The sequence below is a fragment of the Streptomyces sp. NRRL S-87 genome, from assembly GCF_000719335.1.
GTDB lineage: Bacteria > Actinomycetota > Actinomycetes > Streptomycetales > Streptomycetaceae > Streptomyces.
This window is the reverse complement of record NZ_JOGB01000052.1, coordinates 1-46275: the sequence shown is the minus strand read 5'-3', so window position 1 is coordinate 46275 and position 46275 is coordinate 1. Positions and strand designations below refer to the sequence as shown.

Genomic DNA, 46275 nt, shown 5'->3' with positions numbered 1-46275 from the left:
GGTGGGGAACGGGTGGGCGGGCCGGTCCGGGGGCGTGCGGGGAGGGAAGGGGGCGGGGTGGCCGGACCGGCCCGGAGACGGCTGGAGTCAGCCCATGGTGTTGGCGACGCCCTTCCTGGCGTCGTCCCACGCCTTGTCGGGGGCCGTGCCCTTGCGCTCGACCCCGCTCAGCGCGTTCGTGATCTGCTGGGCGACGTTCTGGTCGTGGATGCCCAGGACCTGCACCGGGGCGGCCTGGGCGGCCGCACCGAAGATCTTGCCGATCGGGGCGCCGGAGAAGTAGGGGTCCGTCGCGTCGGCGATCTTCGCGATGGCACCGGTGGACGACGGGAAGTTGCCCTGCTTCGTGAAGACCTTGGCCTGCTGCTCGGGCGCGGTGAGCCACTTGACCAGCTCGTAGGCCTCCTTCTTGTGCTTCGCCGCCTTCGGGACGGCGAGGTAGGAGCCGCCCCAGTTGCCGGCACCGCCGGGCAGCGCGGCCACGTCCCACTTGCCCTTGCCGGCCTCGCCCGCCTGACCCTTGATGTAGCCGAGCATCCACGCGGGGCAGGGCAGGGTGGCGAAGGATCCCGCCGCGAAGGCCTGGTTCCACTGCGGCGACCACTGGTCGAGCTTGGCGCTCAGCCCGGCGTCGCTGGCCGCGACAGAGGTGTCCCAGGCGGTCTTCAGTGCCGGGTTGGTCTCCCAGACCAGCTCGCCCTCGGCGTTGTAGTAGCGCTCCTTCTCCTGCCCGATCATGACGGAGTAGAGGCTGCCGACGCTGTCCAGCCAGGCGCTCTTCGTGCCGGCCTTCGCCTTGTACTGCTTGCCCAGCTCCAGGTAGCCGGCCCAGGTGGACCAGCGCTTGGCGAGTTCCGTGCGGTCGGTGGGCAGTCCGGCCTGCTTGAGCAGGTCGGTGCGGTAGCACATGGCCTCCGGGCCGACATCGGTGCCGAGGCCGATGACCTCGCCGCCCCTACCGGTGGCGGCTGCCCACTTGGCCGGGGCGAAGGAGGCCTCGAGCGACTGCGCTCCGTACTTCCGCAGGTCCTCGAACCGGTCGGTCTGCTGCTGGGCGACGGACGCGATCCGGCCGGCCTCGATGCCCTGGACGTCGGCGAGGCCGCCGCCGCCGGCGAGACGGGTCTGGAGCGACTTCCAGTAGTCGGCCTCGTCCTCGGTGTCGGTCTGCTTGATCGTGACGTTCGGGTGGAGCGTCTCGTACTCGGTGTAGAGGCCGGCCTCCTTGTAGCCGAAGGAGCCGAAGAGGTCGACGGTGATCGTGACCTTCCCGCCCGCCTTCTCGGTCGAGGAGCCGTCGGAGCCGGATCCGCAAGCGGCGAGCAGGGAACCGGCCAGCACTACTCCGCCGAGACGGACGATCGTTCTCGTGGCGGCTCTGGCAGTGGTCATGGGGGCCTCCTGGGCTTCGGTTGAGCACGAGGCACTTGAGAGCGCTCTCAGACGTGCATGGGGAGACTGCACGGGCGCATCGCACGTCGTCAAGACCTGAAGCGATAAAGGCTCGGGCCGCCCAACAGGCAAGGCGTGTCGGGGTTTTCGTCACCACGCCCCGAGAGGAGGCAGGCTCACGACGGCACACGGCCCGCCGCCCCCGCGTCAGCGCACCGCCAGGGGCGAGGGCAGCGCTCAGCCCTCAGCGGGCAGCGCTCGCCGGGCAGCACTCAGCGGCACCAGGCACCACACACCAGACACCAGCCAGCAGCCAGCAACCAGCAACCAGCAACCAGCAACCAAGGGTCCGCCGGCCAACGGCCGCCGCTTCGGACCCGACCTCAGGAGGACTGACGCTCCACCAGCAGGGTCGGTGTGATCACGGAGTCGGCCCCCGCCAGCTCCGGGTGGTCGATGCGGCGCACCAGCAGCCTGACCATGAGCCGGCCCATGCCCTCGATGTCCTGCCGTACGGTGGTGAGGGCGGGCACCGCGCCGCCGGCGACGTCCCCGATGTCGTCGAACCCGACCACGGCGACGTCCTCGGGGACGCGCAGGCCCCGGTCCAGGAGGGTGCGCAGCGCGCCTCGCGCCATCAGGTCGTTCGCGGCGAAGACCGCATCGAGTCCGGGGCACCGGTCGAGCAGTTCCGCCATGGCCCGAGCGCCGCTCTCCTCGGTGAAGTCGCCCGGGTGCACGAGCTTCGGGTCGGCGTCGACGAGGACGTCGCGGTACCCGGCGGCACGGTCGACCGCAGAGGTCTGGTCTGCCGGGCCCGCGATATGGGCGATCATGCTGCGACCTGCGGAAACGAGGTGCGAAACGGCGGCTCGCGCCCCGCCCCTGTTGTCACAGTCCACGTAGGGGGCGCCGGGAGGGGCACTCGCGGGCGGGCGGCCGCCGAGCACGTACGGCACCCTGCTGCGGGCTGTCAGGTGCGCCAACTGGTCGTCACCGTGCAAGGAGAAGGCGAGGGCCCCGTCCACATGGCCGCCCGACAGGTACCGGGCGATCCGCTCGTGGTCGGACTCGCCCTCCACCCACAGCAGTACGAGTTGCAGGTCGTGCGCCGACAGCTCCCTGCTGATCCCCCGCACCTGCCGCTCGAAGAACGGGTCGGAGAACACACGGAACTCCGGCTCCGCGATGATCACGGCCACGGCGCCGGTCCGTCGGGTCACCAGGGAACGCGCCACCTGGTTGGGAACGTAACCGAGTTCGTCGACCGCCGTGCGCACCTTGTCGATCAGCGCTTGGCGCACTCCGGAGCCGCCGTTGACCACACGGGACACCGTCGCCCGTGAGACACCCGCGCGTGCCGCCACCTCCTCGAGGGTGGGGCGGGGCGTCATCGTGGGCTCGGGCAAGGGGCTCTCCTGTCTACGCGCGGACTTCCGGCAGGTCGCCGTGGAAAAGCATAGTCCCGCACACCGTCGAGTGAGAGCGCTCCCAGCCGTGCCAGGGTCACGCTGCGACCAGCACCTCCCCACCCTTCACTCTCTGAAAACACGCAGCACCGACCACGGATCCCGACTCAAAGCATTGACCGCCTCCAAGCCCCGTCCTACGTTGTGCGGCGACGTGAGAGCGCTCTCAGAAGGGCTGTGCATGAGATCCCGCAGAAACCTGTCGTTGCTGACGGCGGCGCTGACGGCGGCGGCTCTCGCCGCCACCGCGCTGGGCGCCGTCGGCGGCGGTGTCGCTTCGGCCGCCACCGTCGTGGTGGGCCGGGGCAGCTACAGCGATGTCCGTCCCGCCGGCCGCCAGGGGCCGTCGGACAACGGCGGCCGGGCGGTCAGGCCCAAGGTCACCCCCGCCATGGCGGACACCCCCGTCCCGACGAACGACTGGTGGTCGTCGCTGGCCTTCCAGCGCTTCCCCGCCAACCCGTGGTCGGAGAACATGTACGGCCACCCCCTCACCTACAAGGCCGTCTCCGCCGGTCTGGAGGTCGGCTACCCCACCGCCCACCAGGTCGTGGGCGACGGCCGGCAGTACGAGTTCCCCCACAAGGCCGACCTGACCCTGGGACTGGCGGGTCTCAACTCCCCCGACGCGAAGGCGGACGGGTGGGGCGACTGGACCGTCAGCCCGTACTGGAACGACGGTGCGCGCAGCCTCCGCACGACGATCGGCCACGGCCTGCCGTACGTGTACGCGGAGGGCACCGGAGGCGCGGCGCAGATCACCACCGCGGCACCGCCGACCGTCTTCGCCGACCAGGGCAACGTCCTCGGCGTCACCGTCTCCGGGCACGACTACGCGCTGTTCGCCCCGAGCAGCAGCGACTGGACCGTGTCCGGCAACGAGATCCGCGCGGACCTCGGCGCGAGGCACTACTTCTCCCTGGCGGTCCTCCCGAGCAGGGCGGCGCTGGCCGCCTTCAAGAAGTACGCCTTCAGCTTCGTGACCGGGTCGAAGGTGGACTGGGAGTACCGGCAGGGGCGCGGCGAGGTCACGGCGACCTACTCGCTGACCACCCAGGCGAAGGAAGGGACCGAGACCGGCACCTTCCAGGCCCTCTACCGCCACCAGTGGCTGCACAGCAGCGACCCGCTCACCGCCTACCGCTACGTCTCCCCACGCGGCGAGATGAAGGTCCGCGAGGGCACGTCCTTCTCGACCACCCAGAAGGTGAACGGCGTGCTGCCCGGCCTGCCGAGCGCGGCGGGCGTCGACCGGGCGAAGCTGAGGGCCTACGTCAACGAGGTGTTGACCGAGGGCGACCCCTTCAGCGGTGCGACCGACACCTACTGGACCGGAAAGGCCCTGGGCAGGCTCGCCCAGCTCGTCCCCCTCGCCGACCAGGTCGGAGACGGCGCCGCCCGCGACAGGCTGCTGAGCCTGCTCAAGGGCCGGCTGGAGGAGTGGTTCACGGTCGGCGGCGCCTCCGAGTTCTCCTACGACAAGGACTGGCGCACCCTCATCGGGTACCCGGCCTCCTACGGGAGCGACCAGGAACTCAACGACCACCACTTCCACTACTCGTACTACGTGACGGCCGCGGCCGTCGTGGCGCAGTACGACCCCCGGTGGGCAGCCGACTCCGAGTGGGGCGGCATGGTCAAGGAGCTCATCAAGGACGCCGCCAACCCGGCGAGGAACGACGGCAAGTACCCCTTCCTGCGCGGATTCGACGTCTACGCCGGCCACAGCTGGGCCGCGGGCCACGCGGCGTTCGCGGCCGGCAACAACCAGGAGTCGTCCTCGGAGTCGATCAACCTCAGCGCCGGCCTGGTCATGTGGGGCTCGGCCACGGGTGACACGGCGCTGCGCGACCAGGGCGTCTACATGTTGACGACCGAGTCGGAGTCGATCGCGCAGTACTGGTTCGACGCCGACCAGCAGGTGTACCCGCAGGACTTCACCCACGACGTCGTCGGCATGGTCTGGAGCAGCGGCGGCGCCTACGCGACCTGGTGGACCGCCAACCCCGAGGAGATCCACGGCATCAACTTCCTCCCGGTGACCGGCGGCTCGCTCCACCTGGCCCGCGAGAAGGCCGCGCTGAACCGCAGCGTGGCCGAGATGGAGCGGGAGAACGGCGGACCCGCCGTGGAGTGGAAGGACGTCTTCTGGCAGGTCCAGGCCCTCTACGACCCGCCCAAGGCCATGGGTTACTGGAACCAGTGGAACGGCGGCTACGTCCCCGAGGCCGGCGAGACCAAGGCCCACACCTACCACTGGGTCGCCACGCTGAACGCCGTCGGGTCACCGGACATGACCGTCACGGCCGACTCCCCCACCGCCGTGGTCTTCGCCAGGAACGGCACCAGGACCTACGCCGCACACAACTACACGGCCACCGCCTGCTCGGTGCTCTTCTCCGACGGCGGCGTACTGAACGTGCCCGCGAGGTCCACCGCGTCCGGCACGGGCGGTGACACCGGGCTCGGGACCCGGTGCGGCGCCCCCGGCGACGACGGGCCCGGCGCACCCGGCACCCCCGTCGCCACCCGCGTCACGGACACCTCCGTCACCCTGACCTGGACGCCCGCGACCGACGACAGGGGCATCAAGAACTACGACGTCTACCGCGGCACCACCAGGATCGCCACGGTCACCGGCACCACGCACACCGACACCGGCCTGACCCCCGGCACCCGCTACACCTACAGCGTCAGGGCCCGCGACACGACCGACCACGTCGGCCCGGCCGGCGGCACCGCCACCGTCACCACGTCCGGCCCCCCGCCGGTCACGGGCGACACCTACTACCTGCGCACCGGCGGCCAACTGGCCACCACGGCCGCCGCGGTGGCCACCCCGGACACCATCCCGTCCGCGGGCGGCACCAACCACGACGGAACCCCGTACAACCCGCTCGTGTACGAGGTGAAGCACGTGAACGCCACCCTGAAGACGGGCTCCGGCACCACCTTCACCTTCAAGGTCGACGCCGGCCCGAACGTCGGCCACGCCCAGCAGGCCAGGGTCTCCTACGACCTGACCGGCGACGGCGCCTTCGACCGCGTCGAGACGTTCCGCTACTTCGCCACCGACCCCCTCCCCGGCTGGGAGGACTACTCCTCCGCCCGCCAGGGCACGCACTCCACGTCAGGCACCCCGGGCAACCTGACCGACGGCACCATCCGCGTCGAGGTCTGGAGCGCCCTGGGCAACGGCCCGTCCACCCTCCAGGTGGACACGGGCTCCACCCTGACCATCCCCTACACCTGACGACCGCCCCGGCCGCTCCGGCCCGCCCCTCCGGCGGCCGGGGCGCGGAGCCCGCACCCGCGGCCCCTCGCCCGGGAGCCCCGCCCCACCGGGGCGCACCCGTCCGTTTCGGAGACCGCCTGACCTCTCGTCACCTATGATGTGACGAGACGCTTACGCAGCGTAGGGGGACGGGGGACGGGTCCGTCGCCACGACTCCGGTCGCCACCGGTCGGCACGTAGAGGGAAGACCATGCGCATTCTCCTGAGCATCGAGGGCGGCCTGGCCGACGAACTGGGCACCCTGGAACGGGCGGTGAAGGACGACCTGAGGCGCCAGGGCGTGCGCACGGCCCGCACCGCCGGCGAGGTCGAGAAGGGCGCGCTGGGCGCCGTCGAGGTGCTGCAGTTCCTCGGGGAGAACGTCGCGCTGCCGGTGGTGCTCGCGGCCCTCCAGCAGTACGTGACCGACCGCCTGCGCGGTCCGCGGCGCGGTGGACTCCGGTTCGAGGTGGTCCGTACGGACCTCCCGGACGGCACCCGCCGCACCGAACTCACCGTGGAGGGGGCGCCGAAGGATGTCGCCACCGCCCTGAAGGAACTGCAGTGAGCGCGGAGGAGGGGAATCCGGACGACCAGAAGGTCGCTCCCGCCCTGTCCACCGCCCTGCTCCTGGGGGGCGTCAACTACCCCTGGAGCACCTTCGCACCGGTGCCCGCCGCCGCCACCAACGTCGAGCGCCTGAAGGAGCTGTTCGAGAACCCGGACGTCTGGGGTCTGGGTTTCATGCACCTGTTCGACGCGAAGGACAGGACCCGCGCCCAGATCCTGGACGCCATCGGCGCCAGTTACCGGACGAGCAAACCGGGCGGGCTCTACGTCCTGTACTTCGCCGGCCACGGCCACTACGACCGTCGCACCGAGACCCTCTACCTGGCGCCGCACGACACCGGCGACGTGCTGACCCCGGAGAACTCCATGGTGTCGGTCGCCGACATCTTCCGCACGGTCGCCGCGGAGGAGTCGCTGGCCGAGCGCAAACTCCTCGTCCTGGACTGCTGCTTCTCCGGGGGCGCGATCGAATCGGTGCCTGCCGAGGCGTCGGACGCGGACACCGAGCGGGGCTGGTTCGTGATGTCCGCCGCCGCCAAGTACCAGACGGCACTCGGCGACTCCGGCAAGGAGACCACCTTCTTCACCGGCGCGCTGCTCACCGCCCTCGAAGGGGTCGCGGAGAACCGGCCGAGCCTGTCCGCCCAGTGGGTCTTCGACGCGGTCGGCGGCATTCTGAAGAACTCCCCCGACGCCGACGGCACCACGCTCCAGCAGCCCCAGCAGTCCGCCGCCACCTGGGCGGACCGCCCCTGGCTGCGCAACCGGAAGCACGTGGCGCCGCCGCCCGTCCCGCACACCTACCTCCCCCCGGCCGGCCGGCCGGGCTCCGCGCAGGACCCGGCGGCGGTTCCGCGCCCGGACGGCTTCCGCGCGTGGCCTTCCCACGACCCGGACTTCGCGGGACGGGAGCTCGAACTCGACGACGCGCGCCGGAGGTTCGGACAGCGCGTGGTGCTCCCCATCCACGGTCCGCAGTACGCGGGCAAGTCGGCCTTCGTCCGCCAGTTACTCTCCTCACCCGGGATCAGGGAAGCCGCACCGCCCGGACAGCCCTGGCTGCTGTTCGAGATGATCATCCCCAATCCCAGCGCCGAGTCCCCGGTGCTCGCCGTCCTCGCCGACGGCCTCCAGGTCGGCCTGCAGGACGTCGACCACACCGCGACCGGCGGCGCCGGCGACCCGCGCCGCCGTCTGGTCATCGACCGGCTGCGGGAGTACGCCCGCGGCCACACCCTGGTGCTGGTCATCGACTGCGCCCGCCTCGGCTACGACTCCGGGCACATCAGCGACGAACTCGACGAGCTCCTCGCCCACCCCTATTTCCGCGACACGGCGAACATCGTCATCTCGCGGGTGCCCGTCGAGGTCGAGGGCGGGCAGCAACTGACCCAGAAGGCCCCGATTCCGCTGGCCGAGCTGACGGACGACGAGGCAGCCGAGTTCCTGACCAGGCTCCTGGCTTCGCAGCGGGTCACCGTCGACGGCGGGAGCGTTCTCCGCCACATCGAGGACGGCCGGCTCCGGCTGCCGGGAGAGCTCTACCGCGGCGCCACCGGCTACCGCACGACCAAGGAGTCCGTCACCGGCTCCGCGTCCGGCACCTCGACCCCCGACCCCGACCCCGAGACCGTGGCCACCGCGCTGGTGGAGGGCACCGCCCCGACCCTGGCCCTCACCCTCTCGGAACTGGGCTGCTCCTTCGCCCCTCCCGAAGAGCAGCCGGCCACCCCGGAACCGCTCGCCCTGCTCGCGGTGTGGAGCCTCGCCGACCGGCTGTCGCTGCCCCGCCAGGTGCTGGAGGACCCGGCGGTCGCGTTCCCGGGCACGGTCCTGAAGATGCTCCTGGACTCCCGGGTCCTGTCCGCCGACGGCGCGGGCCGCCTCACCATCGGCCAGGCGAGCGAACACGCCCTGCGGACCCTGCTCCTGACCGCGCTCACCGACCCCGCCTACGATCCGTTCACCCGGCCCGTGCTCGCCCGGAAACACGTCAAGCTCCTGATCCCGCCGGGGCTGACCGAGAGCGGTGACCTCGACCGCCGTCTCGCCGCTGCGGCGAGCGTCCTCTTCCCCACCGCGGCCACCGCGCTGGACAAGGACGACGACCAGGCCGACAAGGTCTTCCACGGCCAACTGCGCACCGCCCTGGGCTGGATCGAGGACGACGCCGAGAAGCGGCTGCCGGCGCTGCACGAAGTGGTCTGCGACCTGGTCGTCGCCCCCAGGGGCGACGCGCTGTACCTGCCCGGCTCGAAGGAGACCCCGCTCCCCGCGCAGCAGCGGGCCACCGAGGACACTCCCGCCGGTCCCGCCAGGCCCGCCGAGCCACGGCCCACGCCCGAGGCCGAGCCGGTCCCGGCCGCGGCGGAAGTCCCCGCCACCACCCTCCCGCCGCACCCGGTCTTCCGGCTCTACCACTCGGTGGCCACCCTCACCTTCGCCGCCCGCCTGGAGGGCGCGGTCGCCGAGCGGGGCGAGAAGTTCATGGCGGCCGCCCAGGACGTCGCCCCCGCCCTGGCCGCCTGCCGCCCGGGACAGGTCCCGCACGCCCTGCTGCGTTCCGTCGACGCGTCGCTCGACTACACCGGCAAGCGGCTGGGCCTGACCGGCCGGCTCCTCCCCCTGCGGATGCAGGCCACCGACCTCGTGTACGAGGGCGCCCTGGAGCGGGGCCCCGGGCAGGCCGGGCGGGTCACCCTGGCCGTCTCCTGGCTGCTCAACACCGCCGAGGCACTGATCGACGCCAACCGGCTCGACGAGGCGGGGGACCTGGCCGACCAGGCGCACCGGCTGGTGACCGAGCGGCTCCGGGAGGACGACAACCCGCGCAACATCCAGGCGCGCCTGCAGATGAACAGCCGTGTCTCCCGCGCCCGCAGCCGCCTGCTGGCCGACCCGGCGGAGTGCCGCCGGGAGCTCCTCCTGGCGGTGGGGAACGCGGTCACCGGGCTGCGGATCACCCACGAGCAGCACGAGCCGCTCTCCCTGTGGTCGATGCGCCTGCTCGACTCCGCCGTGCTCCTGCTGCACCAGAGCACCGACGACGAGGAGCTCGACGAGACCCGCCGCCTGGTGACGGACGCCCTGGACGCCTGCTGGGGCGACCGGCGGACCTGGCCGCCCACCCTCTGCGTGGCCGTGGCGGGCTTCCTGCGCAAGGTCTACGCCTGGTACCCGAAGCCGGAGAAGACACGACGCGGTGCCCAGGAGGCGGTGGTCCTCCTCGAGCGGCTCCCCCTGCTCGAAGGGTGCGACCTCGGCGACCGCAGCGACCGCGAACGGCCCGCCCCGCGCGACCCCGACGCTCCGCCGCCCTCCCTCCACGACCAGGACACCGCGGCCGTCCTGAGCGCACTGGCCCAGTGCTACGGATTCCAGGCGCGCGCGCTGCGCGACGACCAGAAGCACGGCGCCGCGCGCACCCGGCTGAGCAGGGCGGCGGACCGTGCCCTGGCCGCCGTCGAACTGGCGCCCAGCCCGTTCGCCTACTCGGTGTGGCTGCGGCAGGTCATGGACATCTGGCGGACCACGGCGCGGACCAGCGAGGCCGGCGAGGCGGTGGAGCGGCGCCGCAAGGCATGCGTCCGCGCGGTCCGTACCTGGCTGTCGCAGGAGAACAATCCCTCCCGCCCCCACGGCATCCTGGACCTGGCCTGCCTGGAGTCCGACTGGATCTCGCAGGGCAGCCTGCGCGGCGCCGCCCAGGCTCCCGGCAAGGACTTCCTGATGGCGCCGGCCGAGACCCAGCAGCGGGAGATCGAGCGCCTGTACGGCGAGCGCAGCCACAAGCTGCGCGACCACCGCCACCGCTACGGTCCGTCGATCGAGCTGTGCGCGATGGAGACCCGTCTCGAGCGCGAGTACCGCCGCTGGAAGGGCATCCTGGAGTACAACGTCGCCCTCCAGCAGCGCAAGGACGGCAGGGGCCCCGGGCCGCGCACGAAGGTGCCCGTCGTCGACAACAACCCCGTCCTCGCCCTCTTCGAGGACGCGCACCGCCTCTGGCCCGGCGACGCGCGGCTGACCTCCGCAGAGGCCGCCTTCCACCGGTACGTGTGGAGCTACGGGAAGGCGATCGAGCTCTACGGGCAACTGGCCCGCACCGCCCCCAACGGCGAGGTCCGCCGGATGGCCCGGCTGTCCGCGGCCGAGGCGGTCCTGGCGGAGGTCGCGTACGCCCCGAACCTCCGCTCCGCGCAGTCGCAGGAACGGCTCGCGGCGGCCCAGCAGCACCTCAGTTCCGTCATGGGCCGCGACGGCCGCTTCAGCCTGGCCGCGGTCCTCGCGGCCCGGGTCGCACTCCGGCTCAACCAGCCGGTGCGGTGGGAGCCCATCGACGAGGCGTTCGAGTCGGTGGTCGGCGGGGACTACGCAGGCACCGTCGGCCGCTTCCTGGACCGCCGCCACTACGGGGAGGAACGCAGCCCCTCCCGGCTGAGCGACCTGGCGCGCATCACCGTCAAGGGCGGCGACTCCGGGGGCAACCCCCTCTCCAGCCTCTTCACCGACTACCTCGGCGACCAGGAGGAGGCGCCCACCGCCCCGGAGTCCGCCGAGGCGGCCACCGACGCGGACTCCCCGGCCCCCGCTGCTCCGGCCGACCAGGACATGGGGCAGTACACGTCGGAGTTCGTGGGCGAACTGCTGCTCACCGACTTCACCAGCGTCCAGTTGCTCGACGGCCTGGGCAAGCTCTACCTCGACCGGGCGCGTGACGTGGTGGAGCAGTGGGAACTGGCCGAGGGCAGGCCGCTCGACCCCACCTCCGAAACCGCCCGCACGGCCGCCGAGCACGCCCGCCGCGCCTACGACTGCTTCGACGCCTGCCGCCTGCTGCAGGAGGCCCACGGCAACGAGTCCATCGTGATCAAGTTCGAGCGGGGCCGCGCGGTCACCCTGGCCGCCCACTACGTGCACGACGCCAATCCGTTCCCCCGCACCCTGATGCGCGGGCGGCGGGACCAGATCTTCCTGGCGGCCGCACTCCTGCTGACCGCCCGCAAGCACAGTGTGGGCGGCTTCAACCGGGTCTGCTCCCGGGCGGTCAGCGACAACTACGCCGTCCAGACCCGCCTCGGCCTGCGCAAGCCCCCCGCACCGAGGCCCAGGCCCGGGCCCTGACCACCCTGCACGGACGGCCCCGACACTCAGGCGTCGTCGCGCACCGGCTCCAGGATCGCCACGCACTCCACGTGGTGCGTCATCGGGAAGAGGTCGAAGGCGCGCAGGGTGCGGGGCTTGTAGCCGGCGTCGCGGAAGTAGGCGAGGTCGCGGGCCAGGGCGGCCGGGTCGCAGGCGACGTAGGCGATGCGGCGGGCGCCGAGGGAGGCGAGGTGGCGGACGGTGGCCTTGCCGGCGCCGGCGCGCGGCGGGTCGAGGACGATGAGGTCGCACTCGGAGATCCGGGTGCGGGGCAGGACCTGCTCGACCTTGCCCTGCTCGATGCGGACCCGCGGGAAGTCGGCGAGGTTGTGGCGGGCGTCCTCGACGGCGCGCTTGCCGGACTCGATGCCGAGGACGGCGCCGGTCTCGCCGAGGCGCTCGGCGAGGGCGCCCGCGAAGATGCCGACGCCGCAGTACAGGTCGAGGGCCATCTCGCCCTTGCGCGGCATCAGGCCCTGCATCACGGCGCGCACGAGGGTGTCGGCGGCCTGCGGGTGGACCTGCCAGAAGCCGCCCATGCCGACGCGGTAGGTGCGGCCGTCGGAGCGCTCGCGGACGAAGGGGCGGCCGTGGACGCGGTGGACGCCGCCGTCCTTCTCCTCGACGCGCAGGACGGAGACGGGCTTGTCGAGCTCGACGAGGGGGAGGCGGCCGCCGGGGCGGGGGGTCAGGACGACCTGGCGGTCCTGGGAGCCGCTGGCCGCGATGGCCTCGACGGTGGCCATGTCCGGCCAGCTGCGCTTCTCGATGCCGAGCTCGGTGACGCCGGCCGCCGCGATCAGGCAGCGGTCGATCACCTCGACCTCGTGCGAGCGGTGCTTGCGCAGGCCCGCGCGGCCGTCGGCGTCCACCGCGTACTGGACGCGGGTGCGCCACTGCGGGACCTCGCCCGCCGGGAGCTTGTCGCCCTCGGCCGGCATCACGGTGCCGTCCCAGCCGGCCTCCTCGGGCGTGAGCCCGGCCAGCCGCTGGAGCTGCTCGGTGATGACCTCGCCCTTCAGGCGGCGCTGGGCGCCCGGCTTGGCGTGCTGCCAGTCGCAGCCGCCGCACTTGCCGGGGCCGGCGAAGGGGCAGGGGGCCTCGACCCGGTCCTTGGAGGCGGTGACGACCTCGGTGGCGTCCGCGCGCAGGAAGCGGGAGTCTTCCGCGCCCTCGGTCACGGTGGCGACCACGCGCTCGCCCGGCAGGGCGTGGCGGACGAACAGGACCCGGCCGTCGGCGGTGCGGGCGATGCAGTGGCCGCCGTGGGCGACCGGTCCGACCTCGACCTCGTACTGCGTCCCGATCAGGGAGGCGCTCTTCTCGTCCCCGGCCTGCGGCTGGTTCTGGTTCTGCATGGTGGGGACGGCTCCAAGTGCTGGTGGCGAAAAACGCGCGGGACGCGACCCGTCAGTGTACGTCGGGTCGCGTCCCGGGCAGGAACCGAGTGCGCAGCGGTGCGGTACGGGGCGGCGCTACTGCTTCCCCGCGGACTCCTTCTTGCGCGTGTCCACCGGTCCGCGCCGCACCGCGCCCGGCGCGTTCCACTCCGCGCGCTTGCGGGCCCGCTTGCGGGCCGCCTCGGAGGAGGCCAGCTGGTACGGGACGGACGTGACCATCACGCCGGGCGTGAAGAGGAGCCGGCCCTTGAGCCGCAGCGCGCTCTGGTTGTGCAGCAGGTGCTCGTACCAGTGCCCGACGACGTACTCGGGGATGTACACGCTGACCGCGTCGCGCGGGTTCTCCGACCGCAGTCCCTTGATGTACTCGATGACCGGTCGGGTGACCTCGCGGTACGGCGAGTCGAGGATCTTCAGCGGTACGTCGATGCCGCGCCGCTCCCACTCGGCCTTGAGGGCCTTGGTCTCGGCCGGGTCGACGCTGACGCTGAGCGCCTCGAGCTGGTTGGCGTGCAGCAGCTTGGCGTACGCCAGCGCCCGCAGGGTGGGCTTGTGCAGCTTGGAGACCAGGACGACGGAGCGGACGCGCGAGGGGCGCACGTACTCGTCGGGGCGCTCCTCCGCGGCGGCGATCTCCTCGGCGACGTTGTCGTAGTGGCGCCGGATGGCGGTCATCGTCGCGTAGAAGATCAGCATGCCGAGCAGGGCCACCCAGGCGCCGTGCGTGAACTTGGTCGCGAGGACGACGACCAGGACGAGCCCGGTGAAGGTGGCGCCGAAGGCGTTGATGGCCCGGGAGCGGAACATGTGGCGTCGCTTGGCGGTGTCGCGCTCGCTGCGCAGGTGCCGGTTCCAGTGCCGGACCATGCCGATCTGGCTGAGCGTGAAGGACACGAAGACGCCGACGATGTAGAGCTGGATCAGCCGCGTCGAGTCGGCGTCGTAGATCCACACCAGCAGGGCGGCGGCGCCGGCCAGCAGCACGATGCCGTTGGAGAAGGCGAGCCGGTCGCCGCGGGTGTGCAGCTGGCGCGGCAGGTAGCGGTCCTGGGCGAGGATCGAGCCGAGCAGCGGGAAGCCGTTGTACGCCGTGTTCGCCGCGAGGAACAGCACGAGGGCGGTGGCGGCGGCGAGCAGGATGAACAGGAAGCTGCCGTTGCCGAAGACGGCCTCGGCGACCTGCGAGATGACCGGGTTCTGCACGTACGCGGGGCCGACCGGGACGCCGTTGTGGAGCAGGTCCTCGGCGGGCTTCTCTGCCATGCGCACGTCGGTGGCCATGGCGAGGGCGATGATGCCGCAGAACATGGTCACGGCGAGGCCGCCCATGAGGGCGAGCGTCGTGGCGGCGTTCTTCGACTTGGGCTTGCGGAACGCGGGGACGCCGTTGCTGATGGCCTCGACACCTGTCAGGGCGGCACAGCCGGAGGAGAAGGCGCGCAGCAGCAGGAAGACGAGCGCGAATCCGGCGAGGCCCTCGTGTTCGGCCTTGATCGTGAAGTCGGCGGTGGGGGCCTTCATCGTGTCGCCGAGGACGAGGCCGCGCCACGCACCCCAGGCGATCATGATGAAGACGCCGGCGACGAACACGTACGTCGGAATCGCGAAGAAGTTTCCGGACTCCTTCACGCCGCGCAGGTTCATCAGCGTCAGCAGCAAAATCATGATCATGGCGCTGAGCACCTTGTGCTCGATCACGAAATCCACCGCCGAGCCGAGGTTCTCGACTCCGGAGGAGATCGAGACGGCGACGGTGAGCACGTAGTCGACGAGCAGGGCGCTGGCGACCGTCAGTCCGGCCTTCGGCCCCAGGTTGGTGTTGGCGACCTCGTAGTCGCCGCCGCCGCTGGGGTACGCGTGGACGTTCTGCCGGTACGAGGCCACGACGGTGAACATCAGCACGACGACCGCGAGGGCGATCCAGGGGCTGTAGCTGTACGCCGACACACCCGCGATCGAAAGTACGAGAAGTACTTCGCCAGGGGCATATGCCACGGACGAGAGGGGGTCGGACGCGAAGACGGGGAGCGCGATGCGCTTCGGCAGGAGCGTTTCGCCGAGGCGGTCGCTGCGCAGCGCCCGGCCGATCAGGATCCGTTTGGGCACGTCGGTCAGTTTGGACACGACAGAGGATGTTAAGGGTTCGAAAAGAGCCCTGGCCAACCAGTGTGCGAACGCCACCCCAAACCCCGCCCCAAATACCCATCGGAGCGGCACAAAGAGTCACACTGGTGACCGCGCGTGTGTAGCTTGGGCCATGGTCTGAGACCCTGTGAAGCCAGAGGATCACCGAGGGACCGACGGACCACCCGGGTCCGGCACCGGTCCCCCAGCGGTCCGAAACCTACAGACAGCCGGAAGGACGGCCGTGCACATCGTCATTATGGGCTGCGGCAGAGTGGGCTCCGCCCTCGCGCAGACCCTGGAGCAGCAGGGGCACACGGTCGCGGTCATCGACCAGGACCCCACCGCGTTCCGCCGGCTGGGATCGGGCTTCGGCGGCCGTCGCGTCACCGGCGTGGGCTTCGACCAGGACACCCTGCGCGAGGCCGGCATCGAGGAAGCGGGCGCCTTCGCGGCGGTCAGCAGCGGTGACAATTCCAACATCATCGCGGCCCGCGTGGCCCGCGAGATGTTCGGCGTCGAGAACGTCGCGGCCCGCATCTACGACCCCCGGCGCGCCGAGGTCTACCAGCGGCTGGGCATCCCGACCGTGGCGACGGTCCGCTGGACCGCCGACCAGATGCTGCGCCGCCTGCTGCCCTCGGGCGCCGAGCCGCTGTGGCGCGACCCGAGCGGCGGCGTCCAGCTCGCCGAGGTGCACACCTCCCCGGCCTGGATCGGCCACAAGATCAGCACGCTGCAGGAGGAGACGGGCGTCCGGGTCGCCTTCCTCACGCGTCTGGGCGAGGCGACGCTGCCGACCTCGCAGACGGTGCTCCAGGAGGGTGACCTCGTCCACGTGATGATGCGCACGGACGAGATCGAGAAGGTCGAAGCCGCGTTCGCGCAGGGTCCCGAGGAGGCACACGCATGAGGGTCGCGATCGCCGGGGCCGGCGCCGTCGGCCGCTCCATCGCGGGCGAGCTGCTGGAGAACGGGCACGAGGTGCTGCTGGTCGACAAGGCGCCCACCGCCATCTCGGTGGAGCGGGTGCCGCAGGCCGAGTGGCTGCTGGCCGACGCCTGCGAGATCACGTCGCTGGACGAGGCGGCGCTGCAGCGCTGCAACGTGGTCATCGCGGCCACGGGTGACGACAAGGTCAACCTGGTCGTCTCGCTGCTGGCCAAGACCGAGTACGGGGTGCCGCGCGTGGTGGCCCGCGTGAACAACCCCAAGAACGAGTGGCTCTTCAACGAGGCCTGGGGCGTCGACGTCGCCGTCTCCACCCCGCGCCTGATGTCGGCCCTCGTCGAGGAGGCCGTGAGCGTCGGCGACCTGGTCCGCCTGCTGCGCTTCAGCCACGGCGACGCCAACCTGGTCGAGCTGACCCTGCCGCCGGAGTCCCCGATGGCCGGTACCCTCATCAGCGAGGTCAACTGGCCGCAGGACACGTCCCTGGTGACGATCATCCGCGGCAACCGGGTGCTCACCCCGCACCCCGAGGAGACCCTGGAGGCGGGCGACGAGCTGCTGTTCGTGGCCGCCCAGGCCCGCGAGACCCAGCTCGAGGAGCTGCTGAACGCGGAGCGCCCCGAGGGCGCCCAGGGCTGAGCCGGGCCCCCGGCCCCGGTACGTACGCCAAGGCCCCCGGAACCGGGTCGGTTCCGGGGGCCTTGGCGTACGTACGGTCCTCAGGGGCCGGCACCGGCACGGTCACCGGGATCCCCGGACCGCGCCCCGCGCCGCCGGGATCAGGCCCTGCGGTGCCGCGCGGCCGCCTGCCCGGCGGCCTTGCGCTCCTCCTCGGCCCGCTCCTCCGCCTCCATCTCGGCGAAGACGTCGATCGGCGGCGGCGCCTTGGCCAGGAACACCCACGTGAAGTAGACCGCCAGCACCATCGGCGGGAGCTTCAGGGCGATCAGCACCCACCCCAGCTGCGCGGTGTCCCCCCACCAGTACAGCGGGAAGATGACCGCGTACTTGGCGAGGAAGATCAGGCCCCAGGCCAGGCTGGCCTTGGTGTACGCGGCCTTGCGCCCGGGGTTCCGGGTCCGCCAGGACAGGTTCTCGCGGAAGATCGGCCCGAGCACGACGCCGAGCAGCGGGAAGCCCACCAGGGCGGAGACCGTGAACGCCACGCCCAGACCGGCGCCGTAGATCATGCCCGGCAGGTAGAAGTCCTTGGCGTTGCCCGTGAACATCGCGAAGGCCACGCCGACACCGACGCCGAAGACGCCGCTGAAGGCGTGCTTGACGGTGTCCTTGCGGGCCAGCCGCACGATGACCAGCGCGACCGCCACTGCCGAGGCCGCGATCGCGGACATCTTCAGGTCCTTGGTGAACGTGAAGATCCCGACGAAGAGCAGGCCGGGGAGCATGGTCTCCAGCGTGCCGCGGACGCCGCCGAAGGCGTCGAAGAGCGCGGCCTGGGTCACGGCCCGGGAGTCGTGTTCCTCCCCGGCTGCCTGGCCCGCCGCGGGCCCCTGGAGGCCCGCCTCGGGGCCCTTCTTGTCGAGTGACGTCACCGGCTAGTGCTCCTGTCCGAGCGGTCGGAGTTCGTACTTCGGGTTGAACAGCACCCGGCGGCCGTGGCTCATGGCGATCCGCCCGGAGGCGATCAGCTTGCGGCCCGGCTCGATGCCCACGATGGAGCGCCGGCCCAGCCAGACCACGTCCAGCGCGGCCGAGCCGTCGAACAGCTCCGCCTCCAGGGCCGGTACACCGGCCCGCGGTCGCAGGGTGACCGTGCGCAAGGTACCAGTCACCTTGACGATCTGGCGGTCGTGGCAGTCACCGATTCGGGTGCACCCCGCGGCCTCCGCGTCCTCCTGGAGCTCCGCGGAGTGCAGCTCCTCCTGCGAGGTGGACAGCCGTTCGATCATCCGGCGGAACCGCCCCGCGGGTTTGGCGGGCTTCTCGGAACGAGGTACAGCACTCATATAGGAAGACTACCGGCGCGGCGCCCGGCACCCGAAGCGCTGTCCCTTCACCCGTTCGGCGCCCGGCAGCCGAGGCGCTGTCCCGTCATCCGTTCGGAGCCCGGCACCCGAGGCGCTGTGTACCGGTCCGGCGGGGCCCGGGACGGCTCACCGCTCGAAGCGGTACCCCATGCCCGGCTCGGTGATGAAGTGCCGCGGGTGCGAGGGGTCCGCCTCCAGCTTCCGGCGGAGCTGGGCCATGTAGACCCTCAGGTAGTTCGTCTCGGTGCCGTAGGAGGGCCCCCAGACCTCCTGGAGGAGCTGTTTCTGGCTGACCAGCCGGCCGCTGTTGCGGACCAGCACCTCCAGCAGGTGCCACTCGGTGGGGGTCAGCCGTACGTCCCGGCCGTCCCGGACTGCCTTCTTGGCGGCCAGGTCGACCGTGAAGCCCGCGGTCTCCACGAGCACCTCGTCCTCCCCCGCCCCGGCCACCGGCTCGGCGCGGCGCACGGCGGCCCGCAGCCGGGCCAGCAGCTCGTCCATGCCGAAGGGCTTGGTGACGTAGTCGTCCGCCCCCGCGTCGAGCGCCTCGACCTTCTCGTCGGAGCTGTGCCGGGCGGACAGGACCAGGATCGGCACCCGGGTCCAGCCCCGCAGGCCCCTGATCACCTCGACCCCGTCCATGTCCGGCAGGCCGAGGTCGAGGACGACCACGTCGGGGTGGCGGGCGGCGGCCAGTTCCAGGGCGGCGGCCCCGTCGGCGGCCGCGTCGACCTCGTACCTGCGCGCCTTGAGGTTGATCACGAGCGCGCGGACGATCTGCGGCTCGTCGTCCACCACGAGCACCCGCGTCATCGGGGACCTGCTTCCTGTCGGATCTCGGCGGACCGGGCCGCGGTCGCGGCTCCGGAGGCGTTCCGGGCGGCGTCCGCCGGCCCGGAACCGGGCACGGCCGTCGTCGCGGCCTCGGACGTGACGTACGGTGCGGGCGCCCGCCTGCCGCCCGCGGCGGGCAGCGACAGCACCATGGTCAGCCCCCCGCCCGGGGTGTCCTCGGCCGTCAGCGTGCCGCCGACGGCCTCGGTGAACCCGCGGGCGACGGCCAGCCCGAGGCCGACCCCGGCCCCGCGCGGGGCGTCCCCGTACCGCTGGAAGGGCTCGAAGATCCGCTCGCGGGCCTCCTCGGGCACGCCGGGCCCGCGGTCGGCCACGCGGACCTCCACCCGGTCGCCGAGCACGCTGGCCGCGACGTGCACAAGCTCCCCGGCGGGGCTGTACTTGACGGCGTTCTCGACGACGTTGGCCACCGCCCGCTCCAGCAGCCCCGGGTCCACCGCCACCATGGGCAGCGTCTCGGGGACGTCCAGCTCGACGCTGCCCTCGGGTACGCCGCCCAGGGCCATCGGGACCACCTCGTCGAGGTCGGTCTCGCGGATCAGCGGGGTGACCGTGCCGGTGTTGAGGCGGGACATGTCGAGGAGGTTGCCGATCAGGTGGCCGAGGCGGTCGGCGCCGTCCTCGATGCCCTCGAGGAGCTCGGAACGGTCCTCCTCGGACCACTCGACGTCGTCGGAGCGCAGCGAGGACACCGACGCCTTGATGCCGGCGAGCGGGGTGCGCAGGTCGTGGCTGACGGCCGCGAGCAGCGCGGTGCGGATGCGGCCCACCTCCTCCAGCTCGCGGGCCTTGGCGGCCTCGTCCAGCAGCCTGCTGCGGTCCAGGACGACCGCGGCCTGGGCGGCGAAGGCACCGAGCACCCGCCGGTCCTCGGCGGGCAGCACGCGGCCGGTCAGGGCGAGGGCCAGGTGGTCGCCGACGGGCATGTCGGCGTCGGCGTCCTCGGGCCGGGCCGCGGGGGCGGGCCCGACGCTGCCGGCCGGGGTCCAGGGGTCGGTCTCGCCGGCCCGCTCCAGCAGGGCCACGGACTCCATGCCGAAGGTCTCCCGGACCCGCTCCAGCAGGGCGTCCAGGGTGGTCTCGCCCCGCAGCACGCTGCCGGCGAGGAACGAGAGGATCTCGGACTCGGCGCGCAGCCGGGCCGCCTGGTGGGTGCGCCGGGCGGCCAGGTCGACCACGGAGGCCACCGAGACGGCCACCGCGAAGAAGACCGCGATGGCGACGATGTTCTTCGGGTCGGCGATGGTCAGCCGGTGCACCGGCGGGGTGAAGAACCAGTTGAGCAGCAGGGAGCAGACGGCCGCCGAGGCCAGCGCCGGTGCCAGGCCGCCGAGCAGGGCCGCGGCCACGGTCAGGGCCAGGAAGAGCAGCATGTCGTTGGCGAGGCCGAGCTCGGTCTCGATCCGGGTGAGCAGCAGCGCGAGCAGCACGGGCAGGGCCACGCCCACGCACCAGCCGGCGGCGATCCGGGCACGGCCCAGCCGCGCGGTGCGGGCGGCCGGCAGACCGCGGCCCTTGGCCATGGCGTCGTGGGTGACGAGGTGCACGTCGAGGTCCGGACCCGACTCGCGGGCGACGGTGGCGCTCACGCCGGGGCCGAAGACGTACTGCCAGGGCCTGCGGCGGCTGACGCCGAGGACTATCTGCGTGGCGTTGACGCCGCGGGCGAACTCCAGCAGCGCGTCGGGGACGTCGTCGCCCACGACGTGGTGAAACGTTCCTCCGAGGTCCTCGACCAGGGTGCGCTGGACGGCCAGCTCCTTGGGCGAGGCGGCCGTGAGCCCGTCGCCGCGGGCCACGTACACGGCGAGCACCTCGCCGCCGGCCCCCTTCTCGGCCAGCCGGGCGGCGCGGCGGATGAGCGTGCGGCCCTCCGGCCCGCCGGTCAGCCCCACGACGATCCGCTCGCGGGCCTGCCAGGTGGAGCGGATGTCGTGCTCGCCCCGGTACTGCTGGAGGTACTCGTCCACCCGGTCGGCCACCCACAGCAGGGCCAGCTCGCGCAGCGCGGTCAGGTTGCCGGGGCGGAAGTAGTTGGACAGCGCCGCGTCGACCTTGTCGGGCCGGTAGACGTTGCCGTGCGCCATGCGGCGGCGCAGCGCCTGCGGCGACATGTCGACCAGTTCGATCTGGTCCGCCCGACGCACCACCTCGTCCGGCACGGTCTCGCGCTGCCGCACCCCGGTGATGGCCTCGACGACGTCGCCGAGCGACTCCAGGTGCTGGATGTTGACCGTGGTCACCACGTCGATGCCGGCCCGCAGGAGCTCCTCGACGTCCTGCCAGCGCTTGGTGTTGCGCGAGCCGGGCGCGTTGGTGTGCGCGAGCTCGTCCACCAGCGCGACCGCGGGCCGCCGGGCGAGTACGGCGTCCACGTCCATCTCGGCGAACGCCGCGCCGCGGTGCTCCAGCTCGTGCCGCCGGACCTGCTCCAGGCCGTGCAGGAGGACCTCGGTGCGCTGCCGGCCGTGGTGCTCGACGTACCCGACGACGACGTCGGTACCGCGCTCCTGGCGCCGGTGGCCCTCGGACAGCATCGCGAAGGTCTTGCCCACGCCGGGGGCCGCGCCCAGGTAGATCCGTAGCTTGCCGCGTGCCATGTCCCTATTGTCTTCCACGTCCGTGTGCACACCGTGACCGGGCCACCGCTCACCGGGTCCGCCGCCGGGATCCCGAACCCTCCGAGCAAACCCCGGATCCGCACGCCCGCCCCCGCTTTTGACGCCTCCCATACGCCCGGGACCTGCGCTTTGACACATCCTTGACGCGGAGACGAGCCCGCGAGGTCCGGCAGGCCGAAGACGGGGAGTCGGCGTCCCGTGGTGGGGGGAGGCGCTTGATCGGGGGTGGCAGGCGGGTCCGCACGAAACCCGATGGGCCGTACTCCGAACGAAGGAGTACGGCCCACCGGAGGAAGACGATCGCGGTCAGCGGATCTCGGTGACCTCCGGGCCCCGCTCCAGCTGCCCCATGCCACCCGAGAACCGGGAGTTGTCCTGGTCCTCGGTCTGCACGCCGTCCGGCACCATCTGCGCGTCGTTCGGCAGCTTCAGGACGATCGGGTCGCGGGGAGCCATCGGGCCCTCGCCGCGCACGACGACCGTGTCACGGAAGATCTGCTCCAGCAGGCCGGCGGCCTCGGGCTGCACCGCGCCCTGCCCGGAGATCACACCGCGCAGGAACCAGCGCGGCCCGTCGACACCGACGAAGCGCACGAGCTGGGCGCCGCTCGCGCCGTTGGGCAGCTGTACGGGGACCTGCGCGCGCAGCTCCCAGCCCAGCGGGCCCTCGACCTCGTCCACGATGCCGCCCTGCTGCGTGATGCCGGTGGCGATCTCCTCGCGGACCTCGCCCCAGATGCCCTCCTTCTTGGGGGCGGCGAAGCCCTGCAGCTGGATCGCGCTGTCCCGCAGCACGACCGTCGCGGCGACGATCGCGTCGCCGGCGACCTCCACGCGGAGCTCCATGCCCTCGACACCGGGCACGAAGATGCCGCCCAGGTCGACCCGGCCCTCGGCGGGCGAGCCGACCTCACTGATGTCCCAGGGGCCGTCCGGCCGCGGGGCCGGCGGCAGGTTCACCCGGCGCTGCCCGCCCGCGGCGAGCCCGTCGAGCTCATCGGCGTCCTGGTCGACGCCGTCGACGACCTGCTCGGCCTCGCCCGCCACACTCTCGGCGGCGCTGCTCTTCTTGCGACGTCCGAACACGTCACTGTCCTTCCCGGTCGGATACGACCGAAGCGTAGCCATTCCCACCCTGCTGCCCAGCGCCGGATCCGGCCACGGCGGCATGACCGCCGGTCGACCCGAATCCCCCCTCGGCACGTGCCGAGCCGGGAAGTTCCGCCACCTCGTGGAAGCGCACCTTCTCGACCCGCTGGACGACCAGTTGGGCAATGCGGTCGAAACGCTCGAACCGCACGGGTTCACGCGGGTCGAGGTTCACCACAATCACCTTGATCTCCCCACGGTACCCGGCATCCACCGTCCCCGGGGCATTCACGAGGGCGAGCCCGCAGCGGGCCGCCAGGCCGGAGCGGGGGTGCACGAACGCGGCGTACCCGTCCGGCAGGGCGATCGCGACGCCGGTGGGCAGCACGGCGCGCTCGCCGGGGGCCAGCTCGGCGGCCTCGGTGGTGACGAGGTCGCAGCCGGCGTCGCCGGGGTGGCCGTACGCGGGGAGGGGCACCTCGGGGTCGACGCGCCTGATCAGGACGTCGACCGGGGCGTGGTTCTGGGACATCAGGGGTTCACCTCGAAGGCGCGGGCGCGCCTGACCTGGTCCGGGTCGGACATGGCCGCCCGGATCTCCTCGGGCCGACCGTTCTCGATGAAGTGGTCGACCTTGACCTCGATGAAGAGCGCGTCGGCGCGGACGGCCACCGGGCCCTCCGGGCCGCCTATCCGGCCGACGGCCGTGGAGTAGATCTTCCGCCCCGCGACCGCCGTGACCTCGGCCTCGAGGTGGAGGACGGTGTCCACCGGCACCGGCCGGACGAAGTCGGTCTCCAGTCGCCCGGTCACGGCGATGACGCGCAGCAGCCAGTTCAGGGAGCCCAGCGTCTCGTCGAGGGCCGTGGCCAGCACGCCGCCGTGCGCGAGGCCGGGGGCGCCCTGGTGGGCGGGCCTCACGGTGAACTCGGCGGTCACCCGTACGCCCTGGCCGGCCCGGGCCTCCAGGTGCAGCCCGTGGGGCTGGCCCTCGCCACAGCCGAAACAGTGGTCGTAATGGGCACCGAGGAGCTCGCCGGGGGCGGGCGCGTCAGGGTGCCGCACCGGCGCGACGGCGTCGGCCGGGGGCGTCAGGGCTGTGTTTCGTCCACTCACAGGCGCAGACCTTACCCGCGCGGCTACCCGCCGGTCGCCCCGTGCCAAGCTAGGAACCATGCAGCTCTCCGCCTCCTCGCACGACGAACGCCTGACGGCCCCCCGCTCCTGGTGGGTGATCGCGGTCATGGTCGGCCTCGCCTGCGCCCTGATGCTGCTCCCGCTGGGCACGGCGGCGCTGCTGGGCGGCCTGGTGGGCGGCACGGCCCTGGCGGGGGCGCTGGTGAGCTCGTACGGTTCCGCGCGCGTACGCGTGGTGGGCGGCGCCCTGGCCGCCGGCGAGGCCCGCATCCCGGCGACGGCGCTGGGCGAGCCGGAGGTGCTGGACGCGGAGGAGGCCCGCGCCTGGCGCACGTACAAGGCAGACCCGCGCGCCTTCATGCTGCTGCGCGGCTACGTCCCCACGGCGCTCCGCGTCGAGGTCACCGACCCGGCCGACCCGACCCCGTACGTCTACGTCTCCACGCGCGAACCGCACGCCCTGGCAGCAGCCCTGAAGGCGGCCGGCGCAGGCGGTTCCGGCCCCGCCGAGGTCTGAGGCCCGGGGGTCCGGGGGCAGCGCCCCCGTGACGGCAGCGGCTCAGGTGTTCAGGCGTCCGAGCCCGGGCCCAGCGCGTGCGGGTTGTGACCCCACGGCAGCGCGTCCGCAGGCCGCTCGAGCGGCGGCAGCCCGGTCAGGGCCTCCCACGGCACCGCCCGCCGCCGCAGGTCTCCGCGGACCTTCTCCGCGAGCTTCCTGGTGTCGCGCCGGTTCATCACGGCGCCGACCGCCGCACCGATCATGAACGGGATCAGGTTCGGCAGGTTCCGGACCAGCCGCTTGGTGATCTGCTGGCGCAGCTCGCGCTTGAGCTGTCCGCCCATCGCCGCGTTCACCGTGACCGGCTTGGTGACGTCGATGCCGCGCTCCTGGGACCACGAGGCGACGTAGGACATGCTGCGGGCCATGGGGCCGCCCGGCGGACGCAGGCCGTAGACCTCGTGCAGTTCGGCGACCAGCTTCAGCTCGATCGCGGCGACCCCGGTGATCTCGGCCGCGAGCTCGATCGGCATGGCGGGGGGCGTGGGCAGCATGGCCGCCGCGCCGACCCCGGCGCCCACCGTGGACGTGGCCCGGGTGGCTCCGGCGATCAGTTTGTCGGCCAGCTGGTCGGGGCCGAGCCCCGGGAACTGCGCGCGCAGCGTCGCGAGGTCGCGCACGGGCACGCGCGGGGCGATCTCGATGATGCGGTCCGCCAGGTAGTCCAGGGCGGCGCGAACCGCCGCTCCGCCCTTGCGGACACCTTTGCGGACGTACGTCAGGGAGCCTGCCGACTTCGCCGTGCCCGCGGACGTCGCGGCCTTGACGGACGCGCGAAGGCGACGGGCCCCGGTCGCGGGCCGGGGCTCCGCGTCGGCCGTACCGCCGGCCGGGAGCGATGCGGAGGGCACGACGGAAGACCGGCGGTCCGTCTCCGGACCCGGGTCTGCCTCGTACGCCTCCGCCGGACCCTGCTGCCTGCGGAAGCTGAAGCGCTTCCGCGACGGCGTCGAGCCTGCCACGGCGAGGTCAGTCGCAGTCGCGGCAGATCGGCTGGCCGTTCTTCTCGCGCGCCAGCTGGCTGCGGTGGTGGACCAGGAAGCAGCTCATGCAGGTGAACTCGTCCGCCTGCTTGGGCAGCACGCGGACCGCCAGCTCCTCGTTGGAAAGGTCTGCACCCGGGAGCTCCATGCCCTCGGCGGCGTCGAAGTCGTCCATCTCGATGGCCGAGCTGGACTTGTCGCTGCGCCGAGCCTTCAGCTCTTCGATGCTGTCGTTGTCGACGTCGTCGTCGGTCTTGCGTGGGGTGTCGTAGTCCGTTGCCATATTCGCTCTCCCCCTCTGGGTGGTTGCGGTGTCTCAGCGCACGTAACGCGCGAGAGGCCGGACTTGTGCCCGACCTGAGGCGGAGATTTTGCCTCACATCAAGGTCTGTTACTCAATCGACACCCAGCCGCCCCCCTGAAGAAGCGACGGGCGTGGATGTCGAGCCGGACCGTACACGGTCCCGGGGTCGCCCCGCATCGGTGCCACCCCGTGTATTTCCCGCCATTCGGGGGGTCGGAAACCCGGACTTTCCCGGGCTTTCCGACCCCCTGAGGGTCACTGAACGTACAGGACCCGGCACGGCACAATGTGATCGATCACACATAAATCGGCCACGGGCCGGAACCGGCGATTTCGCCCACGGCGAACAACGGCCCCTCCCTCAAATGGGGAGCGTGACACGCATCACCAGGCCACCGCCCTCCCGCGGCTCCGCATGGATCCGGCCACCGTGCGCCCGCGCCACCGAGCGCGCGATGGACAGGCCGAGGCCGACGCCCTTGTCGCTGCCCGTACGCTCGGTGCGCAGCCGCCGGAAGGGTTCGAAGAGGTTGTCGATCTCGTACGCGGGAACAACGGGACCCGTGTTCGACACCACGAGCACCGCCTGGCCGTGCTGCGCCTCGGTGGTCACCTCGACCCAGCCGCCCTCCGGGACGTTGTACCGGACGGCGTTCTGGACCAGGTTCAGGGCGATCCTCTCCAGCAGGACGCCGTTGCCCTGGACGACCGCCAGGGCGCGTTCGCCGCGGATCTCCACGCCCTTGGCGTCGGCCTCGGAGCGCGCCTGCTCGATGGCCCGGGAGGCCACCTCCGCCAGGTCCACGGGCTTGCGCTCGACGATCTGGTTCTCGCTGCGGGCGAGCAGCAGCAGGCCCTCCACGAGCTGCTCGCTGCGCTCGTTGGTGGCCAGCAGCGTCCTGCCCAGCTGCTGGAGCTCCACCGGGGCGCCGGGGTCCGACAGGTGGACCTCGAGCAGCGTCCGGTTGATGGCCAGCGGCGTGCGCAGCTCGTGGGAGGCGTTGCCGACGAACCGCTGCTGCGCCGTGAAGGCCCGCTCCAGCCGGTCGAGCATCTCGTCGAAGGTGTCGGCGAGCTCCTTGAGCTCGTCGTCCGGGCCGTCCAGCTCGATGCGCCGGCTCAGGTCCGAGCCGACCACCCGCCGGGCGGTCCGGGTGATCTTGCCGAGCGGGGAGAGCACGCGTCCGGCCATGGCGTAGCCGAAGGCGAAGGCGATGATGCTCAGGCCCAGCAGGGCCATCAGGGAGCGGCTCAGCAGGTCGTCCAGGACCCGCTTCTTCTGCTGGTCCATGCAGGCCGAGATGGCCTGGTTGAACTGGTCGATGGTCTGGTCGCCGCCCACGCCGGGGCAGGTCGCGCTGGTGACCTCGATCTTCTGACCGCCCACGATCTTGAACAGCGGGAAACTGCCCCCGTGCACGGCCTGGGCCGCGAGCAGGTAGATGATCGAGAGCAGCAGGATGCCGGCGATCAGGAACATCCCGCCGTACAGCAGGGTGAGCCGTATCCGGATCGTCGGCCGCAGCCAAGGGAAAGGACCCTCGGGCTGGCCGGGGTCCCACGTGGGTTTCGGAGGTGCCGCGGGTGGCGGCGGGGTCTGGGCCACCGCGGTCAGATCCGGTAGCCGGAGCCCGGCACGGTCACGATGACCGGCGGCTCGCCGAGTTTGCGGCGCAGGGTCATGACGGTGACGCGGACCACGTTGGTGAAGGGGTCCGTGTTCTCGTCCCAGGCCTTCTCCAGCAGCTGCTCGGCCGAGACGACCGTGCCCTCGCTGCGCATGAGGACCTCCAGCACCGCGAACTCCTTGGGCGCCAGCTGCACCTCGCGCCCGTCGCGGAACACCTCGCGGCGGTTGGGGTCGAGCTTGATCCCGGCCCGCTCCAGCACGGGCGGCAGGGCCACGGTCGTACGCCGGCCCAGGGCCCGCACGCGGGCGGTGAGCTCGCTGAAGGCGAAGGGCTTGGGCAGGTAGTCGTCCGCCCCGAGCTCCAGGCCCTCCACGCGGTCGCTGACGTCGCCGGAGGCGGTCAGCATCAGGACGCGCGTGGGCATGCCGAGCTCGACGATCTTGCGGCAGACGTCGTCGCCGTGCACGAGGGGGAGGTCCCGGTCGAGCACCACCACGTCGTAGTCGTTGACGCCGACGCGCTCCAGTGCGGCCGCGCCGTCGTACACGACGTCGACGGCCATGGCCTCCCGGCGCAGTCCGGTGGCCACCGCATCGGCGAGCAGCTGCTCGTCCTCGACGACGAGTACGCGCACGTCGATTTCCTTCCTCATGGGCCCGTACGGGCAGGGGTGTGTGCCCGTCCATCCTGCACTTTTCCCCGGTAAACCGGCTGTAAGACGCCAATCACGGGGGCCGGGGGCCCACGGAGCCGGGGATTCACCGGCCTTGCGAGGTTTCTGGGTTACGGGTGACGGGGAGGAGGGGGTCACACCCTCGATCACCCTCGACCGCGGAGACCCGCGTGTCCGGGTGGTCGGCGGCACCCACCCCCGGCACCCCCGTGCCACCGACCCCGACCCACGAAGAGGGGGCGCACCATGGACGCATTCACCGCAGGTCTTCTGCAGCGCATCAAGACCACGGAGTTCGACCTCACGCGGGCGCGCGAGACGGGCGACGAGTTCCTCGTCGAAGTCGAGCAGGCAGAGCTGGACGATCTGCATCGCCTCGCCGCCGAGCACGGTGTGGAGGTCACCGCCGCATAGGCGCGCCAAGCGCCGTCCGGGACGGCGCGACCGCACGTGTGAAGGGCCCCGGTGCCGCCCAGGCACCGGGGCCCTTCCGCGTCCGGGGCGGCGGACCCGCACGCCGCGGGCGGCCCCCCGACGGCGTCAGTCGTGCCAGGCGCCGGCTTCGTCGAGGAAGCGCTGGAGGGGCTCGAAGACGGCGGGCGTGGCGGCGACCGCCAGCTCGCCGGACGGCGGCGTCCCGGGCCGCCCGCCGGTGAGCGCGCCGGCCTCGCGCGCGATGAGGTCGCCGGCGGCGAGGTCCCAGGGGTTCAGCCCCCGCTCGTAGTAGCCGTCCAGCCGCCCGGCCGCCACGTCGCACAGGTCGATCGCCGCCGACCCGCTCCGCCGGACGTCCCGCACGAGGGGGATCAGCCGGCCGGCGACCTCGGCCTGGTGCGCGCGCACGGGCTGCACGTAGTTGAAGCCGGTGGCCACCAGTGCCTGCTCCAGCGGGGCCGGCTCCCGGCAGCGCAGCGGACCGCCGCCGGCCAGCCAGGCCCCGCCGCCCAGCACCGCGTGGTACGTCTCCCCGCGCATCGGCGCCGCGACCACCCCGACCACCGTCTCGTCGTGGTACTCGGCGGCGATCGAGACGGCCCAGGACGGCAGGCCGTAGAGGTAGTTCACGGTCCCGTCCAGCGGGTCGACCACCCACCGCACCCCGCTGGTGCCCTCGCTGCTGGCGCCCTCCTCGCCCAGGAAGCCGTCGTCGGGCCGGTGGGCGGCCAGGTAGTCGGTGATCAGCTTCTCGGCGGCGATGTCCATCTCGGTCACCACGTCGATGGGGCTGGACTTGACGGCGGCCACGCCGAGGTCGGCGGGCCGCCCGTCGCGCAGCAGCTCCCCGGCCCGCCTGGCGGCCTCCAGGGCGAACCCGAGCAGTTCGGTCTTCAGCGGGTCGGTCACGGCACTCCTCGGGCGCACGGGGCGGTCTCGGCGGGGCGGCCCCGGACGGGGGCCGACGGTTCGCGGGGCGGGCGGGTGAAGGGTGCGGGATCAGGCGTACGGGCTGTCCGCGCCCGCCGCCGCGGGCCGCGGGGCGCGCGCCGGGCAGCAGCCCACCGCGCACAGGTCGTGGCTCGCCCCCAGCATGCCCACCCAGCACCGCTCCACGGGCTCGCCGCGCTCGACCGCGGCCCGCTCCAGCACCAGCTCGCGCACCGCTGCGGCGAAGCGCGGGTCGGCCCCGACGGTCGCCGAGCGGGCGGCCGGCAGGCCCAGTTCGGCCGCCTTGGCCGTGGCCTCGGTGTCGAGGTCGTACATGACCTCCATGTGGTCGGAGACGAAACCGATGGGGACCATGACCACGGCCGGGGCGCCGGCTCCGTGCAGGCCCTCCAGGTGGTCGCAGATGTCCGGCTCCAGCCACGGGACGTGCGGGGCGCCGCTGCGCGACTGGTAGACCAGCTGCCACGGGTGCCGCGCGCCGGTGCGTACGGCGACCTCGTCGGCGATCACCGCCGCGACGTCCAGGTGCTGCTTGACGTACGCGCCGCCCGCGCCGCCCCGGGTGTGGTCCTCGACCGGGCCGGAGGTGTCGGCCGCGGCGGTCGGGATCGAGTGCGTGGTGAAGGCCAGGTGGGCGCCCTCGCGGACGTCCGCGGGCAGCGACTCCAGGGCGGCGACCACCCCGTCGGTCATCGGGTCGACGAAGCCGGGGTGGTTGAAGTAGTGCCGCAGCTTGTCCACCCGCGGCGGCTCCAGCCCCTCCTCGACCAGGGCGGCCAGGGCGTCGGCCAGGTTCTCGCGGTACTGGCGGCAGCCCGAGTACGAGGCGTACGCGCTGGTCGCGAGCACGGCGATGCGGCGGTGGCCGGCCACCGCCATCTCGCGCAGGGTGTCCGTCAGGTAGGGCGCCCAGTTGCGGTTGCCCCAGAAGACCGGCAGGTCCAGGCCGTGGTCGGCGAAGTCCTTGCGCAGGGCGTCGAGCAGGTGCCGGTTCTGCTCGTTGATGGGGCTGACGCCGCCGAAGCCGAAGTAGTGCTGCCCGACCTCTTTGAGGCGCTCGCGCGGGATGCCCCGGCCGCGGGTGACGTTCTCGAGGAACGGGACCACGTCGTCGGGGCCCTCGGGGCCGCCGAAGGACAGCAGCAGGAGGGCGTCGTAGGGGGCGGCGTCGGGGCGGGCCGCGGCGCCGGCATCGGGCTGAGCGAGCTGGTCTGGCATGTCCCGAATCCTGCCACCCGGGCCGGACGGCCGGTAACCGCGGCCGCGCGGGTCTCGGGTGCCGGACCGCCACCACTCGTAGGTTAGGTTTACCTAAGTCCGTACTGCGGATAACCCCCTGCGGCCAGGAGCTACCGCCCGTAACCTGTATCCGCCGCCTACGTCCCTTACGGAGGGCCCCCCTTGGCCAGTCCCTACCGCGCGATATTCGCCGCCCCCGGCACCCTGGCCTTCACGGTGTCGGGGTTCTTCGGCCGCCTGCCGCTCTCCATGCTGGGCATCGGCATCGTCACGATGATCTCGCAGCTCACCGGTCGCTACGGACTGGCCGGCGCGCTCACCGCGACCCTCGCGCTCTCCGCCGCCGTCCTCGGCCCCCAGGTGTCCCGCCTCGTCGACCAGTACGGCCAGCGGCGCGTGCTGCGTCCCGCCACCCTGGTCACCACCAGCGCCGTCACCGGCCTGCTGGTCTCGGCGCACCAGGGCGCCCCGGACTGGCTGCTGTTCGTCTTCTCCGCCGGCGCCGGCTGCGTGCCCAGCGTCGGCGCGATGGTCCGGTCCCGCTGGAGCGCGCTCTACCGGGACAGCCCGCGGGAGCTGCACACCGCGTACTCCTTCGAGTCCGTGATGGACGAGATCTGCTTCATCGTCGGGCCCATCGCCTCGATCGGCCTGTCCACCGTGTGGTTCCCCGAGGCGGGCCCGGTGATCGCGGTCGCCTCGCTGCTCGTCGGAGTGTTCTGGCTGACCGCCCAGCGGTCCACCGAGCCGGCCCCGCACCCGCGCGAGGCGGGCGCCGACCGGCGCACCGTGCTGCGCTCGCGCGGCCTGCAGGTCCTGGTGGGCACCTTCACCGCCACCGGTGCGATCTTCGGCTCGGTCGACGTCGTGACCGTCGCCTTCGCGGAGGAGCAGGGCAGGAAGGCCGCCGCCAGCATCGTCCTGGCGATCTGGGCGCTCGGGTCCTGTATCGCCGGACTGCTCTTCGGACTGCTGCACCTCAAGGGCCGGACAGAACCGCGCTGGGTACTGGGCATCTGTGCGATGGCCGTGAGTATGATCCCCCTCCTACTGGCCGGGAACCTTCCGTTTCTAGCCGTGGCGCTGTTCGTCGCGGGCCTCGCCATCGCTCCCACGATGGTCACCACGATGGCCCTGATCGAGAAGCACGTACCACCCGCAAGGCTCACCGAAGGCATGACCTGGACGGGAACCGGGCTTGCCGTGGGCGTCGCGCTGGGGTCCTCCGTGGCCGGCTGGGTGATCGACGCGGCCGGGGCGCGGAGCGGGTACGTGGTGTCGATCTCGGCGGGAGCCGCCGCGGCCGCGGTCGCGTTCGCGGGGTACCGCCGGCTGACCAGGCCGGCGCTAGGGGAGGGACCCGACGCGCATGCACAGCAGCAGCACGCAGCAGACGACGACCGGCGGCACGGCTCCCAGCCCGTGGCGTAACTGGGCCGGGAACGTCACGGCCCGGCCCGTCCGGGTCGAGGCCCCGCGCTCGGTCGCGGAGCTCCAGGAGGCGGTGCGCCGGGCCGCCGCCGACGGCCTGAAGGTCAAGGCGGTCGGCACCGGCCACTCCTTCACCTCCGCGGCCGCCACCGACGGCGTCCTGGTGCGGCCGCAGGCCCTGTCCGGCATCCGCGGGATCGACCGCGACGCCGGCACCGTCACGGTCTGGGCCGGCACCGCCCTCAAGGACCTCAACGCCGCGCTCGCCCGCGAGGGCCTGTCGCTCACGAACATGGGCGACATCATGGAGCAGACCGTCTCGGGCGCCACCAGCACCGGCACCCACGGCACCGGCCGCGAGTCGGGCTCCATCGCCGCGCAGATCCCCGGCATGGAGCTGGTGCTGGCCGACGGCACGCTGCTGAGCTGCTCCGAGAAGGAGAACCCGGACGTCTTCGCGGCCGCCCGGATCGGCCTCGGCGCGCTCGGGGTCGTCACCTCCCTCACGTTCGCGGTCGAGCCGGTCTTCCTGCTCACCGCCCGCGAGGAGCCCATGCCCTTCGACCGGGTGACGGCGGAGTTCGAGCAGCACTGGGCGGAGAACGAGCACTTCGAGTTCTACTGGTTCCCGCACACGGGCAACTGCAACACCAAGCGCAACAACCGCAGCGCCGGACCCGCCGCCCCCAACGGCGCGGTCAGCGGCTGGATAGAGGACGAGCTCCTCTCCAACGGCGTCTTCCAGGCGGCCTGTTCGCTCGGCCGTGCGTTCCCGGCGACCATCCCGGGGATCGCCCGGGTCGCCAGCCGTGCGCTGTCGGCGCGTACGTACACGGACATCCCGTACAAGGTCTTCACCAGCCCGCGCCGGGTCCGCTTCGTGGAGATGGAGTACGCCCTCCCGCGCACCGCCGTGGTCGACGCGCTGCGGGAGCTGAAGGCGATGGTGGACCGCTCGGACCTGCGCGTCAGCTTCCCCGTGGAGGTGCGCACCGCCCCGGCCGACGACATCGCGCTGTCCACCGCCTCCGGGCGGGACTCGGCGTACATCGCGGTGCACATGTACAAGGGCACGCCCTACCAGGCCTACTTCACGGCCGCCGAGCGGATCTTCACGGCGCACGGGGGCCGCCCGCACTGGGGCAAGGTGCACACCCGCGACGCCGCGTACTTCGCCGGGGTCTACCCCCGCTTCGGCGAGTTCACGGCGCTGCGGGACCGGCTGGATCCGGACCGGCTGTTCGCGAACGACTACCTGCGCCGGGTGCTGGGGGACTGACCGCGTCGCCCGCGGACCGCTCCGCCCCGCCGTCCGGTTCCGCGGCGGGCCCGGCCCGGTCCGCGGCGGCCCGGTCCGGTCCGCGGCGCACCCGGTGCATGGTGCGCGAACTGTGCGCCACTCGGGTGACGCTCAGCTGCGGGCGCCCGCGGCCGTCCCCCGAACGGCCCTACCCGCCCGCCGCGGCCGCAGCGGGCTCCGCCCGCGCGTCCGTCCCGTCCCCCGCGCCCGCCGTCCGGCCCGCCCCCGGCCTCTGCCGTGTCACCTCCTGTCACGCGCCACCGCGCTTGCAGCAGTTACTGACATATGGGCGAAACGGATAGTTCCACTTTGGGGGACGGCGTGAAGCAAGACACCTCAAAACGACCGGAGGTCAGGCGGGAGTAAGGAATCCCCCGCCCCAACTCCCCGCCCCCGCGACAAGTTCGGCGGCGCGGCGGTCCACCGGGGTGGCCCGAATGGAGTACTGTGGCGAGCCCTGGGGCCGTGCTTCCTTTCGGATGACCGGACCCGGGAGAGGGGGCCGGTTACTCGAAGGAAGCGGCGCTCGAAACCGGCGGCGCCGCGGCATCGCACGGATCCTGCTGCGCAGAGTGACCACTCCGTCACTATGAGTGGCGAACAGGTAACCGTGCCATAACGGCGATCAAGGGCGCATGCCCGACACGCCGGTTTAACTCGGCAAGGTTGTGGCAGGCTGCACCCGGGCAGGCCACACTCGACTAGCGGAAGCAGCGACGCACGTGACGTCGGCAGGCACCACCCGGGAGGTCCCCATGCCCGAACTGCGTGTCGTGGCCGTCTCGAATGACGGCACACGACTGGTGCTCAAGGCTGCGGACGGCACGGAGTTCACCCTTCCGATCGACGAGCGGTTGCGCGCGGCCGTACGCAACGACCGGGCCCGGCTCGGTCAGATCGAGATCGAGGTGGAGAGCCACCTCCGCCCCCGCGACATCCAGGCGCGGATACGTGCCGGTGCCTCCGCGGAGGAGGTCGCGCAGCTCGCCGGCATCCCCGTCGACCGGGTGCGCCGCTTCGAGGGCCCGGTGCTCGCCGAGCGCGCCTTCATGGCGGAACGCGCGCGCAAGACCCCCGTGCGCCGGCCCGGCGAGAGCACCGGCCCGCAGCTGGGCGAGGCCGTCCAGGAGCGGCTGCTGCTGCGCGGCGTGGAGAAGGACTCCGTGCAGTGGGACTCGTGGCGCCGCGACGACGGCACCTGGGAGGTCCTGCTGGTCTACCGGGTGGCGGGCGAGCCGCACTCGGCGAGCTGGACGTACGACCCGCCGCGGCGGCTCGTCCAGGCCGTCGACGACGAGGCCCGCTCTCTGATCGGCGAGGCGGACGACCTGCCGGCGCCGGAGCCGAGCTTCCCGTTCGTGCCGCGGATCGCCCGGCTCCCCCGGGACCGGCCGCTGGACCGCGCCCTGGACCGGCAGATGCCGGCCGTGGCGCCGGCGCCCGAGCCGGAGGAGGAGCGGGACTCGCTGACCAGCCTGCTGGAGGCGGTGCCGAGCTTCCGGGGCGACCTCGTGGTGCCCGAGCGCACCCCGGCGGCGGCCGCGGAGACCGAGGCCGAGGAAACAGAGGAGACCGCCGCGCCGGCGGCTTCGGCCGGTGCCGGCGCCGCGTACGCGGACGTCCTGATGCCGCGTACCGTCGCGGGTCACCGCGAGCGGCTCACGGGCACGACGGACCGTCAGGCGGAGGCGGACGGTGTCCGCCCGGGCCGCCGGGCCGCGGTGCCGAGCTGGGACGAGATCGTCTTCGGCACGCGCCGCAAGAGCAAGGAGTAACGGGTCCGGGGGCTCGCCCCCGGACCCGTGCCGCGGAGGCCGCCGCGGGCCGGACCGTGTCCGACCCGCGGCGGCCTCCGCCGGACACACCCCTAACCCGCCTCGGGGCCGGTGGCGACGGGGCGGGTCGGGTCGTTGGACCACTCCGACCACGAGCCGGCGTACAGCGCGGCCGGAATGCCGGCCACCGCGAGCGCCAGTACCTCGTGGGCACCGGAGACACCGGACCCGCAGTACACGCCCACCGGCGCCGACCCGTCCGCGCCGAGGGCGCGGAACCGCTCGGCCAGCTCCGCCGCGGGACGGAAGGTCCCGTCCGCCGCCACGTTCTCCGTGGTCGGGGCGGACAGCGCGCCCGGGACGTGCCCGCCGACCGGGTCGATCGGCTCGACCTCGCCCCGGTACCGCTCCCCCGCGCGTGCGTCGAGCAGGACCCCGTCCCGGGCCAGTGCGGCCGCCCCGTCGGCGTCGAGCAGCCCCATGGCGCCCGGGTTTGGCTTGAAATCACCCTCCGCGGGGGACGGTACGTCCGCCGTGACGCGCCCGCCCGCCGCGAGCCAGGCGGCCAGCCCGCCGTCCAGGACGCGGACGTCCTCGTGACCCGTCCAGCGCAGCAGCCACCAGAGTCGTGCGGCGGCCCAGCCCAGGCCCCCGTCGTAGGCGACCACCGGCGTTCCGGCGCCGACCCCGGCCCGGCGCAGCACGGCGCCGAAGGCCTCCGGGTCGGGCAGCGGGTGGCGTCCTCCGGCGCCGGGCGGCCCGGCCAGCTCGCGGTCCAGGTCGACGTACACGGCACCGGGCAGGTGCCCGGCCTCGTACTCCGGCCGCTGGTCGGGGCCGCCCAGCTGCCAGCGGACGTCCAGGAGGACCGGCGGTCGCGGGCCGGCCAGCTCGGCGGTGAGCTCGGATACGGAAACGATCGGGTTCATGGGGGCCATCCTCCTCCACCTCCCGCCACCGGCGGGGGCGGGTCGTCAAGCTCCGTCCCGGCGGTGGCGCACCGATCCGGCCAACCCTCCCCCCGGGGCGGGAAAGGCGGCGCGGCCGGGGCGCGCCCGGGGCCTTCCGGTGCCACCATCGGTCCATGACGGAGCAGGCCACGCGACGCACGCCCGGCACCCCGTGCTGGGTCAGCCTGATGGTGCACGGCCTCGCCGCCACCAAGCAGTTCTACGGCGGGCTGTTCGGCTGGGAGTACGTGCCCGGCCCGGGACAGCTCGGCCCGTACGTACGGGCGCGCCTCGACGGCCGGGAGGTGGCGGGCATCGGGCAGCTCCCGCCGGACCGCCACCTGCCCACGGCCTGGACGACGTACCTCGCCACCGACGACGCGGACAGCACCGCGGAGCTGATCCGCAGCTGCGGCGGCACGGTGGCGGTGGGGCCGCTGGACGCGGACGACGCGGGCCGGGTGGCCATCTGCTCGGACCCCCTGGGTGCGGTGTTCGGGATCTGGCAGGCGGCCGCGCACATCGGGACCCGGCTGACCGGGGTCCCCGGCACCCCGGTGTGGAACGAGCTGATCACCCGGGAGACCTCGACGGTCTCGAAGTTCTACCAGGTCGTCTTCGGGCACGCGGCGCAGGCGGTGGTCTCGGCGGACTTCGACTACCTCACCCTGTACGCCGCCGGGCAGCCGGTGTGCGGGCTGCACGGGGTCGGGGGCGCGCTGCCGCACGACCGGGGCGCGCACTGGATGACGTACTTCGAGGTCGAGGATCCGGACGAGGCTGCCGCGTGCGCGGCCGAGTTGGGCGGCCACGTGGTGCGTTCCGCCCACGAGGGCGCGGGCGGCCGCCTCGCCACCCTCGCCGACCCGGAGGGGGCGGTCTTCACGGTCATCCGCTCGGACCTGTAGCCCCTTGTTACGCGCCCGCCGGTCCCGCGGCGAGCAGGCGCGTCATGAAGGCGCTGCGGGGGTCTTCCCGGTAGTCCGCGAACGGTTCGCAGTACTCGAACCCGAACTTCTCGTAGAGCGCCCGCGCGGGGGCGAAGAAGTCGGCGGCGCCGGTCTCCAGGCTGAGCCGGGTCAGTCCCCGTGCGCGGGCCTCGGAGATGATGTGGCCGAGCAGCCCGGACGCGATGCCGCGGCGCGTGAGCGCCGGATCGGTGCGCATGGACTTGATCTCGGCATGGCCGCCGTCCAGCAGCTTGATCGCGCCGCAGCCCACCACGCGGCCCTCGTCGGTGGCCGACCAGAAGGTGACCTCGGGGCGGCGCAGCCCGTCGAGGTCGAGGGCGTGCTTGCTCTCCAGCGGGGTGATCTCCCGCATCTGACGGACGTGTGCGGCGAGGAAGGCGGCGATCTCCGGGCCGGAGAGGTCGTCCACTGCGATCTTCATCCCTGTCACCTTTCGTGGGCGGTCCGGTCGTGGGGCAGGCCGGTCGGGCATGCGGCCCGCCGGCGGGAGGCGGCCCGGACGGTCACCATGATGCAGTAGTCCACCGGCCGCCCCGCCCACGAGGTGGGACCGGGTCCCGCGCGCCCGACGGACCCACCGCCACCTGCGAGTTGGCTCGATTGGATCTCTGTCCCCCTGCTGGTGTAGAACCGTCGTCGATCAATCATGATCACGACAATCCACGCACGGGGGAAGAATCCACATGCACTCCACTCGGAACGTCATGGGCGCCATCGCGCTCATCGCCGCCCTCAGCGGCGCCCTCAGCGCCTGCGGTCCGGTGGCGGACGAGGGCGCGGACGGCGCGCCCACCGCGGACGCCACGGCTTCGCCCGACACCGGCGCACCCGCCGACCCGTCGGCGAAGCCGACGGACGGGGGCGGGACGGACGGGGGCGAGTACGACTGCGGCAAGCCGCCGACGCTCCCGCCGGGCGTCAAGATGATCGAGGTCGGGCTGCACCGCGACGCGAGCCAGATCGAGGCCTTCGAGGCCAAGCCGAAGTGCACGCCGAACGACTACATCTACCACGGCGAGGGCCAGCCCAAGGGCTACGTGCTCCCCGCCGACGTCAAGGGCGAACTGGCCCTGGGCCCGGGCCAGCACAAGAAGGTGGGCCGGGACGAACTGTCGAAGCACATCGACGGCTGCCTGCGCGAGGACTACAACGTCGTGAAGCAGCCCTTCGCCTGCTACGGCAACGTCTACGAGATCACTCTCAACGCCAAGGGCGAGATCGCCACGATGAGCGAGCGCTGGTCGGTCTGATCCGCACCGGTCGCCACCGGTCCGCACGGACCGGTGGCGGTCCCGGGCCCCACCGGTACCGGGGGCGCGGGACGCCGTCCACGGACGGCGCCGTCCCTCAGCTCCGGGTGACGGGGAGGACGTCCGGGGAGAGGGCCGCGGCGTGGGCGGCGGCGCTGGTCATGTGGCGGCGGTGGTGGCGGCGGCACAGGACCTCGTAACCGACCTCCGCGGCGGCCTGGTTCACGTCGCCGACGACGACCTGCTCGCCCTCGACCACCATCTCGCCGTTCACCGTGCGGGCGTTGTGGGTGGCGCGGGCGCCGCACCAGCACAGGGCCTCGACCTGGAGCTGCTCGATGCGGTCCGCCAGCTCGATCAGGCGCTGCGAGCCGGGGAACAGCTTGGTGCGGAAGTCCGTGGTGATGCCGAAGGCGAAGACGTCCATGTCCAGGTCGTCCACGATCCGGGCGAGCTGGTCGATCTGCTCGGGGGTCAGGAACTGCGCCTCGTCGACGATGACGTAGTCCGCCTTGCCGCCGGACGACAGCTCGCCCACCAGGTAGGCGTACAGGTCCATCGCGTCGACGACCTCGACCGCGTCCGTGACCAGGCCCAGGCGGGAGGACAGCTTGCCCTCGCCGGCCCGGTCCTGGCGGGTGAAGATCACGCCGACCAGGCCGCGGGCCGAGCGGTTGTGCGTGATCTGGAGCGCCAGGGTGCTCTTCCCGCAGTCCATGGTTCCGGAGAAAAAGACCAGTTCGGACATGGGGAAGTACGGACCTCTCAGGTCGGGGTGCGGGGCGCGGGTACGGGGGTCAGGAGCGGACTTCGAGCAGCGGGACGAGCTGCTCGGCAGGGGTCATGGAGCCGTGCATGCCGGTCAGGGCCGACTCGTTGACCTCGGTGCGGGACGCGATGATCGCGACGTCGTCGCGGGCCGCGGCGATCACGTCGCCGATCCGCCCGAGCACCCGCTCGTCGCACTCCCCCGGCCGTCCGAACCAGCCCAGGGACAGCGCCTCCTCGCGGCCCGCCACCCAGAAGCGGTCGCCCAGCACCTCGCGCCACACCGTGAGCACGTCGGCCTCGGCGCCCGGTACGGCGTACACGTGCCGGGCCCGGCCCTCGCCGCCCAGCAGGGCGACCCCGGCGCTCAGCTCCCAGTCCTCGTCGAAGTCGTAGCGCGACTCCTCGTCGAACGGGACGTCCACCATGCCGTGGTCCGCCGTGACGTACAGCGCCGAGCGCGGCGGCAGTTGCTCCGCGAGGCGCTGCACCAGCCGGTCGACGTACATGAGCTGGCCGCGCCACGCGTCCGAGGCGACGCCCTGCCGGTGGCCGGCGCCGTCGAGCTCGCTGTAGTACGTGTACACCAGGGAGCGGTCGGCGGACCCGAGCAGCTGCGCCGAGAGGTCCATCCGCTCCTCGCCGGTCATCCGGCCGTGGAACGTGCCGCCGCTCAGTGCGATCTTGGTGAGCGGGGTCTGTGCGAAGTCCGGGGAGGAGACCTGGGCGGCGGCCACCCCGGCCTCGTGCGCGAGCTGGAAGACCGTCGGGTACGGCTGCCAGACGTGCGGCGGCGTCCAGGGTCGCCAGCGCAGCTGGTTCATCAGGTCGCCGGTCTCCGGGTTGCGCGCGGCGTAACCGGGCAGACCGTGCCGGGCCGGCGGCAGGCCGGTGCCCACCGAGGCCAGCGAGGTCGCGGTGGTGGCGGGGAAGCCGGCGGTCAGCGGGCGGCCGGTGCCGCCCCGCGAGCTGCCGAGCAGGGAGGTCAGGTAGGGGGCCTCGTCCGGGTGGGCCTTGATCTGCTCCCAGCCGAGCCCGTCTATCAGGAAGACGCAGACCCGGTCGGCCGGGACCAGCTCGCCGATGGCGGCGCTCATCCCGGGTACGCCGAGGCCCGCCGCCAGCGTGGGCAGCAGGTCGGCCAGGGAGCCGGAGCCGTACTGCGGCACCGGGGCGCCGGAGAGGTCGAGGAGGACCGGCTCGGGCTCCTGCCAGGCGGAGTGGACCATCAGCGGGCGCCGGCCGCGTGGGCGGCGATGGCCTCGGACAGGGCCTGGGCGAAGTCGAGGGTCTGGCGCACGGCCTCGGGGCCGTCGCCGGCCTCGCTGACACGCAGGCTCAGGTCGTCGGCGGTGGAGTTGCCGGTGTAGCCGTGGTCGGAGTCGCAGTTCGGGTCGCCGCAGGCGGCCGGCTCCAGGTCGATGCGGGAGACCGCGCCCCAGCCGATGGTCAGGACGACCTCGCGGGGCAGGGTGCCCGGGGTGTACGACTCGGGGTTGGCCACCACGCGGCTGACGACCACGGACGAGATCGCGCTGATCTTGACCGACTCGGTCGAGGTGGTCGCGTACGGGGACGGGGATCCGGAGTCGGCGGCCTGCTCGTCGGTGTGGCTGACGATGAAGCGGTTGCCGGTCAGGACCAGCACGGTGACGTGGCGGCGCACCTCGTTGGAGTCGAAGGTGGTCTCCTGGTGGACCAGGTACGACGAGATCGGCTCGCCGCCCACCGCGGCCTCCACGGCCTCGGCCACGAGGGCCGGGTAGTAGCCGCTGCGCTCGATCGCCGCGCGCAGCCCCTGGGTCGTCGTACCGCTTTTCGCCATGGGGTCCATCCTAAGGCCCGTGCGGGGCGCTCCCGCCGCGCCGTACGCGGTCCGCCCGCAGGTCGTGCGGTGCCCCGCCCCCGGCAGCCGGGCCGGGGTGCGCGCTCAGTAGCTGGGCAGGGTGCGCGGGCCGAGGTCGGTGCGGGCGGGCGGACGGGCGATGCGGACCTGGGCGCTGAGCACGGAGAGCCCCTCGGTGGCCACCACCACCGGCTCCAGTGAGACGCCCACCACTTCGGGGTGCTCGTCGACCAGCCGGGACAGCCGCAGCAGAAGCTCCTCCAGCGCGGGCGTGTCCACCGGGGCGCTGCCGCGCCAGCCGAACAGCAGCGGCGCGGTCCTGATGGAGCGGATCAGGGCCGCGGCGTCGCGGTCGGTCGCGGGGACCAGCCGGTGGGCGGTGTCGCCCAGCAGCTCGGAGGCCACTCCGGCCAGTCCGAAGGAGAGCACGGCGCCGGCGGCCGGGTCGATGACGGACCGGACGACGGTGTCGACCCCGCGCGGGACCATGGCCTGGACGACCGGGAGCAGCTCGGCGGGCTTGCCGAGCAGGTCGGTCAGTTCGCCGTACGCCCGGCGCAGTTCCTCCTCGGTCATGAGCTCGAGGCGTACGCCGCCCAGGTCGGCGCGGTGGCGCAGGTGGGGGGCGGTGGTCTTGAGGGCGACCGGGTAGCCGAGCCGGGCCGCGGCCCGCGCGGCGGCGTCGGCGGTGGGGGCGGGCAGGGTGGGCACGACCCGGATGCCGTAGCGGGCCAGGAGGGCGCGCGCGTCGTCGTCCGCGAGGGTGGTGCCGGCGGGGCCGGTGCCGGCCGTGTCGGCGAGGAGGGCCTCCAGCTGCGCGGCGGCCCCGGCGGTGTCGATGTCCTCGTACTCGGGCACCTGGCCGGCGTCGGCGGCGGCCCGGCGCCACCGGGCGTACCGCCAGGCCTCGGCGAGCGCCCGTACGGCCCGCTCGGCGGCGGGGTAGGCGGGGATCGCGCGCGGCGCGGCGGGGGCGCCCTCGCCCGCCGGGGGGTTTCCGGGGGAGGCGTGCGGGGCGGCCGCCGCGGGGCCGCCGGCGGGGACGTCGTGCGGGACGCCGTGCCGGACGCCGTCGCCGGGGCGTGCCGACGGGCCGGCGGACGGGCCTGCGGCGGGCCCGCCCGGGGCACCTTCAGCGGGCGGGCCCGGGGCGACGGGGGTGCCGGGGGCGTCGGAGTCGGGGGTGCCGGGGGCGTCGGCCTCGGCACCGTCCCGGTCGGCGGCGCCGCCCGCGGTGCCGTCCGCGGTGCCGTCCGCCGGGCCCGCCGGGGGCGTGCCCGGCGCCGTGCCGGTGGCCTTCGGTGGAAGGGCCTCGGCGAGGTCGCCGAGCTCCACGTGCACCACGGCCACCGGCTTGCCCGGGGCCGCCGCGGCAGCCGTGCGCAGCGCCAGGGCGAGTTCCTCGGCGAGGGTGGGCTCCCCCACCGCCGGGATCGCCGTCACGACCACGGCGTCGGTGTCGTGGTCGCGCAGCGCCCGCCGGAGCGCGTCCTCGAAGTCGCGCGGCGTCGCGGCGGTGGTGAGGTCGAGCGCCGGGTACGGGCGCAGCCCCTCGGCCAGGCAGGCGTCGTACGTGAGCAGCCCGAGGGACTCGGAGTTGCCGAGGATCGCCACCCGGGGCCCGGCGGGCAGCGGCTGTCCGGCGAGCAGCAGGCCCACGTCGACGAGTTCGGTGACGGTGCCGACGCGGATCACCCCGGCCTGCCGCAGCAGGTCCGCGACGGTGGCGTCGGGCAGGCGGGTGCCGGGCACGGCGTGCCCGGCTGGGGTCACGCCGCTGTGCCGGCCGCCCCGGGCGACGACGACGGGCTTGACGGCCGCGGTCCGGCGGGCCAGCCGCGTGAACTTCCGCGGGTTGCCCAGGGTTTCGAGGTAGAGCAGGGCCACGTCCGTGGCCGGGTCCTCGTACCAGTACTGCAGGATGTCGTTGCCGGACAGGTCCGCGCGGTTGCCCGCGGAGATGAACGAGGACACCCCGGCGCCGCGCCGCACCAGTCCCGCCAGCAGGGCGATGCCGATGGCGCCGGACTGTGCGAACAGCCCGATCCGGCCGGGTGCCGGGGAGTCGGGGGCCAGCGAGGCGTTGAGGTGGGTGCCGGGGGCGGTGTTGATGACGCCGAAGGCGTTCGGCCCGACCAGCCGCATCCCGTACGAGCGCACCTGCCGGACCAGCTCGCGCTGGCGCTCCAGTCCCTCGGGGCCGCTCTCCGCGTAGCCGGCCGACAGCACGACCAGGCCCTGCACGCCGTGCTCGCCGCAGTCCGCGACCACCTCGGGGACCCGCTCGGCCGGTACGGCCACCACGGCGAGGTCCACCGGGCCGCCGTGCTCGGCGGTGCGGGTGGGCCCGGCGGCCCGGGCGATCTCGGCCAGCGAGCGGTACGCGGGTACGCCCTCCAGCTCGGTGCCCGCGGCGTCCGGGTCCAGCGCGGCGTTGACGGCGTACAGGGCGCCGGTGAAGCCCGAGTCGCGCAGATTGCGCAGGGCGGTCCGGCCGACCCCGCCCGGGCGGCGGCTGACCCCGATGACGGCGACCGCGCTGGGCGCGAGCAGCCGCTGCACCGAGCGGGCCTCGGCGCGCTGCTCGCGGGCCCGCTGGACGGCGAGGGTCTGCGCGGTGGGTTCGAGGTCGAGGGTGAGGTGCACGGCGCCGTCCTCGAAGCTGCGCTTCTGCTGGTAGCCGGCGTCCGTGAACACCTTGATCATTTTGCTGTTGGCGGGCAGCACCTCGGCCCGGAAGCGCCGGATCCCGCGCTCGCGCGCGACCGCGCCGATGTGCTCGAGGAGCGTGGAGGCCACGCCTCGGCCCTGGTGGGCGTCCTGGACGAGGAAGGCGACCTCGGCCTCGTCGGCGGGGGCCGAGGCGGGGCGGCCGTCGGGGCCGGTGCGGTCGAAGCGGACGGTGCCGATGAAGTCGTCGCCGACGGTGGCGGCGAGGCCGACGCGGTCCACGTAGTCGTGGTGGGTGAAGCGGTGGACGTCGCGGTCGGAGAGCCGGGGGTAGGGGGCGAAGAAGCGATAGTACTTCGACTCGTCCGAGACCTGCTCGTAGAAGCTGACCAGGCGGCCGGCGTCCTCCGTGGTGATGGGCCGGATCCGCGCGGTGCCGCCGTCGCGCAGCACGACGTCCGCTTCCCAGTGGGCCGGGTAGGAGGCATCCGACGACGTCTGCATGGGCCCAGCGTAGTAGGGGCCGGCGCACGACTCGCCCCCCGCGCGGCGCATGAAGTAAACCGGTACGTACCGGGGCAAGCTTGGACGGGTCGAACGGCGGACGGTTCGGGGCCGAAGGTCGGTCGGAGAACTCCGGCGGTCGTGAGAGACTGGTCTAGACAACCCGCAGAACCTGAAGGGCATCACCATGGCAGAGCGCCGCGTCAACGTCGGTTGGGCCGAGGGCCTGCACGCTCGTCCCGCCTCGATCTTCGTCCGGGCGACCACCGCCTCGGGCATCCCGGTGACCATCTCCAAGGTCGACGGCACCCCCGTCAACGCCGGCTCCATGCTCGCCGTGCTGGGCCTGGGTGCGCGGGGCGGCGAGGAAATCGTCCTGGCCTCCGACGCCGAGGGCGCGGACGTCGCCCTGGACCGCCTGGCGAAGCTGGTCGCGGAGGGCCTGGAGGAGCTCCCCGAGACCGTCTGACGGCCGTCGGCGCCCACGCGCGACCGTCCGGCCGAGCAGGCGGCACCCGCAGTCGGACGGGCCCGAGCCGCGACTCCCCACGAGGGGGTCGCGGCTTTCGTCGTTCCGGAGGGCGGCATCCGGCGGCATCCACGGCGCAGCGGTGCGCCTGCCGCCCGCAGGAAGAGGCGCGGCGCCGTCGCGCCGCGCCTCTTCCTGCCGGCGCATTCCCCCGCGGGACCCACCGGGATATCCGGGTACGGAAATCCCGATGGGGCTCCGGATCGGATCGTCGATCCGGATTCCGGATTCCCGAGCAGGACCCCGGACGGCACCCCCGCGTCGGAATTCGCAAACGGCATCCGCCCGGATATCCGCGCCGGAATTCGTGGACCGGTATCCGTCCTTTGTATACGGCGCCCGTTAAATGCGACCGCCCGCTGTGTTTACGGCAGGTTGCGAACCCCTCACGCGCTCCGCGCCCGACGGCCGCCGCAGCCGGTGCGCGGCGGCGGCCCGCACCATGTGCGCGGTGCTCAGGGCCCGCGCCCGCTCGGCGTCCCCGCGCGCCACCGCGTCCACGATGGCCCCGTGCTCGGCCCACGACTCCGCGGGGCGGACCGGGGCCGTCACGTCGTACATCCACGCGATCTTGTGCCGCAGCTGGGTCAACTGGGCGACCAGGGCGACGCTGCCGGAGGCCTGGGCCAGCGTCTCGTGGAACCAGCCGCCCAGGGACCGCAGGTCCTCGCCCTCCCCGCGGCGGGCCCGCTCCTGGCCGAGCCGGACCAGGCCGCGCAGGACCTTCAGGTGCGCGTCGGTGCGGCGCTGGGCCGCCCGGGCGGCACCCAGCGGCTCCAGCAGGGCGCGCATCTCCAGCACGTCGGCGGCCTCCTGGTCGGTGGGCTCGGCGACGCACGCGCCGGCGTGCCGCCGGGTGACCACGAAGCCCTCGGACTCCAGGGTGCGCAGCGCCTCCCGGACGGGGACGCGGGAGACACCGTAGCGGCGGGCGAGGAGGTCCTCGGTGAGTCTGCCGCCGCGTTCGAAGACACCGCTGACGATGTCGTCGCGGATTGCGGTGCACACCGCGTGCGCGGGAATGCGCATGACCGGACCTCCGCTTTCATCTTCCCGATTCGTGTTCGGGGGCGCATGACGTAGAAGGGTGTTCTGCGACTCTATTGCAGAACACCGGAATTCCGGAGGGGAGCCGGGAAATCGGGGAACGTTTTTGCGCGGGCCCGGCGACTAGGACCAGGGGTGCGGCTGGGGCTGGGGCTTGGGGCTCGGGGCTGCGGCTGCGGCTGCGGCTGCGGCTGCGGCTGCGGCTGCGGCTGCGGCTGCGGCTGCGGCTGCGGCTGCGGCAAAAGCGTGGCTTCGCGGGGGCGCCCCGTGGTGTGTGGGTCCCCTCGCCTCTTGACCCGCCATGGCCTGCAGGCCTCCCCCAGCTACCGCTGGGAGGTGCCCCCAGCGGCAGGCCCACCCCTGGGGCAAGGGGGCTTCGCCCCTGGCCTGCGGCCACCCCAGGCCCGGGCCTGCCTCCGGACCAGCCTGCCATGACGCCTCAAG

The 46275-nt window shown here is 73.0% G+C and carries 37 protein-coding genes; 13 read left to right on the top strand and 24 right to left on the bottom strand.

The annotated features are described in order from the left end of the window. Positions 1-87: 87 nt before the first annotated feature. Entirely contained in the window at positions 88-1392 is a 1305-nt protein-coding gene (locus IF43_RS0127345; protein ID WP_030206197.1) for an ABC transporter substrate-binding protein, read from the bottom strand. 383 nt (positions 1393-1775) lie between these two features. Further along, positions 1776-2786 carry a LacI family DNA-binding transcriptional regulator gene (locus IF43_RS0127340; RefSeq protein WP_107048604.1) on the bottom strand — a complete coding sequence of 337 codons (1011 nt, stop codon included), beginning with the start codon at positions 2784-2786 and terminating at the stop codon, positions 1776-1778. A gap of 256 nt (positions 2787-3042) precedes the next feature. Between IF43_RS0127340 and IF43_RS0127335 the strand changes: the two genes are divergently transcribed. The 3 genes from IF43_RS0127335 (at position 3043) to IF43_RS0127325 (ending at position 11829) form a co-directional block, all read left to right on the top strand. After that, positions 3043-6114, top strand: a complete 3072-nt coding sequence (locus IF43_RS0127335) for a glycosyl hydrolase (protein WP_030206191.1) — start codon at positions 3043-3045, stop codon at positions 6112-6114. Positions 6115-6346: 232 nt separating this feature from the next. Then, on the top strand, positions 6347-6703 hold the full coding sequence (locus IF43_RS0127330) for a hypothetical protein (RefSeq protein ID WP_030206189.1): 357 nt from the start codon (positions 6347-6349) through the stop codon (positions 6701-6703). After that, positions 6700-11829, top strand: coding sequence for a caspase family protein (locus IF43_RS0127325; protein WP_030206187.1), 5130 nt, complete (start codon positions 6700-6702; stop codon positions 11827-11829). The genes IF43_RS0127330 and IF43_RS0127325 overlap by 4 nt, the downstream gene beginning before the upstream one ends. A 26-nt stretch (positions 11830-11855) precedes the next feature. On the opposite strand, the gene IF43_RS0127320 is transcribed toward IF43_RS0127325, so the two are convergent. Next, the gene (locus IF43_RS0127320) at positions 11856-13208 is read right to left on the bottom strand and encodes a class I SAM-dependent RNA methyltransferase (RefSeq protein ID WP_030206184.1); all 1353 of its coding nucleotides are present in this window, start codon (positions 13206-13208) and stop codon (positions 11856-11858) included. Between the two features lie 117 nt (positions 13209-13325). Next, positions 13326-15374 (bottom strand): APC family permease, encoded by a 2049-nt coding sequence (locus tag IF43_RS0127315; protein ID WP_030206182.1) that lies wholly within the window; start codon positions 15372-15374, stop codon positions 13326-13328. Between the two features lie 244 nt (positions 15375-15618). Between IF43_RS0127315 and IF43_RS0127310 the strand changes: the two genes are divergently transcribed. Together IF43_RS0127310 and IF43_RS0127305 are read left to right on the top strand one after the other, a co-directional pair. Then, entirely contained in the window at positions 15619-16287 is a 669-nt protein-coding gene (locus tag IF43_RS0127310; RefSeq protein ID WP_030206179.1) for a TrkA family potassium uptake protein, read from the top strand. Then, positions 16284-16964, top strand: coding sequence for a TrkA family potassium uptake protein (locus tag IF43_RS0127305; RefSeq protein WP_030206177.1), 681 nt, complete (start codon positions 16284-16286; stop codon positions 16962-16964). The genes IF43_RS0127310 and IF43_RS0127305 overlap by 4 nt, the downstream gene beginning before the upstream one ends. A gap of 140 nt (positions 16965-17104) precedes the next feature. Here the strand turns inward: IF43_RS0127305 and IF43_RS0127300 are convergent, their stop codons facing one another. The 7 genes from IF43_RS0127300 to IF43_RS0127270 all read right to left on the bottom strand — a co-directional run bounded on the left by IF43_RS0127300 (position 17105) and on the right by IF43_RS0127270 (position 23994). Continuing rightward, positions 17105-17788: a DUF3159 domain-containing protein gene (locus tag IF43_RS0127300; protein WP_324605133.1), complete on the bottom strand. Its 684-nt coding sequence runs from the start codon at positions 17786-17788 to the stop codon at positions 17105-17107. Positions 17789-17881: 93 nt separating this feature from the next. Next, positions 17882-18292, bottom strand: a complete 411-nt coding sequence (locus IF43_RS0127295) for an OB-fold nucleic acid binding domain-containing protein (RefSeq protein ID WP_078910493.1) — start codon at positions 18290-18292, stop codon at positions 17882-17884. Positions 18293-18439: 147 nt separating this feature from the next. Further along, positions 18440-19126, bottom strand: coding sequence for a response regulator (locus tag IF43_RS0127290; protein WP_030206152.1), 687 nt, complete (start codon positions 19124-19126; stop codon positions 18440-18442). Further along, on the bottom strand, positions 19123-21768 hold the full coding sequence (locus IF43_RS0127285) for an ATP-binding protein (RefSeq protein ID WP_078910492.1): 2646 nt from the start codon (positions 21766-21768) through the stop codon (positions 19123-19125). Before IF43_RS0127285 ends, IF43_RS0127290 begins: the two co-directional genes overlap by 4 nt. Positions 21769-22095: 327 nt before the next feature. Then, the gene (locus tag IF43_RS0127280) at positions 22096-22875 is read right to left on the bottom strand and encodes a DUF3710 domain-containing protein (protein WP_030206145.1); all 780 of its coding nucleotides are present in this window, start codon (positions 22873-22875) and stop codon (positions 22096-22098) included. Position 22876: 1 nt separating this feature from the next. Continuing rightward, positions 22877-23410, bottom strand: coding sequence for a dUTP diphosphatase (dut, locus tag IF43_RS0127275; protein ID WP_030206143.1), 534 nt, complete (start codon positions 23408-23410; stop codon positions 22877-22879). Beyond that, complete coding sequence (locus tag IF43_RS0127270; RefSeq protein ID WP_030206142.1) at positions 23410-23994, bottom strand: PaaI family thioesterase; 585 nt, start codon at positions 23992-23994, stop codon at positions 23410-23412. The genes dut and IF43_RS0127270 overlap by 1 nt, the downstream gene beginning before the upstream one ends. A 58-nt stretch (positions 23995-24052) precedes the next feature. Between IF43_RS0127270 and IF43_RS0127265 the strand changes: the two genes are divergently transcribed. After that, complete coding sequence (locus tag IF43_RS0127265) at positions 24053-24532, top strand: DUF3093 domain-containing protein (RefSeq protein ID WP_030206129.1); 480 nt, start codon at positions 24053-24055, stop codon at positions 24530-24532. Positions 24533-24582: 50 nt separating this feature from the next. Here the strand turns inward: IF43_RS0127265 and IF43_RS0127260 are convergent, their stop codons facing one another. From IF43_RS0127260 to IF43_RS0127245, 4 genes are all read right to left on the bottom strand, one after another. Beyond that, the gene (locus IF43_RS0127260; protein WP_030206126.1) at positions 24583-25536 is read right to left on the bottom strand and encodes a hypothetical protein; all 954 of its coding nucleotides are present in this window, start codon (positions 25534-25536) and stop codon (positions 24583-24585) included. Positions 25537-25543: 7 nt separating this feature from the next. Beyond that, the gene (locus IF43_RS0127255) at positions 25544-25840 is read right to left on the bottom strand and encodes a DUF4193 domain-containing protein (protein WP_030206121.1); all 297 of its coding nucleotides are present in this window, start codon (positions 25838-25840) and stop codon (positions 25544-25546) included. A 382-nt stretch (positions 25841-26222) separates the two neighbouring features. Continuing rightward, positions 26223-27467 (bottom strand): HAMP domain-containing sensor histidine kinase, encoded by a 1245-nt coding sequence (locus tag IF43_RS0127250; protein WP_030206117.1) that lies wholly within the window; start codon positions 27465-27467, stop codon positions 26223-26225. Positions 27468-27472: 5 nt separating this feature from the next. Further along, a complete protein-coding gene (locus IF43_RS0127245; RefSeq protein WP_030206113.1) occupies positions 27473-28126 on the bottom strand; it encodes a response regulator transcription factor in 654 nt (217 codons plus the stop codon). A 285-nt stretch (positions 28127-28411) separates the two neighbouring features. On the opposite strand from IF43_RS0127245, the gene IF43_RS42225 reads away from it, so the two are divergent. Further along, a complete protein-coding gene (locus IF43_RS42225) occupies positions 28412-28579 on the top strand; it encodes a hypothetical protein (protein ID WP_199922794.1) in 168 nt (55 codons plus the stop codon). A gap of 126 nt (positions 28580-28705) precedes the next feature. On the opposite strand, the gene IF43_RS0127235 is transcribed toward IF43_RS42225, so the two are convergent. After that, positions 28706-29509 carry an inositol monophosphatase family protein gene (locus tag IF43_RS0127235; protein ID WP_030206110.1) on the bottom strand — a complete coding sequence of 268 codons (804 nt, stop codon included), beginning with the start codon at positions 29507-29509 and terminating at the stop codon, positions 28706-28708. A 90-nt stretch (positions 29510-29599) separates the two neighbouring features. Further along, positions 29600-30769 carry a ferrochelatase gene (locus IF43_RS0127230; protein WP_030206107.1) on the bottom strand — a complete coding sequence of 390 codons (1170 nt, stop codon included), beginning with the start codon at positions 30767-30769 and terminating at the stop codon, positions 29600-29602. Between the two features lie 183 nt (positions 30770-30952). On the opposite strand from IF43_RS0127230, the gene IF43_RS0127225 reads away from it, so the two are divergent. The 3 genes from IF43_RS0127225 (at position 30953) to sepH (ending at position 35296) form a co-directional block, all read left to right on the top strand. Next, positions 30953-32221 carry an MFS transporter gene (locus IF43_RS0127225; protein WP_030206103.1) on the top strand — a complete coding sequence of 423 codons (1269 nt, stop codon included), beginning with the start codon at positions 30953-30955 and terminating at the stop codon, positions 32219-32221. Beyond that, a complete protein-coding gene (locus tag IF43_RS0127220) occupies positions 32160-33500 on the top strand; it encodes a D-arabinono-1,4-lactone oxidase (protein WP_030206100.1) in 1341 nt (446 codons plus the stop codon). Before IF43_RS0127225 ends, IF43_RS0127220 begins: the two co-directional genes overlap by 62 nt. 743 nt (positions 33501-34243) lie before the next feature. Then, positions 34244-35296 carry a septation protein SepH gene (gene sepH / locus IF43_RS0127215; protein WP_078910491.1) on the top strand — a complete coding sequence of 351 codons (1053 nt, stop codon included), beginning with the start codon at positions 34244-34246 and terminating at the stop codon, positions 35294-35296. A 92-nt stretch (positions 35297-35388) separates the two neighbouring features. Here the strand turns inward: sepH and IF43_RS0127210 are convergent, their stop codons facing one another. Continuing rightward, positions 35389-36225, bottom strand: coding sequence for a sulfurtransferase (locus IF43_RS0127210; protein WP_030206092.1), 837 nt, complete (start codon positions 36223-36225; stop codon positions 35389-35391). A gap of 155 nt (positions 36226-36380) precedes the next feature. Between IF43_RS0127210 and IF43_RS0127205 the strand changes: the two genes are divergently transcribed. Beyond that, positions 36381-37154: a VOC family protein gene (locus IF43_RS0127205; RefSeq protein ID WP_030206088.1), complete on the top strand. Its 774-nt coding sequence runs from the start codon at positions 36381-36383 to the stop codon at positions 37152-37154. 7 nt (positions 37155-37161) lie between these two features. Here the strand turns inward: IF43_RS0127205 and IF43_RS0127200 are convergent, their stop codons facing one another. Next, complete coding sequence (locus IF43_RS0127200; RefSeq protein WP_030206084.1) at positions 37162-37638, bottom strand: GNAT family N-acetyltransferase; 477 nt, start codon at positions 37636-37638, stop codon at positions 37162-37164. A gap of 262 nt (positions 37639-37900) precedes the next feature. Between IF43_RS0127200 and IF43_RS0127195 the strand changes: the two genes are divergently transcribed. Further along, complete coding sequence (locus tag IF43_RS0127195; RefSeq protein WP_158939512.1) at positions 37901-38467, top strand: hypothetical protein; 567 nt, start codon at positions 37901-37903, stop codon at positions 38465-38467. A 97-nt stretch (positions 38468-38564) separates the two neighbouring features. Here IF43_RS0127195 and IF43_RS0127190 read toward each other — a convergent pair whose 3' ends face one another. The 4 genes from IF43_RS0127190 to IF43_RS0127175 form a co-directional block, all read right to left on the bottom strand. Then, positions 38565-39215, bottom strand: coding sequence for a thymidine kinase (locus tag IF43_RS0127190; RefSeq protein WP_030206078.1), 651 nt, complete (start codon positions 39213-39215; stop codon positions 38565-38567). A gap of 49 nt (positions 39216-39264) precedes the next feature. Continuing rightward, on the bottom strand, positions 39265-40464 hold the full coding sequence (locus IF43_RS0127185) for an alkaline phosphatase family protein (RefSeq protein WP_030206077.1): 1200 nt from the start codon (positions 40462-40464) through the stop codon (positions 39265-39267). After that, entirely contained in the window at positions 40464-41069 is a 606-nt protein-coding gene (locus tag IF43_RS0127180) for a DUF5998 family protein (protein WP_078910490.1), read from the bottom strand. Before IF43_RS0127180 ends, IF43_RS0127185 begins: the two co-directional genes overlap by 1 nt. Before the next feature lie 96 nt (positions 41070-41165). Then, the gene (locus IF43_RS0127175; RefSeq protein WP_030206075.1) at positions 41166-44255 is read right to left on the bottom strand and encodes a bifunctional GNAT family N-acetyltransferase/acetate--CoA ligase family protein; all 3090 of its coding nucleotides are present in this window, start codon (positions 44253-44255) and stop codon (positions 41166-41168) included. A gap of 187 nt (positions 44256-44442) precedes the next feature. Here IF43_RS0127175 and IF43_RS0127170 point away from each other — a divergent pair, with 187 nt between their 5' ends. Then, a complete protein-coding gene (locus IF43_RS0127170; protein ID WP_030206074.1) occupies positions 44443-44724 on the top strand; it encodes an HPr family phosphocarrier protein in 282 nt (93 codons plus the stop codon). A gap of 402 nt (positions 44725-45126) precedes the next feature. Here the strand turns inward: IF43_RS0127170 and IF43_RS0127165 are convergent, their stop codons facing one another. After that, positions 45127-45813: a GntR family transcriptional regulator gene (locus tag IF43_RS0127165; protein ID WP_030206070.1), complete on the bottom strand. Its 687-nt coding sequence runs from the start codon at positions 45811-45813 to the stop codon at positions 45127-45129. Positions 45814-46275 lie beyond the last annotated feature (462 nt).

Excerpts from the sequence above, each read along its gene's own strand:
- IF43_RS0127345 (WP_030206197.1), bottom strand. The coding sequence starts at position 1,392 with ATGACCACTGCCAGAGCCGCCACGAGAACGATCGTCCGTCTCGGCGGA.
- IF43_RS0127340 (WP_107048604.1), bottom strand. The coding sequence starts at position 2,786 with ATGACGCCCCGCCCCACCCTCGAGGAGGTGGCGGCACGCGCGGGTGTC.
- IF43_RS0127335 (WP_030206191.1), top strand. The coding sequence starts at position 3,043 with ATGAGATCCCGCAGAAACCTGTCGTTGCTGACGGCGGCGCTGACGGCG.
- IF43_RS0127330 (WP_030206189.1), top strand. The coding sequence starts at position 6,347 with ATGCGCATTCTCCTGAGCATCGAGGGCGGCCTGGCCGACGAACTGGGC.
- IF43_RS0127320 (WP_030206184.1), bottom strand. The coding sequence starts at position 13,208 with ATGCAGAACCAGAACCAGCCGCAGGCCGGGGACGAGAAGAGCGCCTCC.
- IF43_RS0127305 (WP_030206177.1), top strand. The coding sequence starts at position 16,284 with ATGAGGGTCGCGATCGCCGGGGCCGGCGCCGTCGGCCGCTCCATCGCG.
- IF43_RS0127295 (WP_078910493.1), bottom strand. The coding sequence starts at position 18,292 with ATGAGTGCTGTACCTCGTTCCGAGAAGCCCGCCAAACCCGCGGGGCGG.
- IF43_RS0127290 (WP_030206152.1), bottom strand. The coding sequence starts at position 19,126 with ATGACGCGGGTGCTCGTGGTGGACGACGAGCCGCAGATCGTCCGCGCG.
- IF43_RS0127285 (WP_078910492.1), bottom strand. The coding sequence starts at position 21,768 with ATGGCACGCGGCAAGCTACGGATCTACCTGGGCGCGGCCCCCGGCGTG.
- dut (WP_030206143.1), bottom strand. The coding sequence starts at position 23,410 with ATGTCCCAGAACCACGCCCCGGTCGACGTCCTGATCAGGCGCGTCGAC.
- IF43_RS0127265 (WP_030206129.1), top strand. The coding sequence starts at position 24,053 with ATGCAGCTCTCCGCCTCCTCGCACGACGAACGCCTGACGGCCCCCCGC.
- IF43_RS0127255 (WP_030206121.1), bottom strand. The coding sequence starts at position 25,840 with ATGGCAACGGACTACGACACCCCACGCAAGACCGACGACGACGTCGAC.
- IF43_RS42225 (WP_199922794.1), top strand. The coding sequence starts at position 28,412 with ATGGACGCATTCACCGCAGGTCTTCTGCAGCGCATCAAGACCACGGAG.
- IF43_RS0127230 (WP_030206107.1), bottom strand. The coding sequence starts at position 30,769 with ATGCCAGACCAGCTCGCTCAGCCCGATGCCGGCGCCGCGGCCCGCCCC.
- IF43_RS0127220 (WP_030206100.1), top strand. The coding sequence starts at position 32,160 with ATGCACAGCAGCAGCACGCAGCAGACGACGACCGGCGGCACGGCTCCC.
- IF43_RS0127210 (WP_030206092.1), bottom strand. The coding sequence starts at position 36,225 with ATGAACCCGATCGTTTCCGTATCCGAGCTCACCGCCGAGCTGGCCGGC.
- IF43_RS0127205 (WP_030206088.1), top strand. The coding sequence starts at position 36,381 with ATGACGGAGCAGGCCACGCGACGCACGCCCGGCACCCCGTGCTGGGTC.
- IF43_RS0127200 (WP_030206084.1), bottom strand. The coding sequence starts at position 37,638 with ATGAAGATCGCAGTGGACGACCTCTCCGGCCCGGAGATCGCCGCCTTC.
- IF43_RS0127195 (WP_158939512.1), top strand. The coding sequence starts at position 37,901 with ATGCACTCCACTCGGAACGTCATGGGCGCCATCGCGCTCATCGCCGCC.
- IF43_RS0127190 (WP_030206078.1), bottom strand. The coding sequence starts at position 39,215 with ATGTCCGAACTGGTCTTTTTCTCCGGAACCATGGACTGCGGGAAGAGC.
- IF43_RS0127185 (WP_030206077.1), bottom strand. The coding sequence starts at position 40,464 with ATGGTCCACTCCGCCTGGCAGGAGCCCGAGCCGGTCCTCCTCGACCTC.
- IF43_RS0127180 (WP_078910490.1), bottom strand. The coding sequence starts at position 41,069 with ATGGACCCCATGGCGAAAAGCGGTACGACGACCCAGGGGCTGCGCGCG.
- IF43_RS0127175 (WP_030206075.1), bottom strand. The coding sequence starts at position 44,255 with ATGCAGACGTCGTCGGATGCCTCCTACCCGGCCCACTGGGAAGCGGAC.
- IF43_RS0127170 (WP_030206074.1), top strand. The coding sequence starts at position 44,443 with ATGGCAGAGCGCCGCGTCAACGTCGGTTGGGCCGAGGGCCTGCACGCT.
- IF43_RS0127165 (WP_030206070.1), bottom strand. The coding sequence starts at position 45,813 with ATGCGCATTCCCGCGCACGCGGTGTGCACCGCAATCCGCGACGACATC.